The 57,393-nt window shown below is 54.2% G+C and carries 55 protein-coding genes and 2 tRNA genes (1 of these 57 only partly in view); 20 read left to right on the top strand and 37 right to left on the bottom strand.

Annotated features, from left to right (window positions below; translation table 11 throughout):
• Nucleotides 1-108: the end of an NlpB/DapX family lipoprotein gene (gene bamC / locus ABWP81_RS02720; RefSeq protein ID WP_353139114.1), read on the top strand. 975 nt of this gene lie to the left of the window's left edge; 108 of the gene's 1,083 nt are visible here — the last part of the coding sequence; its start codon lies off the left edge, out of view; the stop codon is at nt 106-108.
• Nucleotides 109-133: 25 nt separating this feature from the next.
• Entirely contained in the window at nt 134-919 is a 786-nt protein-coding gene (locus tag ABWP81_RS02715) for an MBL fold metallo-hydrolase (protein ID WP_353139111.1), read from the top strand.
• A gap of 69 nt (nt 920-988) precedes the next feature.
• On the opposite strand, the gene ABWP81_RS02710 is transcribed toward ABWP81_RS02715, so the two are convergent.
• Complete coding sequence (locus ABWP81_RS02710; protein ID WP_353139108.1) at nt 989-1,165, bottom strand: hypothetical protein; 177 nt, start codon at nt 1,163-1,165, stop codon at nt 989-991.
• A 161-nt stretch (nt 1,166-1,326) separates the two neighbouring features.
• Nucleotides 1,327-2,457, bottom strand: coding sequence for a ribosomal protein uL16 3-hydroxylase (locus ABWP81_RS02705; RefSeq protein WP_353139105.1), 1,131 nt, complete (start codon nt 2,455-2,457; stop codon nt 1,327-1,329).
• Between the two features lie 19 nt (nt 2,458-2,476).
• Here ABWP81_RS02705 and ABWP81_RS02700 point away from each other — a divergent pair, with 19 nt between their 5' ends.
• Nucleotides 2,477-3,001 (top strand): FKBP-type peptidyl-prolyl cis-trans isomerase, encoded by a 525-nt coding sequence (locus tag ABWP81_RS02700; protein ID WP_353139102.1) that lies wholly within the window; start codon nt 2,477-2,479, stop codon nt 2,999-3,001.
• Nucleotides 3,002-3,007: 6 nt separating this feature from the next.
• On the opposite strand, the gene dut is transcribed toward ABWP81_RS02700, so the two are convergent.
• Both dut and coaBC read right to left on the bottom strand, forming a co-directional pair.
• Nucleotides 3,008-3,457 carry a dUTP diphosphatase gene (gene dut, locus ABWP81_RS02695; protein WP_353133397.1) on the bottom strand — a complete coding sequence of 150 codons (450 nt, stop codon included), beginning with the start codon at nt 3,455-3,457 and terminating at the stop codon, nt 3,008-3,010.
• Between the two features lie 85 nt (nt 3,458-3,542).
• Nucleotides 3,543-4,772, bottom strand: a complete 1,230-nt coding sequence (gene coaBC, locus ABWP81_RS02690; RefSeq protein WP_353139099.1) for a bifunctional phosphopantothenoylcysteine decarboxylase/phosphopantothenate--cysteine ligase CoaBC — start codon at nt 4,770-4,772, stop codon at nt 3,543-3,545.
• Nucleotides 4,773-4,842: 70 nt separating this feature from the next.
• On the opposite strand from coaBC, the gene pyrG reads away from it, so the two are divergent.
• From pyrG to ABWP81_RS02660, 6 genes are read left to right on the top strand one after another with little or no spacing between them, the layout of a single operon-like run.
• Nucleotides 4,843-6,495, top strand: coding sequence for a CTP synthase (pyrG, locus tag ABWP81_RS02685; RefSeq protein ID WP_353139096.1), 1,653 nt, complete (start codon nt 4,843-4,845; stop codon nt 6,493-6,495).
• Between the two features lie 22 nt (nt 6,496-6,517).
• Nucleotides 6,518-7,375: a 3-deoxy-8-phosphooctulonate synthase gene (gene kdsA, locus ABWP81_RS02680; protein WP_353139093.1), complete on the top strand. Its 858-nt coding sequence runs from the start codon at nt 6,518-6,520 to the stop codon at nt 7,373-7,375.
• Between the two features lie 53 nt (nt 7,376-7,428).
• On the top strand, nt 7,429-8,712 hold the full coding sequence (eno, locus tag ABWP81_RS02675; RefSeq protein ID WP_353139090.1) for a phosphopyruvate hydratase: 1,284 nt from the start codon (nt 7,429-7,431) through the stop codon (nt 8,710-8,712).
• A 26-nt stretch (nt 8,713-8,738) separates the two neighbouring features.
• Nucleotides 8,739-9,011, top strand: a complete 273-nt coding sequence (gene ftsB, locus ABWP81_RS02670; protein ID WP_353133409.1) for a cell division protein FtsB — start codon at nt 8,739-8,741, stop codon at nt 9,009-9,011.
• Nucleotides 9,008-9,619, top strand: a complete 612-nt coding sequence (gene pnuC, locus ABWP81_RS02665; RefSeq protein ID WP_353139087.1) for a nicotinamide riboside transporter PnuC — start codon at nt 9,008-9,010, stop codon at nt 9,617-9,619. Before ftsB ends, pnuC begins: the two co-directional genes overlap by 4 nt.
• Nucleotides 9,616-10,251 carry an AAA family ATPase gene (locus ABWP81_RS02660; protein WP_353139084.1) on the top strand — a complete coding sequence of 212 codons (636 nt, stop codon included), beginning with the start codon at nt 9,616-9,618 and terminating at the stop codon, nt 10,249-10,251. Before pnuC ends, ABWP81_RS02660 begins: the two co-directional genes overlap by 4 nt.
• Before the next feature lie 6 nt (nt 10,252-10,257).
• Here ABWP81_RS02660 and hslO read toward each other — a convergent pair whose 3' ends face one another.
• Both hslO and ABWP81_RS02650 read right to left on the bottom strand, forming a co-directional pair.
• The gene (gene hslO / locus ABWP81_RS02655; protein ID WP_353139081.1) at nt 10,258-11,232 is read right to left on the bottom strand and encodes an Hsp33 family molecular chaperone HslO; all 975 of its coding nucleotides are present in this window, start codon (nt 11,230-11,232) and stop codon (nt 10,258-10,260) included.
• Nucleotides 11,232-11,756 carry a gamma carbonic anhydrase family protein gene (locus tag ABWP81_RS02650; protein WP_353139078.1) on the bottom strand — a complete coding sequence of 175 codons (525 nt, stop codon included), beginning with the start codon at nt 11,754-11,756 and terminating at the stop codon, nt 11,232-11,234. Before ABWP81_RS02650 ends, hslO begins: the two co-directional genes overlap by 1 nt.
• Nucleotides 11,757-11,798: 42 nt before the next feature.
• Between ABWP81_RS02650 and ABWP81_RS02645 the strand changes: the two genes are divergently transcribed.
• A complete protein-coding gene (locus ABWP81_RS02645) occupies nt 11,799-12,602 on the top strand; it encodes a ferritin-like domain-containing protein (RefSeq protein ID WP_353139075.1) in 804 nt (267 codons plus the stop codon).
• Between the two features lie 8 nt (nt 12,603-12,610).
• Here ABWP81_RS02645 and xerD read toward each other — a convergent pair whose 3' ends face one another.
• The gene (xerD, locus tag ABWP81_RS02640) at nt 12,611-13,537 is read right to left on the bottom strand and encodes a site-specific tyrosine recombinase XerD (RefSeq protein ID WP_353139072.1); all 927 of its coding nucleotides are present in this window, start codon (nt 13,535-13,537) and stop codon (nt 12,611-12,613) included.
• Nucleotides 13,538-13,601: 64 nt separating this feature from the next.
• On the opposite strand from xerD, the gene ABWP81_RS02635 reads away from it, so the two are divergent.
• From ABWP81_RS02635 to ABWP81_RS02620, 4 genes are all read left to right on the top strand, one after another.
• On the top strand, nt 13,602-14,507 hold the full coding sequence (locus ABWP81_RS02635) for an AEC family transporter (RefSeq protein ID WP_353139069.1): 906 nt from the start codon (nt 13,602-13,604) through the stop codon (nt 14,505-14,507).
• Nucleotides 14,508-14,598: 91 nt separating this feature from the next.
• Nucleotides 14,599-14,856 (top strand): type B 50S ribosomal protein L31, encoded by a 258-nt coding sequence (locus tag ABWP81_RS02630; protein ID WP_333842868.1) that lies wholly within the window; start codon nt 14,599-14,601, stop codon nt 14,854-14,856.
• Between the two features lie 64 nt (nt 14,857-14,920).
• Nucleotides 14,921-16,651 carry a hypothetical protein gene (locus tag ABWP81_RS02625; RefSeq protein ID WP_353139066.1) on the top strand — a complete coding sequence of 577 codons (1,731 nt, stop codon included), beginning with the start codon at nt 14,921-14,923 and terminating at the stop codon, nt 16,649-16,651.
• Between the two features lie 7 nt (nt 16,652-16,658).
• On the top strand, nt 16,659-18,023 hold the full coding sequence (locus ABWP81_RS02620) for an MATE family efflux transporter (RefSeq protein ID WP_353139063.1): 1,365 nt from the start codon (nt 16,659-16,661) through the stop codon (nt 18,021-18,023).
• Here the strand turns inward: ABWP81_RS02620 and glmM are convergent.
• The 4 genes from glmM to ABWP81_RS02600 all read right to left on the bottom strand — a co-directional run bounded on the left by glmM (nt 18,015) and on the right by ABWP81_RS02600 (nt 22,973).
• The gene (gene glmM, locus ABWP81_RS02615; RefSeq protein WP_353135709.1) at nt 18,015-19,346 is read right to left on the bottom strand and encodes a phosphoglucosamine mutase; all 1,332 of its coding nucleotides are present in this window, start codon (nt 19,344-19,346) and stop codon (nt 18,015-18,017) included. The genes ABWP81_RS02620 and glmM overlap by 9 nt on opposite strands.
• A 50-nt stretch (nt 19,347-19,396) precedes the next feature.
• On the bottom strand, nt 19,397-20,221 hold the full coding sequence (gene folP, locus ABWP81_RS02610; protein ID WP_353139060.1) for a dihydropteroate synthase: 825 nt from the start codon (nt 20,219-20,221) through the stop codon (nt 19,397-19,399).
• Between the two features lie 57 nt (nt 20,222-20,278).
• Complete coding sequence (gene ftsH / locus ABWP81_RS02605) at nt 20,279-22,192, bottom strand: ATP-dependent zinc metalloprotease FtsH (RefSeq protein ID WP_353135703.1); 1,914 nt, start codon at nt 22,190-22,192, stop codon at nt 20,279-20,281.
• A gap of 106 nt (nt 22,193-22,298) precedes the next feature.
• Nucleotides 22,299-22,973: an RlmE family RNA methyltransferase gene (locus tag ABWP81_RS02600; protein ID WP_353135700.1), complete on the bottom strand. Its 675-nt coding sequence runs from the start codon at nt 22,971-22,973 to the stop codon at nt 22,299-22,301.
• 35 nt (nt 22,974-23,008) lie between these two features.
• On the opposite strand from ABWP81_RS02600, the gene ABWP81_RS02595 reads away from it, so the two are divergent.
• Complete coding sequence (locus tag ABWP81_RS02595) at nt 23,009-23,482, top strand: YhbY family RNA-binding protein (RefSeq protein ID WP_353139057.1); 474 nt, start codon at nt 23,009-23,011, stop codon at nt 23,480-23,482.
• Here the strand turns inward: ABWP81_RS02595 and ABWP81_RS02590 are convergent.
• From ABWP81_RS02590 to rpsB, 19 genes are all read right to left on the bottom strand, one after another.
• Nucleotides 23,479-23,913 (bottom strand): DUF4149 domain-containing protein, encoded by a 435-nt coding sequence (locus ABWP81_RS02590; protein WP_353139054.1) that lies wholly within the window; start codon nt 23,911-23,913, stop codon nt 23,479-23,481. The two genes, ABWP81_RS02595 and ABWP81_RS02590, sit on opposite strands and share 4 nt — an antisense overlap.
• Before the next feature lie 9 nt (nt 23,914-23,922).
• Nucleotides 23,923-24,399: a transcription elongation factor GreA gene (greA, locus tag ABWP81_RS02585; protein WP_353135691.1), complete on the bottom strand. Its 477-nt coding sequence runs from the start codon at nt 24,397-24,399 to the stop codon at nt 23,923-23,925.
• A 19-nt stretch (nt 24,400-24,418) separates the two neighbouring features.
• Nucleotides 24,419-27,700 carry a carbamoyl-phosphate synthase large subunit gene (carB, locus tag ABWP81_RS02580; RefSeq protein ID WP_353139051.1) on the bottom strand — a complete coding sequence of 1,094 codons (3,282 nt, stop codon included), beginning with the start codon at nt 27,698-27,700 and terminating at the stop codon, nt 24,419-24,421.
• Nucleotides 27,700-28,863 carry a glutamine-hydrolyzing carbamoyl-phosphate synthase small subunit gene (carA, locus tag ABWP81_RS02575; RefSeq protein WP_353139048.1) on the bottom strand — a complete coding sequence of 388 codons (1,164 nt, stop codon included), beginning with the start codon at nt 28,861-28,863 and terminating at the stop codon, nt 27,700-27,702. Before carA ends, carB begins: the two co-directional genes overlap by 1 nt.
• Before the next feature lie 170 nt (nt 28,864-29,033).
• The gene (locus ABWP81_RS02570) at nt 29,034-29,810 is read right to left on the bottom strand and encodes a TrmH family RNA methyltransferase (RefSeq protein WP_353139045.1); all 777 of its coding nucleotides are present in this window, start codon (nt 29,808-29,810) and stop codon (nt 29,034-29,036) included.
• On the bottom strand, nt 29,807-30,424 hold the full coding sequence (gene rnhB, locus ABWP81_RS02565; RefSeq protein ID WP_353139042.1) for a ribonuclease HII: 618 nt from the start codon (nt 30,422-30,424) through the stop codon (nt 29,807-29,809). Before rnhB ends, ABWP81_RS02570 begins: the two co-directional genes overlap by 4 nt.
• On the bottom strand, nt 30,396-31,538 hold the full coding sequence (lpxB, locus tag ABWP81_RS02560; protein ID WP_353135545.1) for a lipid-A-disaccharide synthase: 1,143 nt from the start codon (nt 31,536-31,538) through the stop codon (nt 30,396-30,398). Before lpxB ends, rnhB begins: the two co-directional genes overlap by 29 nt.
• Before the next feature lie 5 nt (nt 31,539-31,543).
• Nucleotides 31,544-32,338: an acyl-ACP--UDP-N-acetylglucosamine O-acyltransferase gene (lpxA, locus tag ABWP81_RS02555; RefSeq protein WP_353139039.1), complete on the bottom strand. Its 795-nt coding sequence runs from the start codon at nt 32,336-32,338 to the stop codon at nt 31,544-31,546.
• A 33-nt stretch (nt 32,339-32,371) separates the two neighbouring features.
• Nucleotides 32,372-32,809, bottom strand: a complete 438-nt coding sequence (gene fabZ / locus ABWP81_RS02550) for a 3-hydroxyacyl-ACP dehydratase FabZ (protein ID WP_353135539.1) — start codon at nt 32,807-32,809, stop codon at nt 32,372-32,374.
• 2 nt (nt 32,810-32,811) lie between these two features.
• Nucleotides 32,812-33,795 (bottom strand): UDP-3-O-(3-hydroxymyristoyl)glucosamine N-acyltransferase, encoded by a 984-nt coding sequence (lpxD, locus tag ABWP81_RS02545; RefSeq protein ID WP_353139036.1) that lies wholly within the window; start codon nt 33,793-33,795, stop codon nt 32,812-32,814.
• A 6-nt stretch (nt 33,796-33,801) separates the two neighbouring features.
• Nucleotides 33,802-34,308, bottom strand: a complete 507-nt coding sequence (locus ABWP81_RS02540) for an OmpH/Skp family outer membrane protein (RefSeq protein WP_353135533.1) — start codon at nt 34,306-34,308, stop codon at nt 33,802-33,804.
• Entirely contained in the window at nt 34,308-36,542 is a 2,235-nt protein-coding gene (bamA, locus tag ABWP81_RS02535) for an outer membrane protein assembly factor BamA (RefSeq protein ID WP_353135557.1), read from the bottom strand. The genes ABWP81_RS02540 and bamA overlap by 1 nt, the downstream gene beginning before the upstream one ends.
• A gap of 89 nt (nt 36,543-36,631) precedes the next feature.
• Nucleotides 36,632-38,002: an RIP metalloprotease RseP gene (gene rseP / locus ABWP81_RS02530; RefSeq protein ID WP_353139033.1), complete on the bottom strand. Its 1,371-nt coding sequence runs from the start codon at nt 38,000-38,002 to the stop codon at nt 36,632-36,634.
• Nucleotides 38,003-38,005: 3 nt separating this feature from the next.
• A complete protein-coding gene (gene ispC / locus ABWP81_RS02525; protein ID WP_353135527.1) occupies nt 38,006-39,205 on the bottom strand; it encodes a 1-deoxy-D-xylulose-5-phosphate reductoisomerase in 1,200 nt (399 codons plus the stop codon).
• Nucleotides 39,202-40,038, bottom strand: a complete 837-nt coding sequence (locus tag ABWP81_RS02520; RefSeq protein ID WP_353139030.1) for a phosphatidate cytidylyltransferase — start codon at nt 40,036-40,038, stop codon at nt 39,202-39,204. The genes ispC and ABWP81_RS02520 overlap by 4 nt, the downstream gene beginning before the upstream one ends.
• A gap of 5 nt (nt 40,039-40,043) precedes the next feature.
• Nucleotides 40,044-40,604, bottom strand: coding sequence for a ribosome recycling factor (gene frr / locus ABWP81_RS02515; protein WP_353135521.1), 561 nt, complete (start codon nt 40,602-40,604; stop codon nt 40,044-40,046).
• Nucleotides 40,605-40,651: 47 nt separating this feature from the next.
• Nucleotides 40,652-41,374, bottom strand: coding sequence for a UMP kinase (pyrH, locus tag ABWP81_RS02510; RefSeq protein ID WP_353139027.1), 723 nt, complete (start codon nt 41,372-41,374; stop codon nt 40,652-40,654).
• Nucleotides 41,375-41,452: 78 nt separating this feature from the next.
• Complete coding sequence (gene tsf / locus ABWP81_RS02505) at nt 41,453-42,346, bottom strand: translation elongation factor Ts (protein ID WP_353135515.1); 894 nt, start codon at nt 42,344-42,346, stop codon at nt 41,453-41,455.
• 83 nt (nt 42,347-42,429) lie between these two features.
• The gene (rpsB, locus tag ABWP81_RS02500; RefSeq protein WP_353135512.1) at nt 42,430-43,170 is read right to left on the bottom strand and encodes a 30S ribosomal protein S2; all 741 of its coding nucleotides are present in this window, start codon (nt 43,168-43,170) and stop codon (nt 42,430-42,432) included.
• Nucleotides 43,171-43,385: 215 nt separating this feature from the next.
• Between rpsB and ABWP81_RS02495 the strand changes: the two genes are divergently transcribed.
• Nucleotides 43,386-44,642 carry a D-amino acid dehydrogenase gene (locus ABWP81_RS02495; RefSeq protein ID WP_353139024.1) on the top strand — a complete coding sequence of 419 codons (1,257 nt, stop codon included), beginning with the start codon at nt 43,386-43,388 and terminating at the stop codon, nt 44,640-44,642.
• 90 nt (nt 44,643-44,732) lie between these two features.
• Here the strand turns inward: ABWP81_RS02495 and rnr are convergent, their stop codons facing one another.
• Nucleotides 44,733-46,958 (bottom strand): ribonuclease R, encoded by a 2,226-nt coding sequence (rnr, locus tag ABWP81_RS02490; RefSeq protein ID WP_353139172.1) that lies wholly within the window; start codon nt 46,956-46,958, stop codon nt 44,733-44,735.
• A gap of 23 nt (nt 46,959-46,981) precedes the next feature.
• Here rnr and ABWP81_RS02485 point away from each other — a divergent pair.
• Nucleotides 46,982-47,066: transfer RNA gene (locus ABWP81_RS02485), tRNA-Leu, on the top strand.
• A 51-nt stretch (nt 47,067-47,117) separates the two neighbouring features.
• Here ABWP81_RS02485 and rimO read toward each other — a convergent pair.
• The 4 genes from rimO to ABWP81_RS02465 form a co-directional block, all read right to left on the bottom strand.
• Entirely contained in the window at nt 47,118-48,500 is a 1,383-nt protein-coding gene (gene rimO, locus ABWP81_RS02480) for a 30S ribosomal protein S12 methylthiotransferase RimO (RefSeq protein WP_353139021.1), read from the bottom strand.
• Nucleotides 48,497-48,943: a polyhydroxyalkanoate synthesis repressor PhaR gene (gene phaR / locus ABWP81_RS02475; protein ID WP_353139018.1), complete on the bottom strand. Its 447-nt coding sequence runs from the start codon at nt 48,941-48,943 to the stop codon at nt 48,497-48,499. The genes rimO and phaR overlap by 4 nt, the downstream gene beginning before the upstream one ends.
• 72 nt (nt 48,944-49,015) lie before the next feature.
• Nucleotides 49,016-49,092, bottom strand: a tRNA-Val gene (locus tag ABWP81_RS02470).
• Between the two features lie 31 nt (nt 49,093-49,123).
• Nucleotides 49,124-51,319, bottom strand: coding sequence for a RelA/SpoT family protein (locus ABWP81_RS02465; RefSeq protein ID WP_353139015.1), 2,196 nt, complete (start codon nt 51,317-51,319; stop codon nt 49,124-49,126).
• Nucleotides 51,320-51,380: 61 nt separating this feature from the next.
• Here ABWP81_RS02465 and ABWP81_RS02460 point away from each other — a divergent pair, with 61 nt between their 5' ends.
• Nucleotides 51,381-52,163 carry a 3-hydroxybutyrate dehydrogenase gene (locus ABWP81_RS02460; RefSeq protein ID WP_353139012.1) on the top strand — a complete coding sequence of 261 codons (783 nt, stop codon included), beginning with the start codon at nt 51,381-51,383 and terminating at the stop codon, nt 52,161-52,163.
• A 94-nt stretch (nt 52,164-52,257) separates the two neighbouring features.
• Entirely contained in the window at nt 52,258-52,671 is a 414-nt protein-coding gene (locus ABWP81_RS02455; RefSeq protein WP_353133437.1) for a hypothetical protein, read from the top strand.
• On the opposite strand, the gene ispF is transcribed toward ABWP81_RS02455, so the two are convergent.
• Together ispF and ispD are read right to left on the bottom strand one after the other, a co-directional pair.
• On the bottom strand, nt 52,668-53,150 hold the full coding sequence (gene ispF / locus ABWP81_RS02450) for a 2-C-methyl-D-erythritol 2,4-cyclodiphosphate synthase (protein WP_353139009.1): 483 nt from the start codon (nt 53,148-53,150) through the stop codon (nt 52,668-52,670). The two genes, ABWP81_RS02455 and ispF, sit on opposite strands and share 4 nt — an antisense overlap.
• A gap of 28 nt (nt 53,151-53,178) precedes the next feature.
• A complete protein-coding gene (gene ispD, locus ABWP81_RS02445) occupies nt 53,179-53,889 on the bottom strand; it encodes a 2-C-methyl-D-erythritol 4-phosphate cytidylyltransferase (RefSeq protein ID WP_353139006.1) in 711 nt (236 codons plus the stop codon).
• Nucleotides 53,890-53,947: 58 nt separating this feature from the next.
• On the opposite strand from ispD, the gene mfd reads away from it, so the two are divergent.
• Nucleotides 53,948-57,393 (top strand): transcription-repair coupling factor (mfd, locus tag ABWP81_RS02440; RefSeq protein WP_353139003.1); only part of this gene is annotated, 3,446 nt, incomplete at its 3' end.

The following is a 57,393-nucleotide window of genomic DNA, read 5'->3' as shown; positions in this document are numbered from 1 at the left end:
AATTCAGGCAATGCAACAGAAGTCACAGTACAAAATGCAGCGGGAGCCACTGAAAACAGCCCGGTTTCACAGCGCATCTTGAAGTTGATGGCTGATGATCTGCGCTGACCTGCGCAGATCATGAAATTGCGCCGTGCTGCGCTTTAAAAGCCTGGGTAGTGGCAGTTCAGGCAATGCCACTTTAGTTGAAGCCCAAAGCGGCATGCACAACACCCGTTTGCTCATCGATTGCGGCTTACGGCTAGGCGATCTTGAAACACGCTTGATCGAGGCGGGCACCTGTGCCGAGGACCTGAGTGCCATTTTTATCACCCATGAACATGGCGACCACATTGGCTGCGCGCGTAGCTTTGTTAAGCGATATGCCACACCCCTTTGGATGAGCCAAGGCACTTGGCTGGCCGTGAGTGACGCGGCTTGGACACAGCACCAACATTTGCTAAACATAGCAAGAGATGGCTGCGCGATTGAATTAGGCCCTTTACTAGCTCTGCCCTTCACCGTCCCCCACGACGCTCGCGAGCCCTTGCAGCTGCGCTGCTCCGACGGCCAACGGCATTTGGGAATTGCGACCGATTTGGGTCATCCATCTTCTCATGTCGTGGATGCTTTGCAGGGCTGCCACTCGCTGCTGCTTGAAGCCAACCACGACGCTGAGATGTTGACGGCTTCAAACTACCCCAGTTTTTTAAAACAACGGGTAGCAGGCCCGTGGGGGCATTTATCCAACCATGCAGCCGCTGAGCTGCTGGGTCGCGTCAAACATGACCAGCTCAGTTACGTGCTGGCTGCGCACTTGAGTGAACGAAACAACACACCCTCCTTGGCCCGTGCAAGCCTAAGCGAAGCCTTGGGCTGTAAGCCCATAGACATCGATGTCGCCGACCCGCTAACGGGCTCTGTCTGGATTAGCGTTTAAGCAAAAAATTTGAAGCGCCCATAAAAAAGCCACCCATGGGGTGGCTTTCGCATTCAGTTCGGAAACTGATTACTTGCTGGCAGCGTCAGAAGCTGGTGCAACGGCTTCAGAAGCCACAGCAGAAGCGGGTTCCACAGCGGCAGAAGCGGCAGCAGGAGCGGCTTCCACAGCAGGAGCTTCTTTTTTGCCGCAAGCGACGAGAGCGGCAGCAGCCAACAAAGATGCCAACAGAATTGACTTGTTCATGAGAATTTTCCTTAAAGGGGATTAAAACAATTTCCGGAAATTGAGGTGGTTTTCACCACAACCAAGCTGATGGATTCGAGCCCCCAACTTAGTCCGAAATTATAGGGTAATTCCTAGCTGTCACACACTTCTTCGTCAGCCGAGCGTCGATTTATACGACTTTATGCACCAGAATGGAGCCAACCATCGTCACACCATTCAAACAGCAAACCCATCGCCTCGGGACTGGCTTTGGCAAGATCGTTAGAACTTAAAGCACGTTGATTGGCCAACTGACGCAACAAAGCTGCATCTTTACCGCCTGCGCGCCAGCTTTCGCCGTTCAAAAAAATATGGTGCGCGTCATACATCATCTTGCTTCGCCGGTCTAAACGCACAGACCTTAGCTGATTGGGTGCATCACCGATTTCAAACCACACATTTGCCTTGGGTTCTGTTAGATATTCACCCAGGGCACGCTGCAACGATTTCGGGTCTTTTAATGACTTTTGGAGGGCTGATACGGCAAATTCAGTTAAACCTTGAGGCATTTCTGCAGGGTTGGACACTGCGGGCTGCATTGAGTCTTTGTACAAATCACAACCCGCAGTGTCCTCAGCCCCTTCGCTCAGGCGAACCAACAACTCACGGGCCAAATCGCCGGTTTGTGGCACACGAAAGCCCACCGAGTAAGTCATACATTCATCTTGGGCAATGCCGTCGTGGGCATAGCGCGGGGGCAAATAAAGCATATCGCCAGGGTTGAGTACCCAGTCAAACTCAGGCTTGAAGTTGGCCAAGATTTTCAATGGCATGTCAGGCACCAGCGACAAGTCTTTTTGTCGACCAATGCGCCAACGACGTTGGCCATGGGCTTGCAGCAAAAAAACGTCATAGCTGTCAAAGTGGGGGCCCACGCCGCCGCCTTGGGTGGCGTAGCTGATCATCACATCATCTAGACGGGCGTCTGGGATGAAACGGAATTGAGCCATCAAATCAGCCACTCGGTCATCGTGCAAATCCACACCTTGCACCAGCAAGGTCCAGTCACGCTCAGTAAGCTTGGGGATAGCGCGGCGCTTGAACGGGCCGCGTTGCATTTGCCAGTCACGTTGACCGCCATTGGTCCCCATCACCAGACGAGATTCAACCTCGTTTTTCTGTGCTAACTCAAACAACTCGGGGCGACTCAGCAAAGGCTTGAATTCAGGAATGGCTTGACGCACCAACAAGGGCTTGCGCTGCCAATACGTGGTCATAAATTCGGCGGGGCTGATGCCGCCGAGCAGGGTCAGGGGGGTGGTCACATGCATCGTGAGACAATTTTGCCTTATGAAAATTACACAACACTGCGTGGTCGGCTTGACCTGGACCCTGAAAGACACTTTGGGCGAGGTGCTAGACGAATTGGACAGCCCCGTCGAATTTTTGGTGGGAGGCGACGACTTGCTTGCCAAGATTGAAGAATCCCTTCAAGGCCACAGTGTGGGTGACCATCTCGACTTGCAACTTGAACCCGAAGAAGCCTTTGGCGACTATGACGAAAACTTGGTATTTTTAGAAGCGCGTGAACGTTTTCCCAAGGAGCTGGAAGAGGGCCACACCGTTGAGGGCCACGCGCTGCCCAACGGCTGCAACCCTGATGCGCCCCAAGACTTGCTCTACACCGTGACCGAGCTCTACCCCGAACATGTGGTGCTAGACGGCAACCACCCGCTGGCAGGCATTGCAATTCGCATTCACCTCGATGTGCAATCGGTTCGCGAAGCTACAAAAGACGAGCTAGATCGTGGCACTTTGGGCACAGGCTTTTTCAAGATTGAAGCGCAAGCGCCCGGCAACGATTTGTTGCACTGAAAGCATTTACTTTTTACCTGTTGAGCCGTAACCGCCCTCTCCGCGCTCGGTGGGCGCAGCAAACTCGGTCACCACGTTGAACTGGGCTTGCACCACGGGCACGATGACCAGCTGAGCCAATCGCTCCATAGGTTCCAACGTAAAAGCAACATCGCTGCGGTTCCAAGCACTAACCATCAGCTGGCCTTGGTAATCGCTGTCTATCAAGCCCACCAGGTTTCCCAGCACGATGCCATGTTTGTGACCAAGTCCAGAGCGGGGCAAGATGAGCGCGGCATAAGCTGGATCAGCCAAATGAATAGCAATTCCCGTTGGCACCAATTGCCACGCGTTGGGCTCGAGCGTCATGGGCGCATCCAAGCAGGCACGCAAATCGAGACCCGCACTACCTGGCGTGGCGTAGTGCGGCAGTTGATCGGCCATGCGGGGGTCGAGAATTTTGACGTCGAGTTTCATTGTTGATTCAGTTGAAATTAATGAGTGATGAAAATTAAAAATGTGACTATTGGCAGCACGCGATGGGTCAAATCAGTCGACGAAATCAAGCGCCCTTTAATCGACGCGCGATCTCGGCCACCAACTGCCGCGCGAGCATGAGCTTGCTGGCATGCGGAAGTTCTTGACTGCCTTGGGCATCGACCAGCAACAAAGCGTTGCTGTCCAAACCAAAGGTTGCAGGCCCAATATTTCCCACCAACAATGGCACGCCTTTGCGCTCGCGTTTGGCGGTGGTGTGTTTGAGTAAATCATGACTTTCAGCTGCAAAACCCACGCAATACAAAGCGCCACTTTGGGCGCGGGGCGAATGAGACACTTCAGCCAAGATGTCAGGGTTTTCTAAAAAATTGAGTTGAGGCACCGAACTTGCCATACCACCAGCACCCTCTTTTTTGATCTTTTGCCCCGCCACATCGGCCACGCGCCAGTCGGCCACGGCAGCCGTGGCCACAAACACAGAGGCAGCATCGACATGATTGACCACAGCAGCTTGCATGTCCAAGGCCGATAGCACATCCACGCGATGCACGCCACGAGGTGTGGGCAAATGCACAGGGCCTGCAACCAAGGTCACCTCTGCCCCTGCTTCACGCGCTGCTCGGGCAATGGCGAAGCCCATCTTCCCGCTTGACAAATTGGTGATGCCGCGCACGGGGTCAATCGCCTCGTAAGTGGGGCCAGCCGTGACCAGCACATGCTGGCCTAACAAAACTTTAGGTTGGAAGAAAGTAATCAAGTCTTCCAAAATTTCATCGGGCTCTAGCATGCGGCCATCGCCGGTTTCACCACAGGCTTGCTCGCCTTGCCCCACATCCAGCACATGCGCGCCGTCCGAAGTGAGCTGAGCCATGTTGCGCTGAGTAGCGGGGTGAATCCACATTTCTCGGTTCATGGCGGGCGCCAAAATCAAAGGCACGCGCTCTATGGGACGAGCCAAGCACATGAGGCTCAGCAAATCGTCAGCACGCCCGTGCAAAAGTTTGGCCATAAAGTCGGCACTGGCGGGGGCCACCACAATGGCGTCGGCCTCGCGGCTTAGGTTGATGTGCGCCATGTTGTTGGGCTCACGCGCATCCCATTGCGAGACGTACACCGGGCGATTTGACAAGGCTTGCATGGTCACCGGTGTCATAAACTGAGCTGCAGGCTCCGTCATCACCACCTGAACCGAGGCCCCAGCTTTTAACAAGGCACGGCACAACTCAGCCGCTTTGTAGCAAGCGATGCCACCACTCAAACCCAAAACAATGTGCTTATTTGACAGATCAGACATGCTTCGCAATGTAGCAGAGCGCCTATAATTCCTATTTCCACCTACCGAGAAATTGACCTCTCGATCTGGCATGACCCAATTTGTATTCGTCACCGGCGGCGTTGTCTCTTCCCTTGGTAAGGGAATTGCAGCCGCCTCACTCGCTGCGCTGCTTGAATCGCGCGGCCTCAAAGTCACCCTGATCAAGCTGGACCCCTACATCAACGTAGACCCCGGCACCATGTCTCCCCTGCAGCACGGCGAGGTGTTCGTCACCGAAGACGGCGCAGAAACCGACCTCGACTTAGGGCACTACGAGCGCTTCATCACGACGCGCATGAAAAAGGCCAACAACTTCACCACGGGCCAGATTTACCAAAGCGTGCTCGACAAAGAACGTCGCGGCGACTATTTAGGTAAGACGGTTCAAGTCATCCCGCACATCACCAACGAAATTCAAGAATTCGTCAAGCGCGGCGCTGCCTATGGCACACCTGACGCAGTGGATGTGGCCATCGTTGAAATCGGTGGCACGGTGGGCGACATTGAGTCATTGCCCTTCCTTGAAGCCGCGCGTCAAATGAACTTGAAATTAGGTCCTAATAACACCGCATTTGTGCATCTGAGCTATGTGCCTTGGATTGCCGCAGCCGGTGAGCTCAAAACCAAGCCCACACAACACACGGCCCAAAAGCTGCGAGAAATTGGTATCCAAGCCGATGCGCTGGTGTGCCGAGCAGACCGGCCCATCCCTGAAGAAGAGCGCCAAAAAATCAGTCTTTTTTCGAACGTGCCTGAGTGGGGTGTTATTTCCATGTGGGACGTGGACACCATCTACAAAGTGCCTCGTATGTTGCATGACCAAGGCTTGGATAACTTGGTGTGCGAAAAACTGCGCATCAACGCCAAACCCGCCCAACTGCAGCGCTGGGACGACTTGGTCCACGAAGTGGAAAACCCCAAAGAAGAAGTCACCATCGCCATGGTTGGCAAATATGTGGACCTGTCCGACAGCTACAAGTCCCTCAACGAGGCGCTGCGCCACGCTGGCATGAAGAACCATGCACGCGTGAAAATCGAGTACATCGACTCGGAAAATATCACATCCGACAACGTCAGCGACCTTGGCAAATTCGATGCCATTTTGGTTCCTGGTGGATTTGGCATTCGCGGTGTGGAAGGCAAAATTTCTTCTGCTCAATTCGCCAGAGAAAACAAAGTTCCCTACCTTGGTATCTGCTTGGGCATGCAGGTGGCAACCATCGAATACGCCCGTCACATGGCAGGCCTGACCGACGCCAATAGCACCGAGTTTTTGCCGGACGGCCCCTTCCCCGTCATCGCCCTTATCAACGAATGGAAAGACGCGGACGGCAGCATACAAACCCGCACAGTCAACTCAAACCTTGGCGGCACCATGCGTTTGGGCGCGCAGAGCTCAGACGTAACCCCAGGCACCTTGGCTCACAAGATTTACGGCGATGTGGTGACCGAGCGTCACCGCCACCGCTACGAAGCTAACGTGAACTACCTAGACGCCCTGCGCAAAGCGGGCTTGATCATTTCAGCACTGACGCAAAGCGAGCAACTCACCGAGATCATCGAGCTGCCACAAAACGTGCATCCTTGGTTCATGGGTGTGCAGTTCCATCCCGAGTTCAAATCCACCCCGTGGGATGGCCACCCGCTGTTCAACGCTTTCTTGAAAGCTGCGCTGGAACACAAGGCGCTCACCAAAGCCTAACTTTGAGAAGACAGGACACACCATGAAACTTTGCGGATTTGACGTTGGCCTGAACCAACCCTTCTTTTTGATCGCAGGCACGTGCTCGATTGAAGGTTTGGAAATGTCCATCGACGTGGCAGGACAGCTGAAAGAAATCTGCTCTGGCTTGGGCATCCCCTTGATCTACAAAGGCTCGTTCGACAAAGCCAACCGTTCGTCTGGCAGCACCATGCGCGGAGTGGGCATGGAAGCGGGGTTGAAGATCCTCGACGAAGTGCGTCGCCAACTTCACCTGCCCATCCTCACCGATGTGCATGAAGCGTCGCAAGTCGCCACCGTGGCCAACGTGGTCGATGTGTTGCAAACGCCCGCCTTCTTGTGCCGCCAAACCGACTTCATTCGCGCCGTAGCGCAATCAGGCAAGCCGGTGAACATCAAGAAAGGCCAGTTCTTGGCTCCTTGGGACATGAAAAACGTCATCGACAAAGCCCGCGACGCTGCTCGCGAAGCTGGCCTACCCGAAGACAACTTCTTGGCCTGCGAACGCGGCGTGAGCTTTGGCTACAACAACCTCGTGGCCGACATGACCAGCTTGGCTGAGATGCGAAAAACTGGCGCCCCTGTGGTGTTTGACGTGACCCACTCGGTTCAAAAGCCAGGCGGCCAAGGCACGGTCAGTGGCGGCGCTCGCGAGATGGTGCCTGTGTTGGCCCGCGCAGGCGTGGCTGCAGGTGTCGCTGGCTTATTCATGGAAACCCACCCTCACCCCTCGGACGCTTGGTCGGACGGCCCGAACGCCGTGCCCTTGGGCAAGATGAAAGCTTTGTTAGAAACCCTGGTCGAGCTCGATGCGGTGACCAAAAAACATCCCTTCTTAGAAAACAACTTTGAAGCCTGAGTGCCACGCACACAGACTTCAACCCATTTAAAACTTGAAATAGGAAAACACCCATGAGCGCTATCGTCGACATTGTTGCCCGCGAAATTTTGGACAGCCGCGGCAACCCCACCGTGGAATGTGATGTGTTGTTGGAGTCAGGCACCATGGGTCGCGCCGCTGTGCCTTCCGGCGCATCCACCGGCAGCCGCGAAGCCATCGAGCTGCGCGACGGCGACAAGAGCCGCTACCTCGGCAAAGGCGTGTTGAAAGCAGTGGAGCACATCAATACAGAAATCTCTGAAGCCATTTTGGGCTTGGATGCATCAGAGCAAGCCTTCCTCGACAAAACCTTGATCGACCTTGACGGCACAGAAAACAAAAGCCGATTGGGCGCCAATGCGATGTTGGCCGTATCCATGGCGGTGGCGCGTGCTGCCGCTGAAGAATCCGGCTTGCCGTTGTACCGCTACTTTGGCGGCATGAACGCCAACCAACTGCCCGTGCCCATGATGAACGTCATCAACGGTGGCGCGCATGCCAACAACAACTTGGACTTGCAAGAGTTCATGATCATCCCAGTCGGCGCACCCACTTTTCGCGAAGCCGTGCGCTGGGGTGCTGAGGTGTTCCACGCCTTGAAGAAAATCATCCACGACAAAGGCATGAGCATTGCCGTAGGCGACGAAGGCGGCTTTGCCCCCAACGTCACCAGCCACGAAGCGGCCATCCAAATGATCTTGGACGCGATTGAGGCTGCAGGCTACACCGCAGGGGAGCAAATCGCCATCGGTTTGGACTGCGCGGCCAGCGAGTTCTTCAAAGACAGCAAGTACCACTTGTCTGGCGAAGGCTTGCAATTGACAGCCCAGCAATGGACCGACATGTTGGCCACCTGGTGCGACAAATACCCCATCATCAGCATCGAAGATGGCATGGCCGAAAACGACTGGGACGGCTGGAAAGTGTTGACCGACCGCCTGGCCAAAAAAGTGCAAATCGTGGGCGACGACTTGTTTGTGACCAATACCAAGATCTTCAAAGAAGGCATCGACAAAGGCATTGCCAATTCGATCCTCATCAAGATCAACCAAATCGGCACGTTGACCGAAACCTTTGCCGCCATCGAGATGGCCAAGCGCGCGGGTTACACCGCCGTCATCAGCCACCGCTCCGGCGAAACTGAAGACAGCACCATTGCTGACATCGCGGTGGGCCTGAACGCGGGTCAAATCAAAACCGGTTCGATGAGCCGCTCTGACCGCATGGCCAAGTACAACCAACTCTTGCGCATCGAAGAAGACTTGGGTGACGTGGCGGTTTACCCCGGCCGCTCTGCCTTCTACAACCTGCATTAATCCCCTCACACACATCAAACAGGTTCATGCTGCGTCCACTCCACCTCGTGCTAATTGCCCTGCTGCTTGTGCTGCAGGGCCAGCTGTGGTTGGGTCGGGGCAGCCTTCCTGACGTCATGCGTTTGCGTCAGACCCTGAATGATCAAAAGCAGCAAAACGCTGCTGCGCAGTTGGCCAACGATCGCCTCAGCGCCGAACTACACGACCTCAAAGACGGCCTAGAAATGGTCGAAGAGCGCGCCCGATCTGAAATCGGCATGGTCAAGCCGAACGAAGTCTTCGTGCAAATTGCGAAGTGACAGAACTCCTTTTCTCACCCGCCTTCACCCTCTGGGGTACCGACACCTCTTGGCTTGAACTCATCGCCGTACTGCTGGCCTTCGCGATGATTGTGTGCAACATCGTCGAATTGCATTGGGGCTGGCCTTTGGCCGCTATCAGTTCGGTGCTGTATTTCTTTTTGTTTTGGAGCCAACGCCTGTATGGCGAGGCCCTTCTTCAAGTGGTGTTCATTGTGTTGGCACTCTGGGGCTGGTCAGTATGGATGCGCGGCGTGGAAGGTGCTCCCTTACCCGTCACGCGCATGCCTGTTGACCAACGCTTCACCTTAGCGTGGATGGGCACCTTACTTTGGCTCGCCACAGGTGGCGTATTACAAAACTTCACCGACAGTGATGTGCCTTGGTGGGACGCCTTTCCCTCCGCGTTTAGCTTAGTGGGGCAATATTTATTGGCTTACAAACGCCTAGAAAACTGGGTGGTTTGGATCGCAGTCAACATCGTGGCCGCAGGACTTTTCGCTTGGAAAGGCTTGTGGCTCACCACCCTTCTCTACCTTGTGTTCATTGCGCTCAGTGCCGTAGGCTGGCGCACATGGGCCAAGCACATCAAACTGGAAGCAGCATGAAGATCGCTCTGCTAGGCGCTGAAAGCACAGGCAAATCGCAATTGGCTTTGAAACTCAGTGCACGTTTGCAGCAATCGGGTTTACGGGTGCATCGTGTGGATGAATATCTGCGCGAATGGTGCGACATTGAAAACCGCACACCCACCCAAGCAGAACAACACCACATTGCTCAAACGCAAATGGCTCGCGTCTTGGCCACGCCAGCAGGGGCGGTCGTCATTGCAGACACCACACCACTCATGACGGCGGTTTACAGCCAGATGGTGTTTGACGACCACAGCTTAGATGTCTGCGCCTTGCAGCAGCAAGCGCTGTTTGATATCACCTTGCTCATGGGGCTAGACCTGGCTTGGGTCAGCGATGGGTTGCAGCGCGTGGGGGCGCATGTGCGCGAACCCGTCGACCAAAAAATCAGACAGCTTTTGGCACAAGCCAATTTGACATATCAAGTGGTGTACGGCACAGGCGAGCAGCGCTTAGAAAACGCTTTGTTTTGCATTGCCTGCCAAGCACCGCATTTGGCCAAGCAGCTGGAACGCCCCGAGCCGCCCTTACGCTGGAGCGGCCCCTGCGAGAGTTGCGGCGACGGCGACTGTGAACACCGCTTATTCAGCAGCCTGGTCAAAGGCTGAACCGTTTTATTGCAATGATGAAGGGGCTGGCGGTGGCGTGGGTGTGCCAGTGAAGATTTGCGCCGCATCCACCGCGTCGTAGCGATATTGTTCGCCACAAAAATCGCAGCCTACCTCCACCTCGCCGCGCTCGGCCAAGATGCTTTCCACCTCTTCGGTACCCAAGCTGCGAATCATGTTGCTTACACGCTCACGGCTGCATGAGCAGGCAAAACTGGGTGTGAGTGGCTCAAAGCGCACCAGTTTTTCTTCCCAAAACAGTCGGCGCAAAATGGTTTCAACATCCAAGCTCAACAACTCATCGGCTGTCAAACTGGAGGCCAAGATGGAGATGCGGTTGTAGTCTTCGTTACGACCAATTTCATCTTCGTCTTCTAGGGTCGCTTTGGCGGCCAAGTTGCCTTCGCCTTTGACGGGAAGGCGCTGAATCAACAAGCCAGCGGCCGTGGTGTCATTGGCAGCCAGCACCAAGGTGGTGTCGAGCTGCTCGCTTTGCAGCATGTAGTGCTGCAACACATCGCTGAATTTATCGAGCTTGTTGCGGTGATCGTCAAACAAAGGCACCACGCCTTGATAGGCCTGCTGACCTGGCATTTTATTAAGCGGATCGAGCGTGATGGCGCAACGGCCTTCATTGTGGACGTTGACCATCTCGGGCAAGGTGCTGGCGTCACCCAAATCGCCCACCACTTTGGCCGTGGCACGCAAGCTTAAATTTGGATTGACTTCAACCACGGCCAACTTCAAGGGGCCGTCACCGAAAATTTGCATCACCAAAGCGCCGTTAAATTTGATGTTCGATTGCATCAACACCGCAGCCGCTGTCATCTCACCCAACAAATGGCGCACGGGCTGAGCATAGGGGCCGGTTTCCACGTTGGCTGCGCGGCGCTTAAGCACCTCTTGCCACACATCAGTGAGCTGCACCAGCATGCCGCGCACAGGCAAGCCATCAAACAAAAATTTATGCAACTGAGACATCAAGCCAACTTCTTTAATCCCGCTTTAAAGCGGTTCTTGTTATTCACGTAGTGCTGTGCGCTACGGCGCAAACCTTCCATTTGCTCTGTAGTGAGCTGACGCACCACTTTCGCCGGAGTACCCAAAATCATCGAGCCGTCTGGAAATTCTTTGCCCTCGGTGACAAGCGAGCCCGCACCCACCAAACAATTTTTACCTATCTTCGCGCCGTTAAGCACGATGGCACCAATGCCAATCAGCGACTCATCTCCCACCGTGCAACCATGCAACTGCACCATGTGTCCCACCGTCACGTGCTTGCCGATGGTGAGCGGCATACCCACATCGGCGTGTAAAACGCTGCCATCTTGGATGTTGGTGCCTTCGCCAATGAAGATGGTGGCCGAGTCCCCCCGCACCACGCTACTGAACCACACGCTGCTGTCAGCAGCCATGTGCACATCTCCCATCACTTGGGCGTTGTCGGCCACCCAGGCCGAGTCAGCCATCTGAGGCGTGAGCGCGTCGAGTTGATAAATAGCCATGAATGTCTCCTGGGGGGGTATTGGTTTTCTACAATTGTAAGTATGAGCCTTCGCCCTTTAGCCCTCAATGCCTTGTGCATCTGCCATCCTGATGCAAAAGTTCAGGCGGTGCAGTCGCTGTGGGCTCAGCAAACCCATGTCGCTTTAGACGCCAGCGAGCACATCAGTCCCAGCCCTCACCTAGCGCTGCCAGGCCGCCCAACGCTGCCCCGTTTGATTCCCGCCAAGGATGTGCCCACGCGTACGCCTTTTACGCCAGAGGGCTTGGCCGCGTTGATGCATGCGATTTGCCACATCGAGTTCAACGCCATCAACCTCGCCTTGGATGCGGTTTGGCGCTTCCCCAACATGCCCTTGTCCTATTACACAGACTGGCTGCGGGTGGCCTATGAAGAGTCGCAACACTTTGAGATGCTGCACACGCATCTCAAAAGTATGGGCTACGCCTATGGTGACTTTGATGCGCACGATGGTTTATGGCACATGTGCCAAAAAACAGCCAACGATGTACTGGCCCGCATGGCGCTGGTACCCCGCACGCTCGAAGCTCGCGGCCTAGACGCCACGCCCTTGATTCAAACCAAGCTGCGCAAAGCCGCGACGCCAGCCGCTCTTCAAGCGGTCGAACTGTTGGACATCATCCTGCGCGAAGAGGTCGGTCATGTGGCCATAGGCAACCACTGGTACCGATGGCTAAGCGAGCAACGCGGGCTCGACCCCGTGTCGCTTTATGGCGAGTTGGTGCAGCGCTACGAGGCACCCAAGCTGCGGCCACCTTTTAATGAGGAAGCCCGTAAGCGCGCGGGCTTTACCGACACTGAGTTGAGTTATTTGCGCGGTGTTTGATGACGGGCTCAGCCACGTGGGTGGTGTTGCTCATGCAAACTTTTCAAGCGCTCTCGGGCAATGTGGGTGTAGATGGTGGTGGTGGAAATATCAGCATGGCCCAGCAGCATTTGCACCGCCCTCAAATCGGCCCCGTGGTTAAGCAAATGCGTGGCAAACGCATGGCGCAAAGTGTGCGGCGAAATCGGCTCATGGATTTGGGCTTGCAAAGCATAGCGTTTGATGATCTGCCAAAACATGGCACGCGTCATAGCCTCACCTGCATTTTTGCCGCGTACCGTCACAAACAAAGCCTCAGTTTGGTGGCCGGCCAAAAGCAGCGGGCGCGTCTCGCTTAAATAGCGCTGCAGCCAATCACGAGCCACCTCCCCAAAGGGCACCAAGCGCTCTTTGCTGCCCTTACCCATGATGCGCAACACGCCGTCGCTCAAGCTCACATGCAAAGTTTTGAGGTCTACCAATTCACTCACGCGAAGGCCACTGGCGTAAATCAGCTCCAGCATGGCGCGGTCGCGCATACCTAAACCAGTGGATACATCAGGCGCATTGATCAATCTTTCTACTTGCGCCTCGGTCAAACTTTTAGGGGCACGCACGGGCTGCTTGGCCGTGAGCAACTTCAACGTGGGGTCGGCTACCAACATACGCTCACGCAAAGCCCAGCGGAAAAAGCGCTTGAACACGGTCAAGCGACGGTTGGCACTGGTGGCTTTGGTCACGGCATGGCGGTGTGCAAAATACTGCTGCAGGTCTGACTCTTGTGCCGCCAATAAATGCGTGCCTTGTGCGTTCAACCATCCAGACAGCAAATTTAAGTCACGCCGGTAAGCCGCCAAACTATTGGGCGCCAAACCGTGCTCAAGCCACAGTGCATCAATGAAGATGTCGATGTTGGCATCGGGCGCTGCAACTTGAATTGGGGTGGGATGTGTCATGCGAGCGTCAATCGTAAACGCTTGGTGAAGCACGCAAGCTTTGAACAGCGGTTATTCTCTCAAGGTGAATTACGTTCAACTGCTCCTCCCCGACTTTTCTCTCATCTTGTGTGGTTACCTCGTTTGTAGATACACCGCCCTCAACCGCAAGGTCTGGGAGCAGGTTGAGAGCTTGGTTTATTTCTTCTTGTTCCCCGTCCTGTTGTTTCACTCCATTGTGCGTACGCCTTTGGATTTGCAAGCGGCGTCACACCTCATCATGGCGGGTTTACTGCTGGGCTTAAGCAGCATTGGCTTGTCTTATGTGCTGCCCAAGCTGCCATTTTTGCGGCAACACATTGATACGCGCTTGCATGCAGCCAGCGCTCAGGTGGCGTTTCGCTTTAACTCGTTTATAGCCTTGGCATTGGCCGAACGCATTGCAGGACCACAGGCCTTACTGCTAATTGCAGTGCTGATTGGCGTGTGCGTCCCCATGTTCAATGTAGCTGCTGTGTGGCCCATGGCCCGTCATTCGGAGCGCAACTTTGGCAGGGAGTTGGTTCGCAACCCACTCATTGTGGCCACGGTCTTTGGCTTGCTTGCCAACACGGCAGGCCTGCACATTCCCAGCTGGGCCGAGCCCACCTTGCAACGCATAGGCGCTGCTTCGCTGGCCTTAGGACTGATGGCAGCAGGGGCGGGCATGGAGTTTGGTCATTTATTGAAGGGCAAGGCTTTGGCCGTGTCACTCTTAACCATCCGTCACCTCATCACACCGCTAATAGCTTACGGATTAGCCCGCACGTTCGCGCTCGACAACACACAAACCAGCGTACTGCTGGCATTTTCGGCCTTACCTACCGCCTCTAGCTGCTACGTGTTAGCGGCCCGCATGGGCTACAACGGCCCATTTGTTGCGGCTATGGTCACACTTTCCACCGTTTTGGGCGTGTTCAGCCTGCCATTTGCCCTAGGCGTGTTACGCTGAAAGGCCACGCTTTCATGACATAATGACGTGTTTTGCGGAAAGTGTGTCGAAATAGGTCGGCATGGCTACCGCAGCTGCTCAAGGAAAAGCGATGAAAGAAGGCATTCACCCCAACTACCGTGAAATCTGTTTCATGGATATGTCTAACGGTTTCAAATTTGTGACGCGTTCATGCGCCAGCACAAAAGAAATGATCAAGATGGAAGACGGCCGCGATTTGCCGTTGTACAAGCTGGATACCACCAGCGAGTCACACCCCTTCTACACAGGTACACAAAAGTCTGTTGACAACATGGGTGGCCGCGTCGAGCGCTTCCGCAACAAGTACGGCAAGACCATCGCCAAGTAAACCCTGCGTTCACTTCAAACTAGGCAGCCCGGCTCTCCGCGCTGCCTTTTTTATTTAAAAAAACGTGACCCAACCCACTCCCGCCATCGTTCCTCAAAGTGCAGTACGCCGTTTGCCGCGAATCGCGCTTTGGCTGTTTTGCGCTGCCTATGTCTTGCCCGGCTTGTTTGGGCGTGAACCTTGGAAGGGCAATGAGTTCAACACATTCAGCTACATGTTGGCAATCGCTGAAGGTTCCAGCGGTTGGCTGAACCCAAGCATTTGGGGAAACTTACCCGAACTTGATGCCCTGCTTCCTTATTGGCTAGGCGCATGGGCTATCCAAATAGCACCCCCTTGGATCTCAGCAGGCTTGGCCGTGCGAATTCCGTTTGCGATGCTATTAGCCCTCACCTTAGCCAGCACTTGGCACGGCGTTTACTACTTGGCGTTGAGCCCACAGGCGCAGCCTGTTCCGTTTGCATTCGGGGGTGAAGCCAAGCCCAAAGACTATGCCCGCACCATTGCGGATGGCGCTGTGCTGGCCCTCATTGCTTGCCTGGGATTGGCCCTTTTGTCGCATGAGGTGAGCCCCGTCTTGATGCAACTGGCGCTGGTTAGCATTGTGTTTTACGGCGTGGCGGCACTGCCCTATCACCCCCGATACAGCTTGACTGCAGTGACTATCGGCCTGTTGGGACTGTGCCTGAGTGGCGCTCCCAGTTTTGCTGTGTTAATGGCTGTGGGCAGTGGGCTTTTGTGCTTGTTGGATCGACAAAGTACATCCATACAAACGGCACGTTCACACGCGCTTTGGCTTTTGGTCGTGGGCATGCTTGTCGCGGCATTGGCTTACGTCTTGGATATTTGGCACTGGCGTTTGCTGCCCTTGCATGACGATCCGCAAGCGTGGCGCAACTTGTTGCGTTTGTTGGTCTGGTTCACTTGGCCTGCATGGCCCTTGACTTTATGGACACTTTGGCGATGGCGTCGTCAATGGGCCTCGCTACACTGGAGTCGCCACTTGGTACTGCCCATGTGGTTCACCGCGCTCACCGTCAGCACGGCACTGTTGACGCAATCATCCAGCCGAACTTTATTGTTGGCACTTCCAGCATTTGCCACGCTTGCAGCCTTTGCACTGCCTACATTGCGACGCAGTGTGGCGGCTTTGATTGACTGGTTCACGTTGCTGTTTTTCTCAGGCTCAGCGCTGATCATTTGGATCATTTGGATCGCGATGCAAACAGGCTGGCCGGCAACACCTGCAAAGAATGTGGCACGATTAGCGCCAGGCTTTGAGCCTAGTTTTGGTTGGCTTGCTTTTCTAGTGGCATTGGCTGCCACAGCAGTTTGGGGCTGGCTGGTGGTTTGGCGCTCAGCAAAAAATCGTCATGCCTTATGGAAAAGTTTGGTGTTGCCTGCTGGCGGTGCTGCCCTTTGCTGGCTGCTGTTGCTGACGCTGTGGCTGCCACTTTTAGATTTCGCTTTCAGCTACAAACCTTGGGTGCAACAAATTCAAAGCGTCATGGCCAAACAAGATGCTGGGAAAACACGCGATGTGTGTTTGCTCAGTTACGGTTTAAATACCAGCCAAATGACGGCATTCCACTACCACGGTGGTTTTGATGTAAAACCTGTCGACATGGCAAGTGCCGAACAACAACGCGGTTGCCCCTGGCTCGTCGTTGACAACGATTTACGCCCAGAGCTTGCACAAGTGGTGCGTTTAAATGAATGGACCCGCGTGCGCAGCATTTATCGACCGGCAGATAAAAAAGAAAACGTGACGCTGTATCACCGTCGTCAACCTTGAGCCAACGATGAGTAGCGAACGGTCCACCATCATTCGGCACGCCGGTACGGTAGTGGTCGGACAATTGGCCGTCATGGCTTTCGGCATCACCGACACACTGGTTGCAGGCCACTTTGCTGATACGGCGCTCGCAGCATTGGCCGTTGCTTCAGCCACTTATGTCACGGTGCATATATCGCTCATGGGCATACTGCAAGCCTTGTTACCTGTATGGGCTGAGTTGCAAGGTGCGCAACGCCATGCAGAAGTGGGCCCCTCAGTGCGACAGGCCTTGTACCTGTGTGCGATCACCTCTATCCTGGGTATGTGGGCGCTACTTTGCCCCGGCCCACTGCTCAACTGGACGCAAGTGCCGCTTGATTTACAAGCAGACGTGCGTTCCTACCTCACGATTGTGGCCTTGGGTCTGCCTGCGTCCTTGCTGTTTCGGTTGTACGGCACACTGAACCAAAGTTTGGGGAAGCCTAAGTTGGTGACGTGGGTCCAAGTGGGTGCCTTAATTGTCAAAATTCCACTGTCCATCATTTTGGTTTTGGGTATTCCGGGTTTTCTTCAGCCCATGGGCTTGGCTGGATGTGCATGGGCCACATTGGCTGTCACGTTGATGATGATTTCCTTAGCGCTGTGGTTGCTTCGCAGACAAGACTTTTACACGCCCTACCGCATCTGGGCGCCGATGGAAAAACCCAATGCAGTCATCCTGCTTCACTTCCTACGTTTGGGTCTGCCTAGCGGTTTAGCAATTGGCGTTGAGGTCACCTCGTTCACCCTTATGTCACTATTCATCGCACGTTTGGGCGTGGTGGCCACAGCCAGCCACCAAATCGCAGCCAACATGGCAGCGGTGCTCTACATGATTCCTTTGTCGCTCTCGATAGCCAGCAGTTCGCGCGTGAGTTATTGGATGGGTGCAGGCCAAATTCACCGCGCTCGTCAGTCATTGCGAACGGGTTTGAGCTTGGTCCTGCTGATGAGCTTGAGCTTGGCAGCTTTGATGGGCTGGCAACACCAAACCATTGCCCAGCTTTACACCCAATCACCTGACGTCGCCGTGCTGGCTGGAAACTTGTTGCTATGGTTGATGCTCTATCACTTGGCAGATGCCGTGCAAGTGTTTTGCGTGTTCACCCTACGCTGCTACGGCATCACAGTGTTGCCGCTCATTACTTACACCCTATCGCTGTGGGGCTTGGGTTTAGCTGGTGGGTACGCGGTGGCGTATGGCGCGAGCTTTGATGTGCCTGGTTTGACGTGGCTCACGCCGCAATCGCCATTGACTTTTTGGCAAACAGGCAGCTTGGCTTTGTACATTACAGCGGGCGTTTTATTACCTGTGCTGTGGCGGGCAGCGTATCGCCACCCATTACGCTGACAAAGTATCGGCAATGCGCTGGGCGCAAGCCTTGGCCTGCGCTTCATCGCGGGCCTCCACCATCACGCGCACCAATGGCTCGGTACCGCTGGCGCGAATCAGCACACGGCCTGTGTCACCCAACTCGGCCTCAGCCATTTGCACAGCTTCTTTCATGCGGATATTTGATTGCCAGTCTTGGCCCGGACGCAAACGCACGTTAAGTAAGGTTTGTGGAAACAGTGTCACGTCTTTGAGCAGTTCAGCCATCGCTTTACCACTGCGCACGCAGGTTTGTAAAATTTGCAAAGCGCTGACCAATCCGTCACCCGTAGTGTGCTTATCCAAGGCCAGTAAATGACCCGAGCCCTCACCACCCAAAATCCATTGATGTTTGGCGAGTTCTTCCAGTACATAACGGTCGCCCACCTTCGCACGCACAAACTGCACACCCCGTTTTTGCAAGGCCACCTCTACCGCCATGTTGGTCATCAGGGTGCCGACTACGCCGGGCAACACTTCGTCATTGGCCAGACGGTCGTCCGCCATCAAATACAGTAGTTCGTCGCCGTTGTAAAGGCGTCCGTGTGCATCCACCATTTGCAAACGGTCTGCATCACCATCGAGCGCAATGCCAAAATCAGCATGGTTGGATTTGACGGCACGCACCAAAGCATCTGGATGCGTTGCACCCACTTCGTGGTTGATGTTCAACCCGTCAGGGCTGCATCCAATGGCAATGACCTCAGCCCCCAACTCGTGGAACACTTTGGGCGCAATGTGATACGCAGCACCGTGAGCGGCATCCACCACAATTTTCAAGCCTTTGAGTGTGAGGTCATTCGAGAAAGTACTTTTGCAAAACTCAATGTAGCGGCCTGCGGCATCGTCCAAACGTTTGGTTTTGCCGAGGTTGGCTGAGTCTGCCCATACAGGCTCTTGGTCCAAAGCAGCTTCTACCTCCTTCTCCCAAGCCTCACTGAGCTTCTTGCCTTGAGCGCTGAAGAACTTGATGCCGTTGTCCGCAAATGGGTTATGACTGGCGCTGATGACAACGCCAAGGCTCGCACGTTGCGCGCTGGTGAGGAAGGCCACGCCGGGCGTGGGCAAGGGCCCGAGCAGCAGCACATTGACACCAGCTGAGTTAAAACCAGACTCAAGCGCCGACTCCAACATATAACCTGAGATTCGGGTGTCTTTGCCAATCAGCACCGTTGGGCGGGCTTCGGTTTGCTTGAGCACACGACCCACCGCATGCGCCAAACGCAGCACAAAGTCTGGGGTGATGGGCGCTTGGCCCACGGTACCGCGAATGCCGTCTGTACCGAAATATTTGCGTGTCATCTCTGGAGCCTTCGGTCTGTTCTATTTGTTATCGATTTAAAACCATTATCTCAGGCTCGCGCAGCTTGCCACACTTTTAGTGCCTGCACAGTTGGCGCCACATCGTGCACACGCACAAGGCGCGCGCCACGCTCGACAGCCAACACCGCAGCGGCCACGCTGGGCACCATGCGGTCGCCCACCTCGCAACCGGACACTGCACCGACAGATGACTTACGTGACCAGCCTACTAGCAAGGGGTATCCCAAGGCCAGTAACTGGTCTTGGTGCGTCAGCAATTCAAAATTTTGCGCCACAGTTTTGCCAAAACCCACGCCGGGGTCGAGTGCGATACGGTTCTGTGCCACGCCCATGTTTTGCAAGCATTGCGCATGATTTTTCAAGAAGTCCGACACCGGCAGAATTGAACTGCCCTGCATCGTCATAGTCTGCATCGTTTGGGGCTCACCATGCATGTGCATCAAGCACACACCGCAGTTGGCATGCGCTGCCACTATTTGCTGCGCACCGGTTTGACGCAAGGCCCATACATCGTTGATGATGTCAGCACCTGCATCAAGTACCGCTTGCATCACGCCCGCCTTGTAGGTATCAACAGAGATAGGCACATTTAAACGCACAGCTTCACGCACCACGGGCAGCACACGCGCCAACTCTTCTTCCAGCGACACAGCAATTGCACCAGGACGGGTGGACTCCCCGCCAATGTCCAACATGTGCGCCCCCTCTTTGAGCAGTTGTTCGCAGTGCGCCAAAGCTGTGCGTGTGCTGGCATGTTGGCCGCCGTCTGTGAACGAGTCAGGTGTGACATTGACTATTCCCATAACCTGCGGCTGGCTGAGGTCTATGTAAAAACGCGTGGTTTGCCAAAACATAAATGCTCCATGAAAAACGGGGCTTTCGCCCCGTCTCTTTGTCAGTCACAAATTGCTTTAAGCAGCAGTGGGTGCTGGATCTGGCTGCACTGCTGGTGCACCGCCACTGCTATCTCCGCCCGTTGGGGTGCGTGGGGTCCAGTCTTTTGGTGGACGAGGCTCGCGGCCCGCCATGATGTCGTCGATTTGGTCTTTATCGATGGTTTCCCATTCGAGCAAAGCTTTAGCCATCGCGTGCATTTTGTCTGAATTTTCTTCTATCAGACGACGCGCCAAAGTGTATTGGGAGTCGATGATCCTGCGCACTTCCATGTCCACCTTTTGCATGGTAGCTTCGGACATATTAGTAGTTTTGGTCACCGAGCGGCCCAAAAATACTTCACCTTCATTTTCAGCATAAACCATGGGCCCCAAGGCCTCGGTCATGCCGTAGCGCATCACCATATCACGGGCAATCGAAGTGGCACGCTCAAAGTCGTTGCTTGCGCCCGTGGTCATTTGGTTCATGAACACTTCTTCTGCAATACGACCACCAAACAACATGCTGATTTGGTTCAACATGAATTCTTTGTCATAGCTGTAACGATCTTTTTCGGGCAAGCTCATGGTCACACCCAGAGCGCGACCGCGGGGGATGATGGTCACCTTGTGCACAGGGTCGCATTTGGGCAACAACTTGCCAATCAATGCGTGGCCAGATTCGTGATACGCCGTGTTACGACGCTCTTCTTCGGGCATCACCATGCTCTTGCGTTCTGGCCCCATCAAGATCTTGTCTTTGGCTTTTTCGAAGTCGACCATCTCTACCACGCGCGCATTACGGCGTGCAGCCATCAAGGCGGCCTCATTGCACAAGTTGGCCAAATCAGCACCGCTCATGCCGGGCGTGCCGCGTGCAATCACGCTGGCATTGACGTCTTGGCCAATTGGCACTTTACGCATGTGCACGTTCAAAATTTGTTCGCGTCCACGGATGTCGGGCAATGTCACATACACCTGACGGTCAAAACGACCGGGGCGCAACAAAGCAGCATCCAAAATGTCTGGTCGGTTGGTAGCAGCTACGACGATGACACCAAGATTGGTTTCAAAGCCGTCCATCTCGACCAACATTTGGTTCAAGGTTTGTTCACGCTCGTCGTTACCGCCGCCCACACCCGCACCACGTTGACGACCCACGGCATCAATTTCGTCAATAAAAATGATGCAAGGTGCATTCTTTTTGGCGTTCTCAAACATATCGCGCACGCGGGCAGCGCCTACGCCCACAAACATTTCAACAAAGTCTGAACCCGAGATGCTGAAGAACGGCACCTTTGCTTCGCCTGCAATACCTTTAGCCAGCAGTGTTTTACCAGTACCAGGAGGGCCAACCAACAGCAACCCGCGAGGGATACGGCCACCCAGTTTTTGGAAGCGTTGTGGGTCTTTCAAAAAGTCGACCACCTCTTTCACTTCTTCTTTGGCTTCGTCGCAACCCGCGACGTCAGCAAACGTTACTTGGTTGTTGTTTTCGTCCAGCATGCGGGCTTTGCTTTTGCCGAAACTAAAAGCCCCACCTTTGCCGCCGCCTTGCATCTGGCGCATGAAGTACACCCAAACACCAATCAGCAACAACATGGGCCCCCAGCTGACCAGGAGGGTCATCAGGAGCGAACCTTCTTCTCTGGGCTTCACATCAAACTTCACGCCGTTGGCAATGAGGTCGCCGACCAAGCCGCGGTCGAGGTACGTAGCCGTTGTGCGAATTTTTCGCTCGTCGTTGGTAACAGCACTAATCTCTGTGCCGCCCTGACCTTCTTGAATGGTCGCGGTTTTAATGCGCTTAGCACGAACTTCTTCAAGGAAGTCTGAATACCCCAGGTAGCCCGACCCCCCGCCTGGACGTGTTTCAAATTGTTTAAACACGGTAAACATCACCAAAGCGATGACCAACCAAACAGCGACTTTTGAGAACCATTGATTATTCAATGTGGGCTCCGAAATAAAAAGAGTACGAGATGTACTGATATGGGTTTGATTTTAAGCGTTTCAAGCGCTGACAGCTTTTATATCGCATATGCAGGCCTTATGAAACTCAAGGATTTGATAAAACGCGATTTTTGATGCCCATACCCACCAAAAAGGTTTCACTTGATTTGTCACGACTGGCCTTGGGCTTGATGGGCTTGACCACCCGAAAAATGCTTTTAAAAAGAGTGACCAAATCGCTGTAACCGCTGCCGTGAAAAAGTTTAACCACCAAAGCGCCGTCGTCTTTGAGGTGTTTTTGCGAAAAATCAACAGCTAATTCAATCAAATGGGCAATGCGGGTGGCGTCAGTCGACCCAATGCCGCTTAAATTGGGGGCCATGTCAGACACCACAACGTCCACGATACGGCCTTCTAAGACGGCTTCCAGTTGCGCCAAGACCTCTGCCTCACGGAAGTCACCCTGAATAAAGGTAACGCCCTCCACAGGCTCCATCGCCAAAAGATCCAAACCAATAATTGTGCCGTTCAAGGTTCCTGCCGCTGCGCCCATGGGCGACATGCGGCGGCGCAGGTATTGACACCAGGCGCCGGGAGCGCATCCTAAGTCCACGACCACGTTGCCAGGCTTAACAAGACTGAGCTGTTCGTCAATCTCTTTGAGCTTGTAGGCCGCACGGGCACGGTACCCTTCTCTTTGGGCCAACTTAACGTAGGTGTCATTCACATGGTCGTTCAACCAAGTTTTGTTAACTTTTTTGCTTTTAGTTTTAGTTTTCAATTCATACCTTTAAGCGAGCGAGGGATAATACCCCCATGTCCGCAATACAACTCACACCTGCTCAACGCAAAATTCACCGCGCCGAAGCGCACCATTTAGACCCTGTCGTGATGGTTGGCAACGATGGCTTAACGCCTGCCGTCATGAAAGAAGCCGAGATGGCTTTGAACGCCCACGGCCTTATCAAAATCCGCGTCTTGGGCGACGATCGCCAAGCTCGAGAAGCCATGCTGGCTGCTTTGGCCGACCAACTCAGCGCAGCCCCGATTCAACACATCGGCAAACTCTTTGTGTTGTGGCGCCCACGAGCTGAAAAAGAGCGCACCTCCGACGAAGACCGCATGGCAGGCCCACGCGAAGTCAAAATACTGAAATACAGCAGCCGCGGCGGCCAACGCCCTGAAGTAAAAACTTTGCGCGTTCTCGGCAACCAACGACTGACTTCAGGCGGTCAAGTCAAACGCGCTAAACCAAAAAAGATTTCGGTCAAAAAGCAAACACTGGGTTAATCGATTTGCGATAAACCAGCTGCAATGTCAGGCTCTGGTCTCATAGGGCATAGCGCCCAAAGCACCTTACCAGCGCACAGCCATTGCAGCAGATAGAACGCAGAGCCTAAGTTGTGCCACAAAGCCATGTTGTCTCGGGCCAAGATGTGCGGCTTTACAGCCAACTCAATCAACAAGGCCAACAACATGCCCGTAATGACCCAAGGTGACGGCGTATAGGCCCGATTTAAGTTTTCGCGTTTGGCCGCCAAGAGCAACAAGATGCCACAGACCAATGCCAGCCAGGTTTGGGCACTGAACAGTTTGGCTGCCATCTGCCCCGCGATAGCCGGCGTTTCCAAATGCATGAACAGCATAGGCACCACCATGAAGCCCACCGCCGTGAGACTGCCCCACCACAGCGCCGCTAAAAAAACTTGAAGCCGCGCCATGATCAAAATTTACAGGTAAGAGACCGAAACAACCTCATAGCGCTTCACGCCACCTGGCGCTTGCACTTCGGCCACATCGCCTTCTTCTTTACCAATCAAGGCACGGGCAATTGGGCTGCTGATGTTGATGAGGCCAAGTTTCAAATCGGCTTCGTCTTCGCCCACGATTTGATACGTTACTTTGTCGCCCGTTTCTTCCTCTTCCAATGCCACGGTAGCCCCAAAGACCACGCGACCGCCAGCATCTAACTCAGCAGGGTCAATGATTTTTGCAACTGACAACTTACCTTCAACCTCTTGAATACGGCCTTCGATGAAACCTTGACGGTCTTTGGCGGCGTCGTATTCTGCGTTCTCACTCAAGTCGCCTTGTGCGCGGGCCTCAGCAATAGCAGCAATGACTGAGGGGCGCTCAACGGTTTTGAGTTTGTGCAACTCGTTTTTGAGCTTCTCTGCGCCACGTGTAGTGATCGGTACTGTACTCATCATGTTTCCTTCAGCCGTCTTAATTAGCGGCTAACTGGGCGTGCATTTCCTGCACAGAAATGACATCCAACTTGTCCATGTACTTCATGCCCTCCACCGCAGCTTCTGCGCCTGCGATGGTGGTGAAAGTCGTAACGCGGTTAAGCAATGCCGAGGTGCGAATGTAGCGTGAGTCAGCAATAGCGTTGCGACGCTCTTCAACGGTGTTGATGACCAACACAACTTCGTTATTCTTTATGGCGTCCACGATGTGGGGGCGACCTTCTGTCACTTTGTTCACCACATCACAAGCCACACCAGCTTCAACAATCGCAGCCGCCGTACCCTTGGTAGCCATCATCTCAAAGCCTAAAGCGGCCAGCTGACGCGCTACTTCGATCACGCGCAGTTTGTCATTGTTCTTCACAGAGATGAACACCTTGCCGGTGGATCGGCCATCGGCATCGCGTGGGCGAGGCAGCTTAGTACCCGCCCCAAGTTGGCTCTTCACAAAGGCTTCGCCAAATGTTTTCCCAACTCCCATCACTTCACCGGTGGACTTCATCTCGGGGCCGAGGATGGTGTCGACACCTGGAAACTTCACAAAAGGAAACACCGCCTCTTTCACACTGAAATAAGGTGGCGTGACTTCTTGTGTGATGCCTTGAGATGCCAAAGTTTGACCCGCCATGCAGCGCGCAGCCACCTTGGCCAACTGAATACCTGTGGCTTTGGACACGAAAGGCACGGTGCGTGAGGCGCGAGGGTTAACTTCCAGCACATAGATAACGTCTTTGCCGTCCACGTGTTGAATCGCGAACTGAACGTTCATCAAACCCACTACGTTCAATGCGCCTGCCATCGCTGCGGATTGACGCTTGATTTCGTTCACTGTCTCGGCTGACAAAGAATAAGGCGGTAACGAACAAGCAGAATCACCGCTGTGAACGCCCGCTTGCTCAATGTGCTCCATCACGCCGCCGATGAAGGTCTTGCCTTCAGGATCGCGCAAACAGTCCACATCACACTCAATTGCGTCGTTCAGGAAACGGTCCAGCAACACAGGCGAATCGTGCGACACCTTAACCGCTTCGCGCATGTAGCGCTCTAGGTCACGTTGCTCGTGCACGATTTCCATGGCGCGCCCGCCCAGCACATAGCTGGGACGCACAACCAAAGGGTAACCCAAAGCCGCGGCTTTTTCCAAAGCTTCTGGCTCAGTACGTGCAGTAGCGTTTGGCGGCTGACGCAAACCGAGGTCTTGCAACAACTTTTGAAAACGCTCACGATCTTCGGCCGCGTCAATCATGTCAGGACTGGTGCCGATGATTGGCACGCCAGCTGCTTCTAAATCAAGCGCTAGTTTCAAAGGTGTTTGACCACCATATTGAACAATAACGCCGGTTGGCTTTTCTTTGTCCACAATTTCGAGCACGTCTTCGAGCGTCAAGGGCTCAAAGTACAAGCGGTCAGACGTGTCGTAGTCGGTCGACACGGTCTCGGGGTTGCAGTTGACCATGATGGTCTCAAAGCCATCTTCACGCATGGCGAGCGCTGCGTGAACGCAGCAGTAATCAAACTCAATGCCTTGGCCAATGCGGTTGGGACCGCCTCCGAGCACCATGATTTTCTTGTTATGGGTGGGTTCGGCTTCGCACTCAGCATCGCCCAAGCCAAAGGCGTTGCCATTACCTTCATAGCATGAGTACATGTAGGCCGTGTCAGTCGAGAACTCGGCCGCACAGGTGTCCACGCGTTTGTAAACGGGACGAATGTTCAGCTCATGACGACGTGCGCGCACCACGCGCTCGGTAGTTTTGAGCAACTTGGCCAAACGGCGGTCAGAGAAGCCCTTCTTTTTCAAGGCACGCAACTCATCAGCCGTAATGGCCTCTAGCGTTGTGGTTTCAACTTCGAGTTCGATCTTCACGATCTCTTCTATTTGCACCAAGAACCAAGGATCTATTTTGGTCAAGGCAAACACCTCATCCACGCTCAGACCCATGGCAAAGGCATCGCCCACGTACCAGATGCGATCGGGCCCGGGCTCGCCGAGCTCTTTTTCTAGCACTTCGCGGTCTTGCGTTTTCTCGTTCATGCCGTCCACGCCCACTTCCAAACCGCGCAGGGCTTTTTGGAAAGACTCTTGGAAGGTGCGCCCCATGGCCATGACCTCGCCCACCGACTTCATTTGGGTGGTCAAGCGGCTGTCAGCAGTGGGGAATTTTTCAAACGCAAAGCGTGGGATCTTGGTCACCACATAGTCGATCGAAGGCTCAAACGACGCAGGCGTTGCCCCACCCGTGATGTCGTTGCGCAACTCGTCAAGCGTGTAGCCCACCGCCAACTTGGCCGCCACTTTGGCGATCGGAAAACCTGTGGCTTTAGAAGCCAACGCAGATGAACGCGACACACGTGGGTTCATCTCAATGACGACCATGCGGCCATCTTTGGGGTTGATCGAAAACTGCACGTTGGAGCCGCCCGTGTCCACCCCAATTTCGCGCAACACAGCCAAAGAGGCATTTCGCAAAATTTGGTATTCCTTGTCGGTCAAGGTTTGCGCAGGGGCCACAGTAATCGAGTCACCCGTGTGAACGCCCATGGGGTCCAGGTTTTCGATGGAGCAAACGATGATGCAATTGTCCGCTTTGTCGCGAACCACTTCCATTTCGTACTCTTTCCAACCTAGCAACGACTCTTCAATCAACAGCTCTTTGGTAGGAGATGCTTCAAGGCCACGTTTGCAAATCGTCTCGAATTCTTCAGGGTTGTAGGCAATGCCACCCCCCGTGCCGCCCAAAGTGAAACTGGGGCGAATGACGGTAGGAAAACCCAAACTTTTTTGCACATCCCACGCCTCGTCCATGGTGTGGGCAATGCCTGAGCGGGCGGACCCCAAGCCAATCTTGGTCATGGCGTCTTTGAACTTCAAACGGTCTTCGGCTTTGTCGATGGCTTCAGGCGTCGCGCCAATCAACTCAACTTTGTACTTGGCCAACACGCCGTTGTGCCATAAGTCCAACGCGCAATTCAGCGCTGTCTGGCCGCCCATGGTGGGCAGAATGGCATCGGGACGCTCTTTGGCAATGATCTTCTCAACCGTTTGCCACGTGATGGGTTCGATATAAGTGACATCTGCGGTGGCAGGGTCAGTCATGATCGTGGCTGGGTTGCTGTTGATCAGGATGACTTTGTAGCCCTCTTCGCGCAAGGCTTTGCAGGCCTGGACGCCAGAGTAGTCGAACTCGCAGGCCTGACCAATGATGATCGGGCCTGCGCCAATGATGAGGATACTTTTGAGGTCGGTGCGCTTAGGCATTATTTTGTCTCCATCAAGTTGATGAAGCGGTCAAAGAGGTAAGCAATGTCGTGCGGGCCGGGCGATGCTTCAGGATGGCCTTGGAAGCAGAACGCGGGCTTGTCGGTGCGGGCTAAGCCCTGCAAGGTGCCGTCAAACAACGACACATGCGTGGCGCGCAAGTTCGCGGGCAAGGTTTTTTCGTCCACGGCAAAACCATGGTTTTGGCTGGTGATAGAAACGCGACCTGAGTCGAGCTCTTTCACGGGGTGGTTGGCGCCGTGGTGTCCAAACTTCATCTTGAAAGTTTTAGCACCGCTGGCCAAGGCCATGATCTGATGGCCCAAGCAAATACCAAAGGTGGGGATTCCTGTTTCGATCAACGTTGCCGCAGCGGCAATCGCGTAATCGCAAGGCTGTGGATCGCCAGGTCCGTTGGACAAGAAAATACCGTCAGGGTTGTGCTTTAGTACATCCGCTGCAGACGTTTTGGCAGGAACCACGGTCACTTTGCAGCCGCGCTCGGCCAACATGCGCAAGATGTTTTTCTTCACGCCAAAGTCATAAGCCACCACATGAAACTTAGGTGCGGCCAGAGTGCCGTAGCCTTGACCTAAAACCCATTCAGTTTGCGTCCACTCATACGACTTGGAGACGGTGACTTTTTGAGCCAAATCAAGCCCGGCCATGTTGGGCGCGCCTTTCGCGGCTATGCGCGCTTGGTCTATCAAGCTTTGCGTGACTTCTTGGCCTTTGGCTAGACCCACGATTGCGCCGTTTTGCGCGCCTTTTGTGCGCAAGATGCGAGTGAGTTGACGCGTGTCGATGTTGGCAATGGCCACCGTGCCTGCATCCGCCAAATAAGCCGACAAGGTTTGGTTAGAGCGGAAATTGCTTGCAATCAAAGGTAAGTCTTTGATGATCAAGCCAGCAGCATGGACTTGGTCGGCCTCGATGTCTTCCACGTTGACGCCGTAGTTACCAATATGCGGATAAGTCAAAGTGACGATCTGCTGGCAGTAGCTGGGGTCAGTGAGGATTTCCTGATAGCCGGTGAGAGAGGTGTTGAACACCACTTCGCCGACTGTGGAGCCAGAAGCTCCGATCGAGTTGCCGATAAAGACCGTGCCGTCTGCGAGCGCCAAAATGGCGGGCGGGAAAGTTCCCTGAAGAGACAAAAGCACTGGGTTCTCCGGAATAGTTCGGGTACGCCTCAGCGCTCACTAGAGAACGTGTCTCTTGGGCTACTTTGTTCGAGGAATTTGCCTAGGTTTGAACTGGGGCGTACAGGTGGATGCGGGAAAGCCTCCCATTATATCCGAGGCACTGGTTTTCCCGAACCAACGCGCATGAATCACAGCAAATGGCAGGTAGCGCTGGCATGTAGGCAAATAGCAGCTGCCGAGGCCACATTGAGAGACTCCTCACCGCCGGGCTGGGCAATGCGCACATGCAAGGCGGCACGCTCGGCCAACGCTGCTGACACACCCTGCCCTTCATGGCCCATGAGCCAAGCACAAGGCATTGGCAACTTTGCTTCGGCCAACAATGTGTGAAGCAATGGACCTTGATGAGAGCTGGTGGCCACCCATGGCATGTCCAAGATATTAAGATCTTCGACGCTTAAACCCTCCACCAAATGCAGCCCAAAATGCGCACCCATACCGGCCCGCAAAACCTTGGGCGACCACAAAGCGGCAGAGCCTTTGATGGCCAGCACTTGCTTGAAACCAAATGCAGAGGCACTGCGCAAGATCGAGCCCACATTGCCCACATCTTGAACACGATCTAACACCACGGTAGGCGTCGTCGATATCAGCGCTTGCGATGCGGGCGCTACCAATACAAAACCCATTTGTGCGGGGGACTCCAAACTGCTGATCTCGTCAAACAAGGCATCGGGCAACACCGTGTTGCGCTCGGCCGCCTGCGTCCATTCACGCGGGGCAGTGGCCCACAAAGATTCAGCGAACACCGCATGCTCAGGCTTGACGCCGCGCGCGAGCGCAGCACGACACAGATGGTCACCCTCCAGCCAAATACGACCTAGTTTGCGGTAGGCCGTGCTGTCTTGGGACAAGCGGCGCAGGTCTTTGACCAAGGGGTTGTCACGCGAGGTGATCAAGTTCATTTCAAAACCTCTGCTACAGGCGAAAACGACTTGCGATGCCAAGGCGTAGCGCCGTGTTCTTTGAGAGCTTGCAAATGCGCAGCTGTGCCATAACCTTTATGAGCATCAAACCCATATTGGGGGTACTTCTCGTGCAGTTCTAGACACCAGCGGTCACGGTGTACTTTGGCCAAGATAGAGGCGGCTGAGATAGCCTGCACTTTGCTATCGCCTTTGACGATGGCTTCGGCCAACACATCGAGCACGGGCAAGCGGTTGCCATCCACCAAAACTTTGGCGGGCTTCAAGCGCAAACCTTCCACGGCGCGCCGCATGGCGAGCATGGTGGCTTGCAAGATATTGAGCGAGTCAATCTCTTCCACCGTGGCCTCGGCGATCGAACAGCACAAAGCTTTGGCGCGAATCTCGTCATACAAACGCTCGCGCTTCAATGCAGTGAGTTTTTTAGAGTCAGCCAAACCAAGGATGGGATTCAAGTCGTCCAAAATCACAGCGGCCGCAACGACTGGCCCAGCCAAAGGCCCACGCCCCGCCTCATCCACCCCGGCCATTAAGCCTGGGGCGTCCCAAATAAGTGCGGCTTGTTCAGCGCGCAAGAACTTTTTCGATCGCATGCGCAGCCAGTGCGGGAGTGTCGCGGCGCAGCGTGTCGTGCAGCGTCGCAAAACGTTGTTGAACATTGGCCACGGCTACCGGGTTAGCCAGCCATTGCAGCACCTCGTGCGCCAAAGCGTCTGGCGAGGCTGCGTCTTGCAGCAGTTCGGGCACCACAAAATCTTGGCAAAGAATATTGGGTAAGCCCACCCAAGGTTGTAACTTTTTGCGACGCATGATTTGCCAGCTGAGCCAGTTCATGTTGTACGCAATCACCATGGGGCGCTTGAACAGCGCTGCTTCTAGCGTAGCAGTGCCGCTGGCAATGAGCGTGACATCACAAGCCGCCAACACAGTGTGTGATTGACCATTGAGCACCAAGAGATTGGGTATCTCACCCACTTCCTTAGCAATGGCTTCAATGCGCGCCCGCAAAGCAGGCATGGCGGGCAACACAAAGTGCAAACCCGGTTGCAACTTGGCCATGCGTTGCGCGGCCTGCAAAAACCGCAGCGCCAAATACTCAATCTCTGAGCTGCGGCTGCCCGGGAGCAAAGCAACCACAGTGGCATCTTGCGGCAAACCAAGTGCAGTTCGAGCTGCGGCGCGGTCTGGCATATCAGGAATATTTTTAGCCAAGGGGTGGCCCACGTAGGTGGCGGCAATGCCATGCTGAGCGAGCAAGTCCGCCTCAAACGGAAAGATACACAACACGTGATCGACGCTTTGGCGAATCTTCTCCACACGGTCTGCCCGCCACGCCCAAATGGAGGGGCACACAAAATGAATAGTGGGAATGCCTTGGGCCTTGAGGTCACGCTCTAAATCGAGGTTGAAGTCTGGTGCATCCACACCAATAAAAGCGCTGGGGGGATGGGCCAGCAAGCGTTCACGCAGCTGAGTGCGAATGCCCACAATTTCTCGGTAATGACGCAGCACTTCGATATAGCCGCGCACCGCGAGTTTTTCGTAAGGCCACCAAGGCTCAAAACCAAGTGCAGCCATACGGGGGCCGCCAATGCCGGCACTGCGCATCTCCGGCCATTTATCGCGCATGCCCCCAAGCAACAGGCCCGCCAGCAAATCGCCCGAGGCCTCGCCAGCCACGAGCGAGAAAGTCAGAGCCTCGGACATATGGTTTATCGAATGATGCCGCGTTGCGGCGAGGTTTGGCTCAAAAAGTCCAGCATCATGACCACATCTGGCGCAGCTTCTGGTTTTTCTTGGCTCAAGGCGGCAATGCGTTCTTTGGCTTGGTCTAAGGTCAAGTCGTCGCGATACAAAGCTTTGTGCATGGCCTTTACCGCGCTGATGCGCTCGGCAGAAAAGCCACGACGGCGTAAGCCTTCAAAGTTCATCGAACGAGGCTCAGCGGGTTGGCCTTGGCACATGACAAACGGCGGCACATCTGCAAACAAGAGCGAATGCATGGCGGTGAAGCTGTGGGCACCGATGCGCACAAACTGATGTACCACCGTAAAGCCGCCCAAAATAACCCAATCACCCACATGCACATGACCCGCCAACTGGGCACTGTTGGCGAAGATGGTGTGGTTGCCCACCAAGCAGTCATGCGCCAAATGAACATAAGCCATGATCCAGTTGTCATTACCAACTTGGGTCACGCCCGTATCGCCGGGTGAGCCAATATTAAAGGTGCAAAACTCGCGGATGGTGTTGCGGTCGCCAATGATCAGCTGGCACGGCTCGCCCGCATACTTCTTATCTTGCGGAATCGCGCCCAGCGAGTTGAACTGAAAAATACGGTTGTCATTGCCAATCGTGGTGTGCCCTTCGATCACGCAATGCGGGCCCACGGTGGAGCCCGAACCGATGCGCACGTTGGGCCCAATGATGGTGTAAGGCCCCACCTGCACAGAGCTATCGAGCTCGGCCTTGGGGTCAACAATGGCGGTGGCGTGAATGAGGCTCATCGTTTGCGGTTTAGCTTGTTGGTTTCTTGGTCTTTAAGCAATTGAGCGCATGGTGCACATCAAATCGGCCTCAGTCGCCACCACATCACCCACTTTGGCGCGGGCTTTGAATTTGAAGATGCCTGCTTTCATGCGATCTAACTCAACTTCTAAGATGAGCTGATCACCTGGCTCAACTGGGCGCTTGAAACGCGCACCATCAATACCCGCGAAGTAATACACAGTTTTGTCATCGGGCGCTGAGCCCAAGGTGTCAAACGCTAACAAAGCAGCAGCTTGCGCCAAAGCCTCCAAAATCAACACCCCTGGCATCACAGGATGATGCGGAAAATGGCCGCCAAAAAATGGTTCGTTCATGGTCACGTTCTTGAGCGCCTTGATGCTTTTGCCTTTTTCCAATTCCAACACACGATCTACCAGCAAAAACGGATAACGGTGCGGCAACTGCTTCAAGATTTGATGGATGTCCATGCTCATTTTTTTTGACTTTCTAAAACAGATTCAAGAGATTTGATACGGTCGCGCAAACGGTGTAATTGGCGCAGCGTGGCGGCATTTTTCTCCCAGGACGCATTGTCGTCGATGGGGAACACGCCACTGTATTGACCGGGTTGACGGATAGAGCGCATCACCACCGACGCGGCCGAAATATGCACGCCATCGGCCAGTTCTAAATGGCCCAACACAATCGCGCCGCCACCTACCGTGCAGTTGGCACCAATACGCGCACTGCCGGCCACGCCCGCACAACCGGCCATGGCCGTATTGGCGCCCACGTGCACGTTGTGACCAATTTGGACCAAGTTATCAAGCTTGACGCCATCTTCGATGACCGTGTCATCCAAAGCGCCACGGTCAATGCAAGTATTGGCACCAATTTCCACATCGTTGCCAATACGGACAGCACCCAATTGCTCTATCTTTTCCCATCGACCTTCGAACAAAGCAAAACCAAAACCATCGGCCCCAATTACGACCCCGGCATGCACGATACAGCGCTCACCCATGTGGCAATCTTCACCCACGGTAATACCAGATTTGAGCCAACTGTTGGCGCCGATGTGGGCACCACGCTCGATCACACAAAGTGGGCCGATGCGAGCGGTGGCATGCACATGAGCCAAAGGGTGAATCACGGCACTGACGTGAACCAAGGGCTCATCATTCACACGTGTGTGTTGACGCCATAACTGCGTGAGACGCGCGAAATAGTGATACGGGTTGTCAGTCACGATCAACGCCATCTTTACGTCCGCGGCATCGGCAACTGCTGGCGACACAATCACGCAACCTGCCAGGGTGGTGGCAAGTTGTGATTGGTATTTGGGATGGCTTAAAAAACTCAGCGCGTCGACTTGAGCGGTGTCAAGCGGCGCGAGTTTTTGAATGAGGTGATTGGGATCGCCTAGAAGGCGCCCCCCCAAACTTTCGATAATCTGGCCGAGACTCAGTGCCACGGCTGCTTATTTAGCCGCGTTGATGACCTTGAGCACCTTGTCAGTGATGTCGTGCTTGGGGTTGATATAGACGGCCTCTTGCAAGACTAAGTCATATTTTTCAGCTTCAGCCACTTGCTTGATCACACGGTTGGCGCGCTCAAGGACTTGTTGAAACTCTTCGTTCTTGCGGGCATTAAGTTCTTCCTGGAACTCACGACGCTTGCGCTGGAAGTCGCGGTCTTGCTCACCCAACTGCTTTTGGCGAGACACACGCTGTGATTCAGAAAGAGTTGGGGCTTCACGCTCGAACTTTTCAACTGCCGACTTCAATGCATTGCCAGAACTCTCTAAGTCTTTTTCACGTTTAGAAAACTCTTGTTCCAACTTGGTTTGGGCCTGCTTAGCGGTGTTGGCTTCTTTGAAGATGCGGTCGGTGTTGATGAAACCAATGCGAATCTCTTCAGCTTGCACACACCATGCAGCAAAGCCCAACACGACAGCTAAGGAAATTTGACGGGTAAACATAGTCATCAGAAGGAGGTCCCGATTTGGAATTGCAACTGTTGGATTCTATCGCCTGGGAATGACCTCAGTGGGCGGGCCCAAGCAAAACGCAAGGGGCCCATCGGCGATACCCAACTCAAACCTACACCATAAGCACTACGCAATTGAGCGATGTCAATTTTTTCAAACTCTCCGTAGACGTTGCCCATGTCATAAAAGCCGTAGAGGCGCAGCGATCGATCATTGCCAGCACCCGGGAAGGGCAGGAGAAATTCAGTATTGACCGTTACCTTTTTGGCTCCGCCGATGACCGGGCCCGTGATGTCTCGCGGGCCCAATGTCCCTTGCTCAAAACCACGCACAGAACCTAGACCACCAGAGTAGTAGTTTTTGTAAAACGGCAAGGTTTGTCCATTCAAGCCTTTACCAATGCCCAAATCAGCATTGAATGCAAAGGTGTACTGTTTGGTAATCGGAATGTACTGCTGGTACTGCCCGCCAAATTTGGCATAACGCGCATCGCCAAAAGCCCCTAACTCGCTGTTCAAACGAATGAATTTGCCATTGTTGGGATTTAGGTAACTGTCACGGCTGTCACGTGCCCAACCTGCAGTCAGAGGCACGTTTGAAGCCACACATCCAAACTGCTGACATAACCTGGCATGCACGCCCAACATATTGGTGCCCGGCACCAACTCAGTTCGCTCTGCAGCCGTACCCACAAAAACACGATCTAACTCGCTGAATGGAATACCAAAACGCAAACCCAAGCCTGATGTGATCATGCGGTAGTTACCGCCCTGCTCCACATAAGGCTTGCTTGATCGGTGATAAAACTCAAATGTGCGAGACACGCCGTCTTCGGTGAAATAGGGATCTGTGGTGTTCACCACATAGTATTGATTGAACTTGCTGGTGCTGACCTGCAAGCCTAGGTTATGGCCCGAACCAAACACGTTGTCTTGCTGTATTCCAAACGACAGCGTCACCTTTTCTGCACTTGAGAAACCTGCGCCCAAGGTCAACATGCCTGTGGGTTTTTCGACCACATTCACGTTCAAATCCACCTGATCTTGAGATGAAGAAACTTCTTGCGTATCCACTTCAACATCTTTGAAATACCCCAAACGGTTGACTCGGTCACGCGACAAGCGAATTTTTTCGCCGTCGTACCAAGACGATTCAGTTTGACGGAATTCACGGCGCACGATCTGGTCGCGTGTACGGTTATTACCCACGATGTTGATACGACGCACATAGGCGCGGCGAGCGGGGTCGGCCACTAACACCAGTTTCACGCGGTTGGTGGTGCGGTCAATTTCTGGACGAACATCTGTTCGCGCAAAGGCAAATCCAAAATTACCAAAATACTCATTGAAAGCTTTGGTGGTGCGCGTGACTTCATCGGCGTTGTAAACCTTGCCTGCTTGAATTTCAATCAAAGATTTGAATTCATCATCTTTGCCCAAGTAGTAGCCGTCCATCACGACTTCAGACACCACAAATCGGTCACCTTCGGTCACGTTGATGGTGATGCTAATGTCTTGCTTGTTAGGGGAAATCGCCACTTGGGTGGAATCAATTCGAAACTCCAAGTAACCACGCGCCAAATACCAAGCACGCAAAGTTTCTAAATCGGCATTGAGTTTGGTGCGCGAGTAGCGGTCTGACTTGGTGTACCAACTGAGCCAGTTGCCAGTGCCTTGGTCGAACTGATCCAACAGTTTGGATTCATTAAACGCCTTGCTTCCCACCACACGCATTTCTTTGATCTTTGCCAAATCACCTTCAACCACAGTGAAAGACAAATTCACGCGGTTTCTATCAGCAGGTGTGATGGTGGTGATAATTTCTGCGCCATACAAACTGCGGTTCACATACTGACGCTTCAACTCTTGCTCAGCTCGGTCGGCCAAGGCTTTGTCAAACGGACGCCCCTCGGCCAAACCAATGTCACGCAAAGCTTTGCGCAACACATCTTTATCAAACTCCTTGGTACCTATGAATTCAACTTGGGCAATGTTGGGGCGCTCTTCAACGATCAACACCAATACGTCGCCATTGACTTCAATGCGCACGTCTTTAAATAGGCCAAGCGCAAACAAGCTGCGAATAGCAGCGGCGCCTTTTTCGTCGGTGTAGTCGTCACCCACTCGGAAAGGAATAGAGGCAAACACAGTGCCTGGCTCGACGCGCTGCAAACCTTCTACGCGAATGTCACGCACATTGAAAGGGTCTGCAGCCATGGCATTGAAAGCCATCAAGGTGCCCGCAATGAAGGCAGCAGTCTGAGCCAAAGTGGTGCGACGGAATTGTGAAAGTTGCATAGTCATGGGATGTTTAGGAAGACTCATGGAAGCCAACCCAGGCGAACCACATCGTTAAAAAGAGAAAAAACCATCAGTGCCACAAGGATTGCCAAACCTGCACGCTGCAAGGCGTCAAGCCATGCGGGCGAAGGAGGATGGCCTGTACAGAATTCGTAAAGATAATACAACAGGTGCCCACCATCGAGCATCGGCAATGGCAGCAGATTAAACACACCAAGTCCCACGCTAACCAAGGCCAGATAACTTAAATAGGCACCCAGCCCTAAGCTGGCTGAACGACCCGCATAGTCAGCCATGGTGAGCGGGCCACTGAGGTTGTCAAGCGACGCATTCCCACTCAGCAAGCGCCACAACATGTCAAGGGTCATGACGATGACCTCCCATGTCTTGGTCGCTGCTTGGCCAAGCCCATCGAACACGCCATATTGAACCCATACTTTAGTTGGGGGCTCGCCAACTTGAGCACCAATGCGGCCCATCAACTGCGAACCATCGGCCACACGCTCGGGTGTGACATCGATGAATATCAAACGTCCCTCTCGTGAGACAAGCCACGCTTGCATCACTGGCGCTTGGTGCTGACCACTGGCACGAACGGCAGCGCGCAAAGCACTGGCGTCAGACACCGCTTGACCATCAATTCGCAGCACTTCATCACCCCGCTTCAAGCCTGCCACATCAGCGGGCCGCCCAAGTTGCACTTCGCCCAACACAGCGCGGCTCCAAGCCCCTGTGAAGCCCCAAGCTTGCCAAGCATTGCCATCTTTGGACTCAGCGCCTGGCGCAAGGGCAGGCAAACTCATCATGCGCGAGCTTTGCTTGCCCTGTGGCTGCACCTCAAGATAAACAGGCGATGCATCTTGCTGCAGTAGCCACCAACGCAAAGCATCAAGCGAAGCCACCTCTTGCAAATCTTCGGCAGACGAGCCGACACTCAGCACGGTGTCCCCACTGCGAAAACCTGCCACCTCAGCCATCGAGCCAGCAACAGGCGCAGCCAAAGTTGCCTTCGTTTCGTATTGCCCAACCCAAAAGGTGGCGGCGTACAAACACATGGCCAACAGTAAATTCGCCACAGGACCTGCCGACACAATGGCAGCTCTGGCCCACAAAGGCTGACGGTTAAACGCCATGGGCGCATCTTGGGGTGAGACTTCCCCAGCTTGCTCGTCGAGCATCTTGACGTAGCCGCCCAAGGGAATGAGGCTGATGCAAAACTCGGTATCTTGCCCTGCGTGCGGCGAACGGGATTTCCAACGCAAGAGGGGTTTACCAAAGCCAATAGAAAATGTCAGCACTTTCACACCACACGCCACCGCCACGCGGTAGTGGCCCCACTCGTGCACGGTGATCAGCACACCAAGCGCAAGCAAGAAGGCTAGAACCGTCATGGCTTACTTGGCCAACAAGCGCACAGCGTCTTCAGCCACGGCGCGGGCCTGTGAATCCAAGGCCAGTAAATCGTCCAAACTGTTCGGTGCAGCAGGTGACATGTGTGCCATGCAGTTTTGGTTCACAGCATGAATTTGGTCAAAGCGAATGCGCCGCTCTAAAAAGGCGGCGACTGCTATTTCGTTGGCCGCATTCAGCACGGCGGTTGTACCGCGAGGGCCACGCAGTGCATCCCACGCTAGGTGAATGCCCGCAAAGCGCTCGGGGTGTCCGTGGTCATCCAAAGCTTCAAAGGTCATGGCCGACAAGGTATGAAAATCTAAGGCTTGGGCACCTGATGTCATGCGTTCAGGCCAGCTCAAGCCATAGGCAATAGGCACACGCATGTCAGGCGAACCTAACTGCGCCACCACCGATGTGTCACGGTACTGAACCATGGAGTGGATGATGCTTTGTGGGTGAATGACCACCTCTAAGCGCTCGGGGGGCAAGCCAAACAAATATCGCGCTTCAATCACCTCGAGCGCTTTGTTCATCATCGTGGCAGAGTCCACCGAAATCTTGCGGCCCATCACCCAATTGGGATGCGCACATGCTTGCTCTGGTGTGACGTCTTTGAGTGTGGCCAATTCACGCGTGCGAAACGGCCCGCCAGAAGCTGTGAGGATGATTTTTTCAACACGCGTGTCCCAAGTGGACACATCTTCAGGCAAGGACTGAAAAATAGCCGAATGTTCGCTGTCAATCGGCAGGAGAGTGGAACCGCCTTGTGTGACCGCATCCAAAAACACTTCGGCGCCTACCACCAGCGCTTCTTTGTTGGCCAACAGCAAACGCTTGCCAGCACGAGCGGCCGCTAAGCAAGGCGATAAACCTGCAGCGCCCACGATGGCGGCCATCACCACATCGACATCTGGATGCGCAGACACTTCATCTAAAGCAACTGTGCCGCAAAGCACTTGGGTACTCAAACTCTCAGCCTTCATTTTGTCTTTGAGTTGTTTTGCAGCATCCTCAGACACCATCACCGCAAAGCGAGGTTTGAACTGAGCGCATTGGCGCAACATCAAATCCACTTGGCTGGCACCAGTCAGCGCAAACAGTTCAAATCGTTCGGGGTGACGTGCAATGACGTCCAGGGTATTGGTGCCAATGGAGCCCGTTGAACCCAGTACTGTGATGCGAAGTGGCTTGTCAGTCATACGAATTGCACCAACATCATGGCCAAGGGCAAGGCGGGCAATAAAGCGTCTACACGGTCCAGCACACCGCCATGTCCTGGCAACAAGTGACTGCTGTCTTTCATGTCAGCACTGCGCTTGACCAAAGATTCGACCAAGTCACCCGCCACACTCATCATGGTCAAAAACAGAACAGCCAGCACCAAAAACGGTGCGCCACGAATGTATAAAAGGGTGTACAAACTTTGACTATCCAACGCGAATTGCGTGTCAACCCAAATCCAAATACAGGCCATGAACAACACGCCCACCATGGCGCCCCAAACACCTTCCCAACTTTTACCGGGGCTGATGGCAGGGGCAAGTTTGCGTCGACCAAAAGCACGGCCTGAAAAATAAGCAGCAACGTCTGCGACCCAAACCAACATCAACAATGACATTAAGAAATTTAAACCGATAACTTTGGCTTGGTAAATGGCAACCCAAGACAGCCACAAAGCCAACACGCCCACCGTCAAACGCAACCAGCGCGAAATCAAGACCCAACGGCTAATGCCGTGGCGAATCAACCATGCAGCAATGAAAACCCAAGCCGCCCCTGTGATGGTCCAAATATTGGCGGGCGACTCATACGCCCAACGTGCAGACCAAGCAAAAAGACACAGCATCACGCACACGGCTGACACGCGCAAGGCGCTTCTCATGTCAAAGCCATTCAAACGCCCCCATTCCCATGCGCCTGCAGCAATGAGAACAAGCGTGAGGCCAGCCAAAGGCTCTGCTGTGTCCGCCAACAATGCGGGCAATAAGAGCGCCAACAAAACCAGCGCAGTGATGACGCGTTGCTTCAACATCCGGTTTAGACCGACATGATCTCGTGCTCTTTGCCAGCAATGAGCTTGTCTATCTCAGAAATGTGACTGTCAGTCACTTTTTGGGTGTCGGCTTCTGCGCGTTTTTGATCGTCTTCAGAAGCGAGTTTGTCTTTGACCAACTTTTTCACCGACTCATTGGCATCACGGCGCAAATTGCGCACGGCCACTTTGGCGTTTTCACCTTCGGTACGAACCACTTTGGTCAATTCTTTGCGACGCTCCTCCGACATCGGAGGCATTGGCACGCGAATCAACTCACCCATGGACGAGGGGTTTAAACCCAAATCGCTGTCGCGAATGGCTTTTTCAATTTTGGCGCCCATGGGCTTTTCCCAAGGTTGCACACTCAGGGTGCGCGCGTCTAACAAAGAGACGTTAGCCACTTGGCTGATTGGCACCATCGAACCGTAATAGTCCACTTGAACGGTGTCCAGCAATGAGGGGCTAGGACGGCCCGTACGAATTTTGGTCAAACTGTTGCTGAAGGCCGCGATGGACTGGCCCATTTTGGTTTCTGTGTTTTTCTTGATGTCAGCGATGGTCATGTTGAGCTCCTGGGGCAGCGCAGTGTGAGGTTCGAAAAAAGGGGAGATTACGCGTAAACCAAAGTACCTTCGTCTTCGCCCATGACGACGCGCTTGAGCGCACCGTTCTTGAAAATAGAGAATACCTTGATCGGTAATTTTTGGTCGCGACACAACGCAAAAGCAGTTGCGTCCATGATGCCTAGATTTTGGCCAATAGCTTGGTCAAAGCTGAGCTCGGTGTAGCGTGTGGCGTTGGGGTCTTTCTTGGGATCGGCAGAGTAAACGCCGTCCACCTTGGTGGCTTTGAGAACTATCTCAGCGCCTATCTCAGCACCCCGCAAAGCAGCGGCCGTATCAGTGGTGAAGAAAGGGTTACCTGTGCCAGCAGCAAACACCACCACTTTGCCCTCTTCAAGGTATTGCAACGCCTTGGGGCGGACATAGGGCTCAACCACTTGGTCAATCGCAATGGCTGACATCACACGCGCAGTTAAACCTGTCTTGTTCATGGCATCAGCCAAGGCCAATGAGTTCATCACCGTGGCCAACATGCCCATGTAGTCAGCTGTAGCTCGGTCCATGCCGACAGAGCCACCCGCGACACCGCGGAAGATGTTGCCACCACCAATGACAATGGCTATTTCAACACCAAGGTTGATGACCTCAGTCACTTCGTCCACGATGCGAACGATGGTGGCGCGATTGATGCCAAACGCATCGTCGCCCATCAAGGCCTCTCCGGACAGCTTGAGCAAGATACGCTTGTAGGCTGGCTTGGATGAGGTCATGAAAAGGCTCCTTATGTGTGGTGGTGAATTGATGTACGACGGGGATAACAAAAGGGGAGCCTGAACTCCCCTTTGTGATCAAGCAGACTGTTTAGCGGCAGCGACTTGAGCGGCCACTTCGGCGGCAAAGTCGTCAACCTTTTTCTCAATACCCTCGCCCACCACATAAAGGGTGAAAGAAGCCACTTGAGTGTTAGCAGCCTTGAGCATTTGTTCAACGCTTTGCTTGTCATTCTTCACAAAAGTTTGATTGAACAAAGACACCTCTTTGAGGTACTTTTGCACAGAGCCTTCCACCATTTTGGTCGCAATGTCTGCAGGCTTGCCAGACTCAGCCGCTTTGGCTGCAGCGACTGAACGCTCTTTTTCGATCAAATCGGCAGGCACGTCGGCACTGGTCAAAGCCACTGGCTTCATTGCAGCCACATGCATAGCGACATCTTTAGCGGCTGTTTCATCGCCGGTAAACTCGACCAACACGCCAATACGGGTGCCGTGCAAGTAAGAAGCCAGCTTGTGTGCGCCGTCAAAACGCTTGAAGCGACGGAAACTCATGTTCTCGCCGATCTTGCCGATCAAACCTTTGCGCACGTCTTCGAGCGTTGGACCAAAACTCTCTTGCTCGTAAGCCAAAGCGCCCAAGGCATCAATAGAGGCTGGGTTGTGCTCTGCCACCAACTTGGCAGCCGCTTGAGCCAAGGCCAAGAAACTGTCGTTCTTGGTCACAAAGTCGGTTTCGCAATTCACTTCCAACAAGGCGCCCGTATTGCCCGTAATGAAGCTGGTTACCACGCCTTCGGCAGTGATTCGGCTAGAAGCCTTGCCAGCTTTGCTGCCCAACTTAACGCGAAGCAACTCTTCTGCCTTGGCCATATCCCCCTCGGCCTCTGTCAAAGCTTTCTTGCACTCCATCATTGGAGCGTCGGTTTTTGCGCGTAACTCAGCGACCATGCTTGCGGTAATTGCTGCCATTTAATTTCTCCGTCATCAGTTCAAAACAATTTGGTTGTGAAAAAGGGGCTTCAGAAGCCCCTTTTCAAGTTTGGGCCGCGTGATTAAGCAGCGACTTCAACGAACTCTTCGTCGCCTTCGGTCACAGCTTTGACCAAGTCGTTGGTAGCGTTGGCACGGCCTTCGATGATCGCGTCAGCGACACCGCGAGCGTACAAAGTCACAGCCTTCGACGAGTCGTCATTGCCTGGGATGATGTAGTCAATACCTTCGGGTGAGTGGTTAGAGTCCACCACGCCAATCAATGGGATGCCCAATTTCTTAGCTTCAGCAATGGCGATTTTGTGGTAACCCACGTCGATCACAAAAATCGCATCTGGCAAAACAGCCATGTCTTGAATGCCGCCAATGTCTTTTTCAAGCTTTTCCATTTCACGCTTGAACATCAGTTGCTCTTTTTTAGACAAGGTCTCCAAGCCAGCTTCTTGCTGGATTTTCATGTCTTTCAAACGCTTGATGGATGTCTTGACCGTTTTGAAGTTAGTCAACATGCCGCCCAACCAACGTTGGTCGACATAAGGCACGCCAGCACGTTGCGCTTCAGCTGCAACGATTTCGCGGGATTGACGCTTGGTACCAATCATCAACACGGTGCCACGGTTCGCAGACAACTGCTTGACGAACTTGATGGCGTCTTGGAACATCGGCAAAGATTTTTCCAAGTTGATGATGTGAATTTTGTTGCGGTGACCAAAGATGAACGGTGACATCTTAGGGTTCCAGAAGCGAGTTTGGTGACCAAAGTGGACGCCGGCTTCCAGCATATCGCGCATAGTGACTGACATAGTAAATACTCCGAAGGTTGGGTCTAAAATTCAGTCCATGATCACCGCAAATTTTCAGACTTGAAAATTTTTGGCAACACCTTGATTGGACTGGTTTGCGAGTGATATTTGTCCGAACTTGAGACAAAGCCTCAACCTCGGAAAAACTATGTGATTCTAGCACACCAATACATGCCCACTACCCCCGCACAGCAGCCTTCCACAAGGTTTAGCCCATGAATATCGCCGTCATTGGTGCAGGCGTGATTGGTATCACCACAGCCTATGAATTGGCAGCTCAGGGACATCGGGTCAGCATTTTTGAGCGCCATGGCGCTGCAGCTGAGGAAGGTAGTTTCGCCAACACGGGCATTGCTTCAGCAGGCTATGCCGCGCCTTGGGCTCGCCCTGGCATGGTCAAGCACGTACTGACACACCTGTGGCAACGCGACACACCTCTGCGCATTTCTAGCCCCAGCATGGCGGATTGGAAGTGGCTGTGGCAAATGCGCAAAGCCTGCAACAGCAATACATTTGCTCGCAACCGCAACATTATGCTGCGCTTGGCTGAATACAGCAGCCACCGGATGCGCGCACTCACCGACACTTTGAACCTAGAGTTCGAACGCAGCCAGGGTTTGATGGTGCTATTGCGCTCCGAACGTGACGTACAACTCATGCAAGATAGTTTGCAAGTGATGCGTGATGCTGGCTTGAGTTTCAAAAAATTGACGCAAGAAGAAGCCCGCGTTATTGAGCCCGCACTAAACCCAGATACCGCGTTTGCGCAAGCCATTCACTTCCCCGATGACGAGGTCAGCAACTGTCGCCAATTCACACTGCTGCTCAAAAGCGAAGCGGAAGCTTTGGGTGTGAAATTTCACTTCAACACGGTTGTGCTGCCCCTTACCAAAGCCCAACCTAAAACCGTTTGCACCGCTCAACACAACATGGGCGAAACATTTGACGCGGTGGTGGTATGTGCAGGTCTTGCCAGCTCGCAACTGCTGCGCCCTTTGGGGCTGCGTATTCCAATTGCTGCCGTGCATGGTTACACCATCAGCGCCGCCGTGCGAGAACCACTGGATGCGCCTCGGAGCGGCATCATTGATGAGCATTACAAAGTGGCCATCAGTCGGCTGGGTATGCGCGTGCGCGTATCGGGCGGCTCAGAGATGGGTGGAGACGCCAAACGCCACGACCCGGCCAGCATCAAAACGCTGTACCGCTTGCTCGACAACTGGTTTCCGGGCGCTGCGCGCACGCAAGACAACGTACAGGTGTGGAAAGGCTCACGCCCCATGCTGCCAGATGGCCCACCCCTAGTGGGCGTTAGCGGGGTATCTGGCGTGTGGCTCAATTTAGGTCATGGTGCCAGTGGCTGGGCCTTGGCCTGCGGCAGCGCGCGCGTGTTGGCAGACAGCATCAGCGGCAAAAGTCCAGATATCGATTTGCAAGGCTTGGGCCTTAAACGCTTGCATCTTCAACGATGAAGCCTTAGGGCTGCTAAGTTTCAATGCGTCACTTAATGCTGCGGCACTGGCAGCATCTGTGCGTTCAAGCGAAGCCCCTTTAGCAGCGGCTTACTTGCGAGACCGGCGGCTCTTGGCAGCGGCTTTTTTCTCAGTCGATTTGGATTCGCCACGCCCATCCTTGTCACCCATTTTGGTGAATGCTTTTTTGACCGCCGTCTTGAAGTTTTGTATGGGTGAACCCGAAGCATCTTTGCCACTGCGTGGCAACAACTCATCGGCTTCTCGCACCAAACGAAAATCAATCTTACGTCCATCTAAGTCCACGCGGCTGACCTGAATACGCACACGCGAGCCAATGCCGTAGCGAATGCCCGTTCGCTCACCTCGGAGCTCTTGACGCATTTCATCAAAGCGGAAATATTCTCCGCCAAGCTCTGTGATGTGCACCAACCCTTCCACATACATGGCATCCAAGGTCACAAACAAACCAAAGCTTGTAGCCGAACTCACGACACCCCCATACTCTTCGCCCAAATGCTCGCGCATGTATTTGCACTTGAGCCATGCTTCCACGTCACGACTCGCCTCATCGGCGCGGCGCTCATTGGCGCTGCAATGTAGGCCGGCAGCTTCCCACGCTTGCAGATCGATCGAAGGCTTGACTTTTTGAATTAGTTTATTTTCTGGCTCACGCACGCGTGAGGCCAAGCGGCGAGCCAACTTGGCATGCGCCTCTCCTGGCGTAGGCAAAGCAGGCAAGGTGTATTTGCGCTTGAGCAAAATCGCTTTGATCACGCGGTGCACCAACAAGTCGGGGTAGCGACGAATTGGGCTGGTGAAGTGGGTGTAGGCCTCAAACGCCAAGCCAAAGTGACCGTTGTTGTCGGGCGTGTAAACCGCTTGAGACATCGAACGCAACAGCATCGAATGGATTTGCTGTGCATCGGGACGCTCTTTGGTGGCCTCTGCAATGGCTTGAAATTCGGCAGGCTTGGGGTTGTCGCCCACTGTCAAACCCACACCTGTAGCTTTGAGGTAGCCGCGCAGCACATCAATCTTGATAGCTGATGGACCTTCGTGCACACGAAATAAGCCAGGGTGCTTGCTTTGCAAAATAAAGTCAGCGCTACACACATTGGCGGCCAACATCGCCTCTTCAATCAACTTGTGGGCATCGTTTCGCACGCGAGGCACGATTTTGTCGATGCGGCCACTTTCGTCACAAACAATTTGTGTTTCGGTCGTTTCAAAGTCCACCGCCCCACGAACCCGACGGGCCTTGGTCAAAGCGCCGTAGACATCGTGCAAGTTGAGCAAATCGTCAACGCGGTCTTTGCGTTTGGCCGCTTCTGGGCCACGCGTGTTTGACAAAATGGCCGCCACTTCGGTGTAGGTGAAACGCGCATGACTGAACATCACTGCGGGGTAAAACTGATAGGCCTCCACATTGCCGGATGCGTTGATCATCATGTCGCACACCATGCATAAGCGTTCGACATCTGGGTTGAGTGAACACAAACCATTCGAGAGCTTTTCGGGCAACATCGGAATCACACGGCGAGGAAAGTACACACTGGTGGCGCGATCATAGGCATCTACGTCAATCGGGCTACCGGTTTCCACGTAGTTACTCACATCGGCAATGGCCACCAATACACGCCAGCCTTTGCCCTTGCCCACTTTGGTGGGTTCGCAATAAACGGCATCGTCAAAGTCACGAGCGTCTTCACCATCGATGGTGACCAAAGGTACATCGGTCAAATCCACGCGGTCTTTTTTATCTTGCGGACGCACCTTGTCTGGCAACCCTCGCGCCATGGCCAAACACGCATCAGAAAATTCATGCGGTACGCCATATTTCCGCACCGCAATTTCGATTTCCATGCCAGGGTCGTCAACCTCGCCCAGCACCTCTTTGATACGACCCACAGGCTGACCGTACAAACTTGGCGGCTCGGTCAACTCAACCACCACCACTTGACCGACCATGGCTTTGGCCGTTGCGCCTTTGTTAATCAACACATCTTGGCCGTAGCGCTTGTCTTCTGGCGCCACTAACCAAACACCACTTTCTTGTAACAAGCGTCCAATGATGGGCTGCTTGGAGCGCTCCAAAATTTCAACTACTCGACCTTCAGGGCGTCCTTTTCGATCTTGGCGAACGACTCGCGCCTTGACGCGGTCGCGGTGCAAAACCGCGCGCATTTCGTTTGGTGGCAAAAAGATATCGGGCGCACCATCATCTCGTTGCACGAAACCATGTCCATCACGGTGACCCGAGACGGTGCCGACAAACTCTTCCAGTAATCCACTGGTCTGAACGGAATTCTTGATACAATGCCTTTCTTTCCTGAAATGCCCAGGTGGCGGAATTGGTAGACGCACTAGTTTCAGGTACTAGCGAGTAACATCGTGCTGGTTCGAGTCCAGTCCTGGGCACCAATATAAGTTAAATGAAAGCCACCTTTTGAGGTGGCTTTTGTTTTTGTTAATTTAAATCGGTAATGCGACAAGATCGTGACCATCTGTCGCCACCACTTTGGCGCGGGTGAATTCACCAACTTTCAACACTTTGCTAAGTTTCTCTGACGGTAACAACTTCACCACGCCGTCAATCTCAGGCGCATCTGCATAACTGCGGCCCACGCCGCCTTTTCGACCACCCGCAGGTGCTGAGTCGACCAACACTTGTAGGGTCGAGCCAATGCGGCGTTTAAGTTTGGCAATAGAAACCTCTTCGGCCACAGCCATGAAACGGGCTCGGCGCTCTTCACGCACTTCTTTTGGCAACATGCCTGCAATGTCGTTGGCTGCAGCACCGTCGACAGGGCTATAAGCAAAACAACCCGCACGATCGATTTCGGCTTCACGCACGAAGTTGAGCAAGTGCTCAAACTCTTCTTCGGTCTCGCCGGGAAAACCAGCAATGAAAGTGCTGCGAATCACGATTTGCGGGCATAGTTCGCGCCAACGCGCAATGCGCTCAAGATTTTTCTCGCCGCTGGCTGGGCGCTTCATGCGCTTTAACACATCTGGGTGGCTGTGTTGGAACGGCACATCCAGATACGGCAACACATGGCCCGTAGCCATCAAAGGAATAATCTCGTCCACGCTCGGGTATGGGTACACATAATGCAACCGCACCCAAGCGCCATAGGTTTGCGCCAGCTTAGCCAAGGCTTGCGCCAACTCTAAGGTACGCGTCTTAATCGGTTGGCCGTCAAAGAATCCCGTGATGTATTTCACATCCACGCCATAGGCTGAGGTGTCTTGACTGATGACCAACAATTCCTTCACACCACCTTCAAATAAAGCACGGGCCTCTTTGAGCACATCACCAATGGGGCGGCTCACCAAATCCCCACGCATGGACGGAATGATGCAAAAAGTACAACGGTGGTTGCAGCCTTCGCTGATTTTTAAATACGCATAGTGCTTGGGTGTGAGCTTGACGCCCGCTTCACCAAAACTGTTGGGCACCAAGTCGATGAATGGGTCGTGCGGCTTGGGTAAATGCGCGTGCACGGCGTCCATCACCTCTTGCGTCGCGTGTGGGCCTGTGACAGCCAACACGCTGGGATGCATTTGCATCACCAAGTTGGCGCCACCTTTAGCTTGACGTGCGCCTAAGCAACCCGTGACGATGACCTTGCCATTTTCGGCCAAAGCTTCGCCTATGGTGTCCAAGCTTTCTTTGACCGCGTCATCAATGAAGCCACAGGTATTGACGATGACCAAATCAGCGCCAGCAAAAGTTTTAGAGGTTTGATAGCCCTCGGCGCTGAGTTGCGTCAAGATAAGTTCGGAATCGGTCAAAGCCTTGGGGCAACCCAAGCTCACAAAGCCAACTTTTGGTGCGTTTATTACTTCTGTCATTTACGTTTTAGTCCCATCACATCCATCATGTGTTCGGTTTGTTTTTGCAATTGCTCGGCATAGCTGTTCATAAGTGTAGGCACGATGGGCAACTGCGGTACGTTGTCCATAAACGTTTGCACGTTTTTTTCTAAATAAGAACCCATAAAGCCTTGCATCGAATGCCCATAAAAGCGAATGATGCTGACCAAGACTTGTTCGGTCAGGATAGGCGCGCCCTCTGACTCATGCTCCAAGATGATTTGTAACAGGATGCTGCGCGTCAGGTCTTCCCCTGACTTGGCATCCAACACGCGAAACGGCGTGTTGTTCATCACCAGTTGCTTGATATCTGCCAATGCCACGTAGCTGGATGACGCGGTGTCATACAAGCGGCGATTGGGGTACTTCTTGATCACGCGGACTGGCGTGTCATCTGAAGCTGCTGATTTTTTGCTGCTCATCGAAGTCAGCTCCCGTTAACAAAGAAAAGCCCAGAACTGTTCAAACAGTGCCGGGCTTGACGGGGAACAATATGGTAGGCGCGATTGGAATCGAACCAACGACCCCCACCATGTCAAGGTGGTGCTCTAACCAACTGAGCTACGCGCCTACATTGTTCGAAGCCAGAATCATAGCAGACTTCAACGGCGTTTTGCGGCACCCACGCCGCGAACTTCCTTCACCAAGCCCAAAACTTTTTGCAAGCGACGTGAATCACCCACTTCCACCGTGAAGGTCATCCAAGCGAGGTCTTTCAAAGACTGTGTTTGAACGCCAATCACGTTCATCTTTTCTTTGGCAAACACTTCTGAGATGTCGCGTAACAAGCCCTGCCGGTCCACGGCTTCAATGTTCACATCCACCGGATACACCATGGCTTGTGCAGATGCCGATTTTCCCCAGTCAACCTCAATCACACGGCCGCCGCTGCGAATAGCCATTTGGCGAAAATTGCCGCAATCGGCCCGATGAATACTCACGCCTTTGCCGCGTGTCACAAAGCCACGAATGTCATCGGGTGGTGCAGGCTTACAGCATTTGCTGAGTTGCGTGAGCAAAGAATCAATGCCCACCACCAACACGCCACTTTGAGTTGTTTTGTCATGGGCCCGTGCTTTTTTCAGACGCACATAATCGTCTGCATCCATGACCGTGGCTGGCGGGTTTAACAAGGTTTCGATATTGCGCAGCGAGAACTCGTCTTTACCCACAACCTCAAACAGCGCCTCTGCAGATTTAAAGCCTAGCTGCGACGCCAAATCATCCAGCTTCATCGCTGTTTTGCCTTCGCGCTGCAACAGTTTTTCCACCGCCTCGCGCCCTTTAGCTGCCGTTTCTTGCATGGCCTGAGCGTTGAACCAAGCACGCACTTTTGAACGCGCCCGTGAGCTAACCAAAAAACCCAGCTCGGCATTGAGCCAATCACGCGATGGACCGCCCTCTTTAATGGCTGTCACCTCCACGGTTTGCCCGTTTTTCAACTGAGTGTTGAGCGGCACCATCGCGCCGTCCACACGAGCTCCGCGGCAACGATGGCCAAGGTTGGTATGCAGCGTGTAGGCAAAGTCAATCGGCGTGCCGCCCTGGGGCAACTCGACCACAGCAGCGTCAGGCGTCAGCACATAAATGCGGTCGCTCAAAGCATCGGTGGTTGCTTGACTTTGAGCACCGGCTGACAACTCACGCTCCCAGGCTAAGAGCTGACGCAGCACGGCAATCTTGGCATCGTAAGCGCCAGAGGCGCTGACTCCGGCATAGCCCTTGGTGCCCGCCTCTTTGTAAGCCCAGTGAGCAGCTACACCATGTTCGGCATGGTCATGCATCTCTTGCGTGCGTATTTGAATTTCAATGGGTCGCCCCTGCGCATCGCGCACCACGGTGTGCAACGACTGGTAACCATTGGATTTAGGCTTGGCGATGTAGTCGTCAAACTCAGAGTCAATAGGCATAAACTGGCTGTGCACCATGCTCAAAGTGGCATAGCAGTCGGGTACAGAAGGTACCACCACCCTTAAAGCGCGCACGTCAAACACATGCGAAAAGTCAAGCGACTTACCCCGCATTTTTTTCACGATGCTGTAGATGTGCTTGGGGCGTCCTGCTACTTGCGCCGAGACACCCTGGGCTTTTAAGTCAGCCTCAAGGCTTTCACGCAAATGCATCATGTAGTTTTCTCGCTCCACACGTTTTTCGTCGAGCAGCGAGGCAATTTCACGGTAGGTTTTAGGCTCAAGAAAACGGAAAGACAAATCTTCCATCTCCCACTTGATTTGCCAAATGCCCAAGCGGTTAGCCAATGGCGCAAACACATGCAAAGACTCATAAGCCAAACTATGCGGCACGGGCTGCTTGCTGGCAGCAAAGTAGCGCAGAGTTTGCAAGCGCGACGCCAAGCGCAGCAACACCACGCGCAGGTCGCGCGAAAACGCCAACAGCATCTTGCGCACGTTTTCGGTTTGTAGGGACGCGACTTGCGACTCAGCAGCCACTGCTCGCGCTTGGCGTTGGACGCGAATTAAACGCGTGGTTTCTATCGCCAGCTCGGCAAAACTCGCGCCAAAAGCTTTCGCAATCACCTCTTCTGGCTTTTGCAAATGTTCAGCGGCATACACCAAATAGCAGGCCGCCTGCATGGCTTCAGAGCCGCCGATTTGATCCAAAATAGCAGTCACCGCATCGGCATGCGTCAGCGTATCTTCTCCTGTATCCAGCAGTGCGCCGATCAATAAAGGCTGCGCAAACGCACGAGCTCGTGTCAACGCCTCTGGCTGGTCTGGTAAATCTTGCAGCGTTGCGCTTAAGAGCGAGGTGCGCTGCGTTTCTCCGTTATGTTTCATGTAAGCCGCTGAACCGCATAATATCTATAGGTTTCTCATCGTAATGCATGGAGTTTTGAAAATGTCTGAACGCACACTCATCGGTAAAACAGCTTTGGTCACGGGTTCTACCAGCGGCATTGGTCTAGGTATCGCCAAATCACTAGCTCGCCAAGGGGCCAACATCATCCTGAACGGTTTTGGTGATGTCGAAGGCCCCAAGGCCGAAGTAGCTGCTTTAGGCGTGAAAGTGGATTACCACGGCGCGGATATGAGCAAAGCTGTGGAGATAGAAGCCATGATGAAGTTTTCTGCCGACCTCTTTGGTGGCGTCGACATTTTGGTGAACAACGCGGGCATCCAACACGTAGCTTCGGTCGAAGACTTTCCTGTCGAGCGCTGGGACGCCATCATCGCCATCAACCTCACCAGCGCATTTCACACCTCGCGCCTAGCTTTGCCGCACATGCAAAAGCAAAACTGGGGCCGCATCATCAACGTGGCATCTGTTCATGGCTTGGTAGGGTCAGCGCAAAAGTCAGCTTATGTCGCGGCGAAACACGGCATCGTTGGGCTAACTAAGGTCACGGCTCTTGAGAACGCAACCACTGGCGTGACATGCAACGCCATTTGTCCAGGCTGGGTGCTGACACCGCTGGTACAAAAACAAGTTGATGCCAAAGCAGCGGCCTTGAACATCTCCAACGAAGACGCTATCCAGTTGCTCTTGGGTGAAAAAGAACCTTCTAAGCAGTTCACCACGCCCGAAGAATTGGGTGACTTGGCTGTTTTCTTTTGCTCTAAAGCGGGCAACAATGTGCGCGGCGTCTCTTGGAACATGGATGGGGGTTGGGCTGCTCAGTAACTAACTAGTTATAACTGGTCTTTGGTAAGCATTATTTAATAAATTTTTACTTATCCATAAAATAAAAAGACCATTTATGAATTACCTTTGAGGTATGACACAAACCTACCCCAAAGAGACCAGCAAATTTGCAGATCGTTTTCGCGCCGCTCTCAAAGATGCTGGCGTTCGAGTCTCTGCTACCGTCGTTGCAAATGAATTCAACTTGAGATATTGGGGTGAGGGAATCTCTTCCCACGCTGCGCGAAATTGGCTCATGGGTGTGTCCATTCCCAAGCAAGACAAACTACTTGTCTTGTCAAAGTGGCTTAAGATTTCACCTGAAGGCCTGCTGTTTGGCACACCGCCGCCTCGTCCTGCGGATGAATCTTTGACAGATGAGCGCATCAACTTGGTTGACCAACAGCTGATTTCTCGCTACTTCGCTTTGCAACCCGAACACCGGCGCGTGGTACGCGAAGTGGTTGAGGGTTTGGCAACTTTAAGCCCCAAACCCTCAAGCAATTAGTAAATCAGCGCAACTGCGCGAGCTTCCATACTTAGGCCCTGCCCCACAGGGCCTATTTTTTCGGCTGTCTTGGCCTTCACATTCACACGAGACACATCAATGTCCAAGGCCTGCGCAATGCGTTGGCACATCGCTGGCATGTGAGCGGCCAGCTTGGGCGATTGCGCAATCACGGTGCTATCGATGTTGCCAATCTGGAAACCAGCAGAACGTAAGAGCTGCGCGGTAGTTTGCAGCAACACCCAAGAGTCGGCACCTTTATAAGCGGCATCGGTGTCTGAAAAGTGCCTGCCAATGTCACCGAGTGCCGCTGCACCCAGCAAAGCATCGGTAATCGCGTGCAGCAACACGTCCGCATCTGAGTGGCCTAGCAAACCGTGTGTGTGCTCAATACGCACACCGCCCAGCATGAGAGGACGGCCTTCAACCAAGGCGTGGACATCCCAGCCTTCACCAATTCGAAATGCAGGTACGGTCATCGTGTGATCTTTCAATGAATCTGTAGGTTCAAGGACGTGAATTCAAAAAAGCGGCAGCCAAGGCAAAGTCCTCTGGGTAAGTGACCTTGAAGTTTTGTGCATTGCCAGGCACGAGCAAAGGGCTGAGGCCCATCGACTCAATGGCACTGGCTTCATCGGTCACTACAGCACCCGCGTGCTCTAACGCTTGAAGCAGCAAGCCGATACGAAACATTTGCGGCGTTTGCGCCAACCACTTATCGGCACGATCAACTGTCTGGGCCACACGCCCATTCTTTTCAGTCTTCAAAGTGTCGGCTAATTTGTGGGCCAGCAAACCGCCCACCGCATCATTTTGGCAAGCATCTATCAAAGCATTGATTTGCGCGGGGGTGACCAAGCAGCGTGCAGCGTCGTGCACCAGCACCCAATCGGCGTCCTGAGCGCCCTGCTTCAAAAGTTCACGCAAACCGGCCAGCACGCTCTCAGCGCGCGTTGCGCCGCCCGTGCGCGATGTCGAAAACAATGAAAGCGGATGCGCTGTCAGCACGCCATCCATGTGCGCATCATCAGGTGCCAACACCAACACACCCTTCGAGATGCGCTGCACACCAGCAAAGGCATTGAGCGTGTGCACCACCATGGGCAAGCCAGCAATGGGTTGGTATTGCTTGGGCATAGCAGTGCCCGCGCGGCTGCCAAAACCCGCACAGGGAATGACTGCAAAGAAACGCATAGAGGTAGATGTATGAAGGGACATTAAATAGGTTTGAGCTTCGGCGAGAAGAAAGCCCAGCCCACATTCTAGAATTACCCAAATGCACCTGCCCTCATTGAGTCCCGGCAAACGATTTGCCCTGCCCCGCCCTATCGGTTCTGCCGATGCTTTGCTGCTCGCGCAGTTAGGCACTCGCGAAAAAGCCAAACATCAACATGTCGCTATCGTCACCGCCGATGCGGGAGACGCGCAGCGGTTGCAAGACGAAATGGCATTCTTCGCCCCCGACTTGCGCTGCGTGCTCTTCCCCGATTGGGAAACGCTTCCCTACGACAGCTTCTCGCCCCATCAAGACCTGATCAGCGAGCGCTTGGCCACGCTGTGGCGCATCTCGCAAGGCGATGCCGATGTGGTGCTCATTCCCGCCACCACCGCGCTGTACCGCTTGGCCCCCCCCGCGTTCTTGGCGGGCTACACCTTCCATTTCAAGGTCAAGCAAGCACTTGACGAAGCCAAGCTCAAATCGCAACTCACGCTGGCAGGCTACACGCACGTGACCCAAGTGGTCAGTCCAGGTGAGTACGCCGTGCGCGGCGGTCTGATTGACCTGTTCCCCATGGGTTCGCTGGTGCCCTACCGCGTCGATTTGTTTGACAACGAAATCGACTCCATCCGCACCTTTGACCCCGACAGCCAACGCAGCCTGTACCCCGTGCCCGAAGTGCGCTTGCTACCAGGGCGCGAGTTCCCGATGGACGATGCCGCACGCGCGTTGTTTCGCAACCGTTGGCGCGAAATGCTTGAGGGCGACCCGACCAAGAGCCGTATTTACAAAGATATTGGCAACGGCGTCGCCACCGCAGGCATTGAGTACTACCTACCCTTGTTCTTTGAAGAAACCGCCACGGTGTTTGATTACCTTGGCTCATCTGCCACTGTGGTGTTGCACGGCGATTTAGAGCCTGTGTTCCAGCGCTTTTGGCAAGACACGCAAGACCGCTATCGTTTGGTGCAAGGTGACCCTGAGCGTCCTGCTTTATCGCCCGCCCATTTGTTTTTGAGCGCGGAGCAGTTCTACGCCGCCGCTAACAGCTATGCGCAGTTTGCGTTGCGCCCTCACGTCACAGACGTAGTCGACAACGCGTTTGTCCAAAACCTGCCCGACCTCACAGTGGTGCGCGGCGCGGCAGACCCCCTACAAAAACTGCAAGCCTATGCTGGCCACACGGCCAACCGCTTGCTCATCTTGGCCGAAAGCGATGGCCGCCGCGAAAGCTTGCTCGACTTTCTACGCTCCTCCAACCTCAACCCACCCGCCTTTGACTCGCTGGCTGAGTTTGAAGCGAGTGCAGAAAAGTTCGGCATCGCCACCGCCGCCTTGCAAGTCGGGTTCAGCTGGACCGAAGCCGGCCTAGACCTGATCACCGAGACCGAGCTGTTTGCGGTGGGTGCCACCACACGCCGACGCAAGAAACAAGAGCAAGTCAGCGACGTAGAAGCCCTCATCAAAGACTTGGCTGAACTCAACCTAGGAGACCCCGTGGTGCACAACGCCCACGGCATTGGCCGCTACCGTGGTTTGGTCAATATGGACTTGGGCGAAAAGAACGCCGACGGCACACCCGCCCTGCAAGAGTTCTTGCACCTCGAATATGCTGACAGCGCCGTGCTCTATGTGCCGGTGAGCCAGCTGCACCTGATCGGCCGCTACACCGGCGTGAGTGCCGACGAAGCCCCTTTGCACAAACTTGGCTCCGCCCAATGGGACAAAGCCAAACGCCGCGCTGCCGAGCAAGTGCGCGATGCCGCTGCCGAGCTGCTGAACATCTACGCCCGCCGCGCGACGCGCCAAGGCCACCCCTTCCGCTACTCACCGCAAGACTACGAAACCTTCGCCAACGACTTTGGCTTTGAAGAAACCGCCGACCAACGCGCCGCCATCCACGCGGTCATGCAAGACATGATCAGCCCACGCCCCATGGACCGCCTGATTTGTGGCGACGTGGGCTTTGGCAAAACCGAAGTGGCCTTGCGTGCCGCGTTTGTGGCTGTCACAGGCGGCAAGCAAGTGGCCTTCTTAGCGCCCACCACCTTGTTGGCCGAACAGCATTACCAAACCTTGGTCGACCGCTTTAGCAAATGGCCCATCAAAATTGCTGAAATGAGCCGCTTTCGCTCCGCCAAAGAAATCACCGCCGCTGCCAAAGGTTTGGCTGAAGGCCAAGTCGACATCGTGATCGGCACGCACAAGTTGCTGAGCGAGTCCGTCAAATTCAAAGACCTCGGTCTGCTCATCATTGATGAAGAGCACCGCTTTGGCGTGCGCCACAAAGAAGCCATGAAGGCCATGCGCGCAGAGGTGGACATCCTCACGCTCACCGCCACGCCCATCCCTCGCACCTTGGGCATGGCGCTCGAGGGCCTGCGCGACTTGAGCGTGATTGCCACCGCACCGCAACGCCGCCTGGCCATCAAAACATTTGTCCGCAACGAAGGCAACGGCGTGATTCGCGAAGCTGTGCTGCGCGAACTCAAACGGGGTGGCCAGTGCTACTTCTTGCACAACGATGTGGCAACCATTGAAAACCGTCGCGCACAGCTAGAAGAGCTGCTGCCCGAAGCCCGCATCGCCGTGGCCCACGGCCAATTACCCGAGCGCGAACTTGAACGCGTCATGCGTGACTTTGTAGCCCAACGCTACAACATACTGCTGTGCTCCACCATCATCGAAACCGGCATTGACGTGCCGAGCGCCAACACCATCATCATGAGCCGCGCCGACAAGTTTGGTTTGGCCCAGCTGCACCAGCTGCGAGGCCGCGTGGGTCGAAGCCACCACCAAGCCTATGCCTACCTCATGGTGCCCGACACACAGGGCCTGACCAAACAAGCCGCGCAACGCTTGGACGCGATTCAACAAATGGAAGAACTGGGCTCCGGCTTTTACCTCGCCATGCACGACCTTGAAATCCGAGGCGCGGGTGAAGTGCTGGGCGAAAACCAAAGCGGCAACATGCTGGAAGTGGGCTTTCAGCTCTACAACGAGATGCTCAGCGAAGCCGTGCGCGCCTTGAAGAACGGTGAAGAGCCAGACCTGCTCAGCCCCTTGAGCGCTACCACCGAAATCAACCTGCACGCACCCGCCCTGCTGCCCGACGACTACTGCGGCGATGTGCATCTGCGCCTGTCGTTCTACAAAAAATTGGCCACCGCCAAAACGGGCGACCAAATCGACGCGCTGCTAGAAGAAATTGTGGACCGCTTTGGCAAACTGCCCGCACAAGCGCAAACCTTGATCGATGTGCACCGTCTACGCGTTCAAGCCCGCAGCTATGGCGTGACCAAAGTCGATGCCACCCCCGGTGTGACCCACATCAGCTTCAAACCCAACCCGCCGTTTGATGCCATGCGCATCATCGAGCTGGTGCAGAAAAACAAACACATCAAACTGGCCGGCAACGACCGCCTGCGCATCGAACGTGAGCTGCCGGAGCCCAAAGCCCGTGCGCAAATGGTGCGCGATGTGTTGCGGTCGTTGGGTACGCC

The sequence above is a fragment of the Limnohabitans sp. genome (assembly GCF_040401135.1).
Lineage (GTDB): Bacteria > Pseudomonadota > Gammaproteobacteria > Burkholderiales > Burkholderiaceae_C > Limnohabitans.
This window is presented reverse-complemented; position numbering and strand designations above follow the sequence as displayed.

Excerpts from the sequence above, each read along its gene's own strand:
- ABWP81_RS02710 (WP_353139108.1), bottom strand. The coding sequence starts at position 1,165 with ATGAACAAGTCAATTCTGTTGGCATCTTTGTTGGCTGCTGCCGCTCTC.
- ABWP81_RS02705 (WP_353139105.1), bottom strand. The coding sequence starts at position 2,457 with ATGCATGTGACCACCCCCCTGACCCTGCTCGGCGGCATCAGCCCCGCC.
- ABWP81_RS02700 (WP_353139102.1), top strand. The coding sequence starts at position 2,477 with ATGAAAATTACACAACACTGCGTGGTCGGCTTGACCTGGACCCTGAAA.
- dut (WP_353133397.1), bottom strand. The coding sequence starts at position 3,457 with ATGAAACTCGACGTCAAAATTCTCGACCCCCGCATGGCCGATCAACTG.
- coaBC (WP_353139099.1), bottom strand. The coding sequence starts at position 4,772 with ATGTCTGATCTGTCAAATAAGCACATTGTTTTGGGTTTGAGTGGTGGC.
- pyrG (WP_353139096.1), top strand. The coding sequence starts at position 4,843 with ATGACCCAATTTGTATTCGTCACCGGCGGCGTTGTCTCTTCCCTTGGT.
- kdsA (WP_353139093.1), top strand. The coding sequence starts at position 6,518 with ATGAAACTTTGCGGATTTGACGTTGGCCTGAACCAACCCTTCTTTTTG.
- eno (WP_353139090.1), top strand. The coding sequence starts at position 7,429 with ATGAGCGCTATCGTCGACATTGTTGCCCGCGAAATTTTGGACAGCCGC.
- ftsB (WP_353133409.1), top strand. The coding sequence starts at position 8,739 with ATGCTGCGTCCACTCCACCTCGTGCTAATTGCCCTGCTGCTTGTGCTG.
- ABWP81_RS02660 (WP_353139084.1), top strand. The coding sequence starts at position 9,616 with ATGAAGATCGCTCTGCTAGGCGCTGAAAGCACAGGCAAATCGCAATTG.
- hslO (WP_353139081.1), bottom strand. The coding sequence starts at position 11,232 with ATGTCTCAGTTGCATAAATTTTTGTTTGATGGCTTGCCTGTGCGCGGC.
- ABWP81_RS02650 (WP_353139078.1), bottom strand. The coding sequence starts at position 11,756 with ATGGCTATTTATCAACTCGACGCGCTCACGCCTCAGATGGCTGACTCG.
- ABWP81_RS02645 (WP_353139075.1), top strand. The coding sequence starts at position 11,799 with ATGAGCCTTCGCCCTTTAGCCCTCAATGCCTTGTGCATCTGCCATCCT.
- xerD (WP_353139072.1), bottom strand. The coding sequence starts at position 13,537 with ATGACACATCCCACCCCAATTCAAGTTGCAGCGCCCGATGCCAACATC.
- ABWP81_RS02630 (WP_333842868.1), top strand. The coding sequence starts at position 14,599 with ATGAAAGAAGGCATTCACCCCAACTACCGTGAAATCTGTTTCATGGAT.
- ABWP81_RS02620 (WP_353139063.1), top strand. The coding sequence starts at position 16,659 with ATGAGTAGCGAACGGTCCACCATCATTCGGCACGCCGGTACGGTAGTG.
- glmM (WP_353135709.1), bottom strand. The coding sequence starts at position 19,346 with ATGACACGCAAATATTTCGGTACAGACGGCATTCGCGGTACCGTGGGC.
- folP (WP_353139060.1), bottom strand. The coding sequence starts at position 20,221 with ATGTTTTGGCAAACCACGCGTTTTTACATAGACCTCAGCCAGCCGCAG.
- ABWP81_RS02595 (WP_353139057.1), top strand. The coding sequence starts at position 23,009 with ATGTCCGCAATACAACTCACACCTGCTCAACGCAAAATTCACCGCGCC.
- ABWP81_RS02590 (WP_353139054.1), bottom strand. The coding sequence starts at position 23,913 with ATGGCGCGGCTTCAAGTTTTTTTAGCGGCGCTGTGGTGGGGCAGTCTC.
- greA (WP_353135691.1), bottom strand. The coding sequence starts at position 24,399 with ATGAGTACAGTACCGATCACTACACGTGGCGCAGAGAAGCTCAAAAAC.
- carB (WP_353139051.1), bottom strand. The coding sequence starts at position 27,700 with ATGCCTAAGCGCACCGACCTCAAAAGTATCCTCATCATTGGCGCAGGC.
- ABWP81_RS02570 (WP_353139045.1), bottom strand. The coding sequence starts at position 29,810 with ATGAACTTGATCACCTCGCGTGACAACCCCTTGGTCAAAGACCTGCGC.
- rnhB (WP_353139042.1), bottom strand. The coding sequence starts at position 30,424 with ATGCGATCGAAAAAGTTCTTGCGCGCTGAACAAGCCGCACTTATTTGG.
- lpxB (WP_353135545.1), bottom strand. The coding sequence starts at position 31,538 with ATGTCCGAGGCTCTGACTTTCTCGCTCGTGGCTGGCGAGGCCTCGGGC.
- lpxA (WP_353139039.1), bottom strand. The coding sequence starts at position 32,338 with ATGAGCCTCATTCACGCCACCGCCATTGTTGACCCCAAGGCCGAGCTC.
- fabZ (WP_353135539.1), bottom strand. The coding sequence starts at position 32,809 with ATGGACATCCATCAAATCTTGAAGCAGTTGCCGCACCGTTATCCGTTT.
- ABWP81_RS02540 (WP_353135533.1), bottom strand. The coding sequence starts at position 34,308 with ATGACTATGTTTACCCGTCAAATTTCCTTAGCTGTCGTGTTGGGCTTT.
- bamA (WP_353135557.1), bottom strand. The coding sequence starts at position 36,542 with ATGGCTTTCAATGCCATGGCTGCAGACCCTTTCAATGTGCGTGACATT.
- rseP (WP_353139033.1), bottom strand. The coding sequence starts at position 38,002 with ATGACGGTTCTAGCCTTCTTGCTTGCGCTTGGTGTGCTGATCACCGTG.
- ispC (WP_353135527.1), bottom strand. The coding sequence starts at position 39,205 with ATGACTGACAAGCCACTTCGCATCACAGTACTGGGTTCAACGGGCTCC.
- ABWP81_RS02520 (WP_353139030.1), bottom strand. The coding sequence starts at position 40,038 with ATGTTGAAGCAACGCGTCATCACTGCGCTGGTTTTGTTGGCGCTCTTA.
- frr (WP_353135521.1), bottom strand. The coding sequence starts at position 40,604 with ATGACCATCGCTGACATCAAGAAAAACACAGAAACCAAAATGGGCCAG.
- pyrH (WP_353139027.1), bottom strand. The coding sequence starts at position 41,374 with ATGACCTCATCCAAGCCAGCCTACAAGCGTATCTTGCTCAAGCTGTCC.
- tsf (WP_353135515.1), bottom strand. The coding sequence starts at position 42,346 with ATGGCAGCAATTACCGCAAGCATGGTCGCTGAGTTACGCGCAAAAACC.
- rpsB (WP_353135512.1), bottom strand. The coding sequence starts at position 43,170 with ATGTCAGTCACTATGCGCGATATGCTGGAAGCCGGCGTCCACTTTGGT.
- ABWP81_RS02495 (WP_353139024.1), top strand. The coding sequence starts at position 43,386 with ATGAATATCGCCGTCATTGGTGCAGGCGTGATTGGTATCACCACAGCC.
- rimO (WP_353139021.1), bottom strand. The coding sequence starts at position 48,500 with ATGACAGAAGTAATAAACGCACCAAAAGTTGGCTTTGTGAGCTTGGGT.
- phaR (WP_353139018.1), bottom strand. The coding sequence starts at position 48,943 with ATGAGCAGCAAAAAATCAGCAGCTTCAGATGACACGCCAGTCCGCGTG.
- ABWP81_RS02465 (WP_353139015.1), bottom strand. The coding sequence starts at position 51,319 with ATGAAACATAACGGAGAAACGCAGCGCACCTCGCTCTTAAGCGCAACG.
- ABWP81_RS02460 (WP_353139012.1), top strand. The coding sequence starts at position 51,381 with ATGTCTGAACGCACACTCATCGGTAAAACAGCTTTGGTCACGGGTTCT.
- ABWP81_RS02455 (WP_353133437.1), top strand. The coding sequence starts at position 52,258 with ATGACACAAACCTACCCCAAAGAGACCAGCAAATTTGCAGATCGTTTT.
- ispF (WP_353139009.1), bottom strand. The coding sequence starts at position 53,150 with ATGACCGTACCTGCATTTCGAATTGGTGAAGGCTGGGATGTCCACGCC.
- ispD (WP_353139006.1), bottom strand. The coding sequence starts at position 53,889 with ATGTCCCTTCATACATCTACCTCTATGCGTTTCTTTGCAGTCATTCCC.